The 57,357-nt window shown below is 67.6% G+C and carries 50 protein-coding genes (2 of these 50 cut by a window edge); 24 read left to right on the top strand and 26 right to left on the bottom strand.

The features are described from left to right. Both ACZYYX_RS10550 and ACZYYX_RS10555 read right to left on the bottom strand, forming a co-directional pair. A protein-coding gene (locus tag ACZYYX_RS10550; protein ID WP_463814338.1) for a phospho-sugar mutase crosses the window boundary here: on the bottom strand, positions 1–1,163 show its 5' portion. It extends 454 nt beyond the left edge of the window; the window shows 1,163 of its 1,617 coding nt (coding positions 1–1,163); it begins with the start codon at positions 1,161–1,163; its stop codon lies beyond the left edge, outside the window. Further along, positions 1,164–1,607: a MarR family winged helix-turn-helix transcriptional regulator gene (locus ACZYYX_RS10555; RefSeq protein WP_463814339.1), complete on the bottom strand. Its 444-nt coding sequence runs from the start codon at positions 1,605–1,607 to the stop codon at positions 1,164–1,166. Positions 1,608–1,715: 108 nt separating this feature from the next. On the opposite strand from ACZYYX_RS10555, the gene ACZYYX_RS10560 reads away from it, so the two are divergent. Beyond that, positions 1,716–2,825 carry an AbrB family transcriptional regulator gene (locus tag ACZYYX_RS10560; RefSeq protein ID WP_463814340.1) on the top strand — a complete coding sequence of 370 codons (1,110 nt, stop codon included), beginning with the start codon at positions 1,716–1,718 and terminating at the stop codon, positions 2,823–2,825. Here ACZYYX_RS10560 and ACZYYX_RS10565 read toward each other — a convergent pair. Further along, positions 2,771–3,565 carry a purine-nucleoside phosphorylase gene (locus tag ACZYYX_RS10565; RefSeq protein WP_463814342.1) on the bottom strand — a complete coding sequence of 265 codons (795 nt, stop codon included), beginning with the start codon at positions 3,563–3,565 and terminating at the stop codon, positions 2,771–2,773. The genes ACZYYX_RS10560 and ACZYYX_RS10565 overlap by 55 nt on opposite strands. Positions 3,566–3,612: 47 nt before the next feature. Between ACZYYX_RS10565 and ACZYYX_RS10570 the strand changes: the two genes are divergently transcribed. The 3 genes from ACZYYX_RS10570 (at position 3,613) to ACZYYX_RS10580 (ending at position 6,993) form a co-directional block, all read left to right on the top strand. After that, the gene (locus ACZYYX_RS10570) at positions 3,613–4,791 is read left to right on the top strand and encodes a M20 family metallopeptidase (protein WP_463814344.1); all 1,179 of its coding nucleotides are present in this window, start codon (positions 3,613–3,615) and stop codon (positions 4,789–4,791) included. Next, positions 4,788–5,954, top strand: a complete 1,167-nt coding sequence (locus tag ACZYYX_RS10575) for an amidohydrolase (RefSeq protein WP_463814345.1) — start codon at positions 4,788–4,790, stop codon at positions 5,952–5,954. The genes ACZYYX_RS10570 and ACZYYX_RS10575 overlap by 4 nt, the downstream gene beginning before the upstream one ends. A gap of 154 nt (positions 5,955–6,108) precedes the next feature. Continuing rightward, entirely contained in the window at positions 6,109–6,993 is an 885-nt protein-coding gene (locus tag ACZYYX_RS10580; protein WP_463814346.1) for a hypothetical protein, read from the top strand. A 66-nt stretch (positions 6,994–7,059) separates the two neighbouring features. On the opposite strand, the gene ACZYYX_RS10585 is transcribed toward ACZYYX_RS10580, so the two are convergent. After that, complete coding sequence (locus ACZYYX_RS10585; protein ID WP_463814347.1) at positions 7,060–7,539, bottom strand: gamma-glutamylcyclotransferase; 480 nt, start codon at positions 7,537–7,539, stop codon at positions 7,060–7,062. 41 nt (positions 7,540–7,580) lie between these two features. Between ACZYYX_RS10585 and ACZYYX_RS10590 the strand changes: the two genes are divergently transcribed. From ACZYYX_RS10590 to ACZYYX_RS10610, 5 genes are all read left to right on the top strand, one after another. Then, the gene (locus ACZYYX_RS10590; RefSeq protein ID WP_463814348.1) at positions 7,581–8,996 is read left to right on the top strand and encodes an NAD(P)H-quinone dehydrogenase; all 1,416 of its coding nucleotides are present in this window, start codon (positions 7,581–7,583) and stop codon (positions 8,994–8,996) included. A gap of 48 nt (positions 8,997–9,044) precedes the next feature. Continuing rightward, positions 9,045–10,772: a glycerol-3-phosphate dehydrogenase gene (gene glpD, locus ACZYYX_RS10595; RefSeq protein WP_463814349.1), complete on the top strand. Its 1,728-nt coding sequence runs from the start codon at positions 9,045–9,047 to the stop codon at positions 10,770–10,772. Next, the gene (locus tag ACZYYX_RS10600) at positions 10,769–11,629 is read left to right on the top strand and encodes a pseudouridine synthase (protein WP_463814350.1); all 861 of its coding nucleotides are present in this window, start codon (positions 10,769–10,771) and stop codon (positions 11,627–11,629) included. The genes glpD and ACZYYX_RS10600 overlap by 4 nt, the downstream gene beginning before the upstream one ends. Positions 11,630–12,046: 417 nt before the next feature. Beyond that, entirely contained in the window at positions 12,047–12,214 is a 168-nt protein-coding gene (locus ACZYYX_RS10605) for a hypothetical protein (RefSeq protein WP_463814897.1), read from the top strand. Beyond that, a complete protein-coding gene (locus ACZYYX_RS10610) occupies positions 12,214–12,984 on the top strand; it encodes an SDR family NAD(P)-dependent oxidoreductase (RefSeq protein ID WP_463814351.1) in 771 nt (256 codons plus the stop codon). Before ACZYYX_RS10605 ends, ACZYYX_RS10610 begins: the two co-directional genes overlap by 1 nt. Here ACZYYX_RS10610 and ACZYYX_RS10615 read toward each other — a convergent pair. After that, positions 12,981–13,760 (bottom strand): enoyl-CoA hydratase/isomerase family protein, encoded by a 780-nt coding sequence (locus ACZYYX_RS10615; RefSeq protein WP_463814352.1) that lies wholly within the window; start codon positions 13,758–13,760, stop codon positions 12,981–12,983. The genes ACZYYX_RS10610 and ACZYYX_RS10615 overlap by 4 nt on opposite strands. 9 nt (positions 13,761–13,769) lie before the next feature. Continuing rightward, positions 13,770–14,459, bottom strand: a complete 690-nt coding sequence (locus tag ACZYYX_RS10620) for a TetR family transcriptional regulator (RefSeq protein ID WP_463814353.1) — start codon at positions 14,457–14,459, stop codon at positions 13,770–13,772. 71 nt (positions 14,460–14,530) lie between these two features. On the opposite strand from ACZYYX_RS10620, the gene ACZYYX_RS10625 reads away from it, so the two are divergent. The 3 genes from ACZYYX_RS10625 to ACZYYX_RS10635 all read left to right on the top strand — a co-directional run bounded on the left by ACZYYX_RS10625 (position 14,531) and on the right by ACZYYX_RS10635 (position 17,324). After that, positions 14,531–15,586 carry a ferredoxin reductase gene (locus ACZYYX_RS10625; protein WP_463814354.1) on the top strand — a complete coding sequence of 352 codons (1,056 nt, stop codon included), beginning with the start codon at positions 14,531–14,533 and terminating at the stop codon, positions 15,584–15,586. Between the two features lie 66 nt (positions 15,587–15,652). Continuing rightward, entirely contained in the window at positions 15,653–16,813 is a 1,161-nt protein-coding gene (locus ACZYYX_RS10630; protein ID WP_463814355.1) for a fatty acid desaturase family protein, read from the top strand. Positions 16,814–16,988: 175 nt separating this feature from the next. Next, complete coding sequence (locus ACZYYX_RS10635; protein WP_463814356.1) at positions 16,989–17,324, top strand: PASTA domain-containing protein; 336 nt, start codon at positions 16,989–16,991, stop codon at positions 17,322–17,324. Between the two features lie 22 nt (positions 17,325–17,346). Here ACZYYX_RS10635 and ACZYYX_RS10640 read toward each other — a convergent pair whose 3' ends face one another. The 3 genes from ACZYYX_RS10640 to ACZYYX_RS10650 form a co-directional block, all read right to left on the bottom strand. Then, complete coding sequence (locus ACZYYX_RS10640; RefSeq protein ID WP_463814357.1) at positions 17,347–20,457, bottom strand: bifunctional cytochrome P450/NADPH--P450 reductase; 3,111 nt, start codon at positions 20,455–20,457, stop codon at positions 17,347–17,349. 69 nt (positions 20,458–20,526) lie between these two features. After that, positions 20,527–21,279, bottom strand: coding sequence for an endonuclease VIII Nei2 (nei2, locus tag ACZYYX_RS10645; RefSeq protein ID WP_463814358.1), 753 nt, complete (start codon positions 21,277–21,279; stop codon positions 20,527–20,529). Continuing rightward, on the bottom strand, positions 21,279–25,817 hold the full coding sequence (locus ACZYYX_RS10650) for an ATP-dependent helicase (RefSeq protein WP_463814871.1): 4,539 nt from the start codon (positions 25,815–25,817) through the stop codon (positions 21,279–21,281). The genes nei2 and ACZYYX_RS10650 overlap by 1 nt, the downstream gene beginning before the upstream one ends. A gap of 108 nt (positions 25,818–25,925) precedes the next feature. Here ACZYYX_RS10650 and ACZYYX_RS10655 point away from each other — a divergent pair, with 108 nt between their 5' ends. Next, entirely contained in the window at positions 25,926–28,097 is a 2,172-nt protein-coding gene (locus ACZYYX_RS10655; protein ID WP_463814359.1) for an AAA family ATPase, read from the top strand. Between the two features lie 207 nt (positions 28,098–28,304). On the opposite strand, the gene ACZYYX_RS10660 is transcribed toward ACZYYX_RS10655, so the two are convergent. From ACZYYX_RS10660 to ACZYYX_RS10670, 3 genes are read right to left on the bottom strand one after another with little or no spacing between them, the layout of a single operon-like run. Then, positions 28,305–29,315: a hypothetical protein gene (locus ACZYYX_RS10660; RefSeq protein WP_463814360.1), complete on the bottom strand. Its 1,011-nt coding sequence runs from the start codon at positions 29,313–29,315 to the stop codon at positions 28,305–28,307. A 3-nt stretch (positions 29,316–29,318) separates the two neighbouring features. Beyond that, positions 29,319–30,647, bottom strand: a complete 1,329-nt coding sequence (locus tag ACZYYX_RS10665; RefSeq protein WP_463814361.1) for a Dyp-type peroxidase — start codon at positions 30,645–30,647, stop codon at positions 29,319–29,321. Beyond that, positions 30,644–31,204 carry a hypothetical protein gene (locus ACZYYX_RS10670; RefSeq protein ID WP_463814362.1) on the bottom strand — a complete coding sequence of 187 codons (561 nt, stop codon included), beginning with the start codon at positions 31,202–31,204 and terminating at the stop codon, positions 30,644–30,646. Before ACZYYX_RS10670 ends, ACZYYX_RS10665 begins: the two co-directional genes overlap by 4 nt. A 256-nt stretch (positions 31,205–31,460) precedes the next feature. On the opposite strand from ACZYYX_RS10670, the gene ACZYYX_RS10675 reads away from it, so the two are divergent. Both ACZYYX_RS10675 and ACZYYX_RS10680 read left to right on the top strand, forming a co-directional pair. After that, on the top strand, positions 31,461–31,805 hold the full coding sequence (locus tag ACZYYX_RS10675; RefSeq protein ID WP_463814363.1) for a hypothetical protein: 345 nt from the start codon (positions 31,461–31,463) through the stop codon (positions 31,803–31,805). A 351-nt stretch (positions 31,806–32,156) separates the two neighbouring features. Beyond that, positions 32,157–32,513 carry a heme-binding protein gene (locus ACZYYX_RS10680; RefSeq protein WP_463814872.1) on the top strand — a complete coding sequence of 119 codons (357 nt, stop codon included), beginning with the start codon at positions 32,157–32,159 and terminating at the stop codon, positions 32,511–32,513. A gap of 189 nt (positions 32,514–32,702) precedes the next feature. Here the strand turns inward: ACZYYX_RS10680 and ACZYYX_RS10685 are convergent, their stop codons facing one another. Further along, a complete protein-coding gene (locus ACZYYX_RS10685; protein WP_463814364.1) occupies positions 32,703–33,494 on the bottom strand; it encodes a bestrophin-like domain in 792 nt (263 codons plus the stop codon). A 170-nt stretch (positions 33,495–33,664) separates the two neighbouring features. Here ACZYYX_RS10685 and ACZYYX_RS10690 point away from each other — a divergent pair, with 170 nt between their 5' ends. Both ACZYYX_RS10690 and ACZYYX_RS10695 read left to right on the top strand, forming a co-directional pair. Continuing rightward, positions 33,665–34,129 (top strand): hypothetical protein, encoded by a 465-nt coding sequence (locus ACZYYX_RS10690; RefSeq protein WP_463814365.1) that lies wholly within the window; start codon positions 33,665–33,667, stop codon positions 34,127–34,129. Between the two features lie 177 nt (positions 34,130–34,306). Continuing rightward, complete coding sequence (locus ACZYYX_RS10695) at positions 34,307–35,374, top strand: hypothetical protein (protein ID WP_463814366.1); 1,068 nt, start codon at positions 34,307–34,309, stop codon at positions 35,372–35,374. Positions 35,375–35,410: 36 nt separating this feature from the next. Here ACZYYX_RS10695 and ACZYYX_RS10700 read toward each other — a convergent pair whose 3' ends face one another. The 8 genes from ACZYYX_RS10700 to hglS form a co-directional block, all read right to left on the bottom strand. After that, entirely contained in the window at positions 35,411–36,754 is a 1,344-nt protein-coding gene (locus ACZYYX_RS10700; RefSeq protein WP_463814367.1) for a cation:proton antiporter, read from the bottom strand. A 1-nt stretch (position 36,755) separates the two neighbouring features. Continuing rightward, positions 36,756–37,604: an ABC transporter permease gene (locus ACZYYX_RS10705; RefSeq protein WP_463814368.1), complete on the bottom strand. Its 849-nt coding sequence runs from the start codon at positions 37,602–37,604 to the stop codon at positions 36,756–36,758. Then, positions 37,604–38,455 (bottom strand): ABC transporter ATP-binding protein, encoded by an 852-nt coding sequence (locus tag ACZYYX_RS10710; protein WP_463814369.1) that lies wholly within the window; start codon positions 38,453–38,455, stop codon positions 37,604–37,606. The genes ACZYYX_RS10705 and ACZYYX_RS10710 overlap by 1 nt, the downstream gene beginning before the upstream one ends. Further along, the gene (locus ACZYYX_RS10715) at positions 38,455–43,986 is read right to left on the bottom strand and encodes a type I polyketide synthase (RefSeq protein WP_463814370.1); all 5,532 of its coding nucleotides are present in this window, start codon (positions 43,984–43,986) and stop codon (positions 38,455–38,457) included. The genes ACZYYX_RS10710 and ACZYYX_RS10715 overlap by 1 nt, the downstream gene beginning before the upstream one ends. After that, complete coding sequence (locus ACZYYX_RS10720; RefSeq protein WP_463814371.1) at positions 43,983–45,743, bottom strand: NAD(P)/FAD-dependent oxidoreductase; 1,761 nt, start codon at positions 45,741–45,743, stop codon at positions 43,983–43,985. Before ACZYYX_RS10720 ends, ACZYYX_RS10715 begins: the two co-directional genes overlap by 4 nt. 342 nt (positions 45,744–46,085) lie before the next feature. Beyond that, positions 46,086–46,904, bottom strand: coding sequence for an SDR family NAD(P)-dependent oxidoreductase (locus tag ACZYYX_RS10725; RefSeq protein ID WP_463814372.1), 819 nt, complete (start codon positions 46,902–46,904; stop codon positions 46,086–46,088). Positions 46,905–46,997: 93 nt separating this feature from the next. Continuing rightward, positions 46,998–48,545, bottom strand: a complete 1,548-nt coding sequence (amaB, locus tag ACZYYX_RS10730) for an L-piperidine-6-carboxylate dehydrogenase (protein ID WP_463814373.1) — start codon at positions 48,543–48,545, stop codon at positions 46,998–47,000. Further along, positions 48,542–49,798, bottom strand: a complete 1,257-nt coding sequence (hglS, locus tag ACZYYX_RS10735) for a 2-oxoadipate dioxygenase/decarboxylase (protein ID WP_463814374.1) — start codon at positions 49,796–49,798, stop codon at positions 48,542–48,544. Before hglS ends, amaB begins: the two co-directional genes overlap by 4 nt. A gap of 23 nt (positions 49,799–49,821) precedes the next feature. Here hglS and ACZYYX_RS10740 point away from each other — a divergent pair, with 23 nt between their 5' ends. After that, entirely contained in the window at positions 49,822–50,292 is a 471-nt protein-coding gene (locus ACZYYX_RS10740; protein WP_335329331.1) for an Lrp/AsnC family transcriptional regulator, read from the top strand. A gap of 236 nt (positions 50,293–50,528) precedes the next feature. Continuing rightward, a complete protein-coding gene (gene lat / locus ACZYYX_RS10745; protein WP_463814375.1) occupies positions 50,529–51,893 on the top strand; it encodes an L-lysine 6-transaminase in 1,365 nt (454 codons plus the stop codon). Here the strand turns inward: lat and ACZYYX_RS10750 are convergent. Continuing rightward, a complete protein-coding gene (locus ACZYYX_RS10750; RefSeq protein WP_463814376.1) occupies positions 51,862–52,422 on the bottom strand; it encodes a restriction endonuclease in 561 nt (186 codons plus the stop codon). The two genes, lat and ACZYYX_RS10750, sit on opposite strands and share 32 nt — an antisense overlap. A gap of 79 nt (positions 52,423–52,501) precedes the next feature. On the opposite strand from ACZYYX_RS10750, the gene ACZYYX_RS10755 reads away from it, so the two are divergent. Beyond that, a complete protein-coding gene (locus ACZYYX_RS10755) occupies positions 52,502–52,861 on the top strand; it encodes a hypothetical protein (RefSeq protein ID WP_463814377.1) in 360 nt (119 codons plus the stop codon). Here the strand turns inward: ACZYYX_RS10755 and ACZYYX_RS10760 are convergent. Then, positions 52,814–53,101, bottom strand: a complete 288-nt coding sequence (locus ACZYYX_RS10760) for a hypothetical protein (RefSeq protein ID WP_463814378.1) — start codon at positions 53,099–53,101, stop codon at positions 52,814–52,816. The genes ACZYYX_RS10755 and ACZYYX_RS10760 overlap by 48 nt on opposite strands. Continuing rightward, positions 53,098–54,432 carry a proton-conducting transporter transmembrane domain-containing protein gene (locus ACZYYX_RS10765; protein ID WP_463814379.1) on the bottom strand — a complete coding sequence of 445 codons (1,335 nt, stop codon included), beginning with the start codon at positions 54,430–54,432 and terminating at the stop codon, positions 53,098–53,100. Before ACZYYX_RS10765 ends, ACZYYX_RS10760 begins: the two co-directional genes overlap by 4 nt. Before the next feature lie 169 nt (positions 54,433–54,601). Here ACZYYX_RS10765 and ACZYYX_RS10770 point away from each other — a divergent pair, with 169 nt between their 5' ends. Together ACZYYX_RS10770 and ACZYYX_RS10775 are read left to right on the top strand one after the other, a co-directional pair. Further along, entirely contained in the window at positions 54,602–54,952 is a 351-nt protein-coding gene (locus tag ACZYYX_RS10770) for a helix-turn-helix transcriptional regulator (protein ID WP_463814380.1), read from the top strand. Between the two features lie 197 nt (positions 54,953–55,149). Continuing rightward, a complete protein-coding gene (locus tag ACZYYX_RS10775; protein ID WP_463814381.1) occupies positions 55,150–55,317 on the top strand; it encodes a hypothetical protein in 168 nt (55 codons plus the stop codon). A gap of 104 nt (positions 55,318–55,421) precedes the next feature. On the opposite strand, the gene mbp1 is transcribed toward ACZYYX_RS10775, so the two are convergent. Then, the gene (mbp1, locus tag ACZYYX_RS10780) at positions 55,422–55,658 is read right to left on the bottom strand and encodes a microaggregate-binding protein 1 (RefSeq protein WP_335329323.1); all 237 of its coding nucleotides are present in this window, start codon (positions 55,656–55,658) and stop codon (positions 55,422–55,424) included. Positions 55,659–55,973: 315 nt separating this feature from the next. Between mbp1 and ACZYYX_RS10785 the strand changes: the two genes are divergently transcribed. Together ACZYYX_RS10785 and ACZYYX_RS10790 are read left to right on the top strand one after the other, a co-directional pair. Further along, the gene (locus ACZYYX_RS10785; protein WP_463814382.1) at positions 55,974–56,405 is read left to right on the top strand and encodes an ATP-binding protein; all 432 of its coding nucleotides are present in this window, start codon (positions 55,974–55,976) and stop codon (positions 56,403–56,405) included. Positions 56,406–56,467: 62 nt separating this feature from the next. Further along, positions 56,468–57,193 carry an RNA polymerase sigma factor SigF gene (locus tag ACZYYX_RS10790; protein ID WP_463814383.1) on the top strand — a complete coding sequence of 242 codons (726 nt, stop codon included), beginning with the start codon at positions 56,468–56,470 and terminating at the stop codon, positions 57,191–57,193. On the opposite strand, the gene ACZYYX_RS10795 is transcribed toward ACZYYX_RS10790, so the two are convergent. Beyond that, on the bottom strand, positions 57,164–57,357 hold the final stretch of the coding sequence (locus ACZYYX_RS10795; RefSeq protein ID WP_463814384.1) for an STAS domain-containing protein. It continues 250 nt past the right edge of the window; 194 of the gene's 444 nt are visible here — the last part of the coding sequence; the start codon falls outside the window, past its right edge; the stop codon is at positions 57,164–57,166. The two genes, ACZYYX_RS10790 and ACZYYX_RS10795, sit on opposite strands and share 30 nt — an antisense overlap.

The following is a 57,357-nucleotide window of genomic DNA, read 5'->3' on the forward strand; positions in this document are numbered from 1 at the left end:
ACCGCGACCGGATCCACGCAGTGCCCGATCGCTTCCTCGTAGGCGTAGAGCAGCGTCGCGTCGAGCCCCTCGTCAGCGCGGGCCAGCCACTTGAATCCCGTCAGCGTCTCCACGTGGCGCGCGCCGTGACCGGCGGCGATGCGTGCCAGCATGCGTGACGACACCACGGTGCTGGCGACCACCACGTCTGACGCCGAGGCATGCGAGAGCAGGTAATCGCCCAGCAGCCAACCGGTTTCGTCACCTGAAAGCATCCGCCACCCGCCCGGTGTGGGCACCCCGATCGCGCACCTGTCGGCGTCGGGGTCGAGAGCAACGGCGATGTCGGCGTCGACGTCGGCGGCCAGCGTCATCAGCGCGTCGGTCGCCCCCGGTTCCTCGGGGTTGGGGAAGGAGACGGTGGGGAAGTCCGGGTCGGGCGCGAACTGCGCGTCGACCACGGCGACGTCGGAAAAGCCTGCCAGCGCAAGCGCATCGAGTGCGTACTCGCCGCCGACACCGTGCATCGGTGTCAGCGCGACGCGTACCGATCCGCCCGCTCGCCGCACGCTCGCCGCGCGCTCCAGGTACCGCCGGACGTACTCGGTGCCGGACGGGGTGACCGGGTGGCGGGGGATCTCGTCAGCCGGCGGGGCGGCGGCGAGGTCGTTTTCGATCTCGGCGTCGACGGGGGAGGCGATCTGAAGACCGCCGGCGAAGAAGACCTTGTAGCCGTTGTCGGAGGCCGGGTTGTGGGACGCGGTGATCTGCACCCCCGCCGCCGCACCGGTGTGGCGCACCGTAAACGCCACCGCAGGAGTCGGCACCGCAGCGAACATCAACGTCACCGAGAATCCCTGCGCAGCAAGAACTTCAGCGACGCCACGCGCGAAATCGGCGGACCGGTGCCGGGCGTCGTACCCGACTATCACCTGTCCGCCGCCGTGGCCGCGGCGCGTCAGGACGGTGCCCAGGGCCCACGTCGCGCGCAGCACGACGGCGAGGTTCATCCCGTTGGAGCCGGCGCGCATCGGCCCGCGCAGCCCCGCGGTGCCGAACGTCAGGGTGCCGGCGAAGCGCTCGGCCAACTCCTCGGAGCTGCACGCCGACAGTTCAGCGGCGGCGTTCGGATCGGGATCGTGGGCCAGCCACTGCCTGACGGCGGCGTTCAGATCGGACGTCACTCACGTCAGTGTGCCCGCCTCGGCGTCGGCGAGTTTGCGCAGGATGGGGGCGACGAGCATGAGCAGGTCGAACTCGAGGGTGGAGAGGCGTTCGCGCATCGTGGTGTGCAGCCACGCGTCGCGCTCGGCGCGGTCGGCATCGAGCAGGACGGTGCCGTCGGGGGTGATCTCGACGAGCTGGCGGCGCCGGTCGGCTGCGTCAGGCCGTCGCGCGATCAACCCCCGGGTCTCGAGCTCGTTGAGCGAATCGGTGAGCGACTGCACCTTCACCCCGAGGCGCACACCCAGCTCGGCCGGGGTGGTCACTCCGGCGCGGCTGACCTCGCCGAGCAGTTGCATCTGGCTCAGCGTCAGACCGTTGTCCGGCCGGTGCCGGCGAAGCTGCCGCGTCACAGCCATCATCGATTCCCGCAGCTCGGTCGCTGCCGACGCTTCGATACCCATTACCAAGTTATACCTTGGAAACAAATCACAGTCACGAGGTGAAACCTTGCGTTGAGATCTTGGATTGGTAAGAGCATACTTGGCATCACGATGACATGGTGGAAACAGATGCTCAGGTGGACGGTGCTGTTGGCGGCGACGGCGGCGGTCACCGTTCCACTCACGTTCGTGGGGGTACCTTCGGCGGCGCTGTTCGCCGCGCTGGTCGTCGGAATCGTGCTCGCGCTGACGTCGGCCGGCCCGGCCGGCGTGCCCCGCAAGCCCGGGGTCGCCGCCCAGGGGGTGCTCGGTGTCTACATCGGCACGATGGTGCAGCAGGATTCGCTCGGCACCCTCGGCGGGCACTGGCCGATCGTCCTCGCCGTCGGCGCGGGCACGCTGGTTCTCAGCGTCATCGCCGGAGCGCTGCTGGGATTGCGCCGCGATGTGACCCCGCTGACCGGCTCGCTCGCTCTCGTCGCCGGCGGCGCATCCGGGCTCGTCGCCATCGCCCGTGAACTCGGCGGTGACGACCGCGTCGTTGCCGTCGTGCAGTATCTGCGTGTCGGGATCGTCACCGCGTCGATGCCCGTCGTCGTCACGCTGATCTACCACGCCGACAAGTCCCGCGCCGACTCGGCCGCGCTCGCCCCCGCGGGCCAGGCCCCCTGGTACCTCAGCCTCGCGATGCTCGTCGTGCTGGTGCTCGTCGGGGCGACCGTCGGGCGGCTCATCCGGTTGCCCGGCGCCGGTCTGCTCGGACCGCTGGCCCTGACGGTGGGCCTCGAGGTCAGCGGGTTCTCGTTCGGCCTGTCGGTGCCCATGCTCCTGGTCCAGGCCGGCTACATGCTCATCGGCTGGCAGGCCGGGCTGGCGTTCACCCGGTCGTCGCTGCGCGCCGTCGGCCGACTGCTTCCGGCGGCGATCGCGTTGATCGTCGCGATCGGCGTGGCGACCGCCGGGTTGGGGGTGCTGCTGTCCCATCTCACCGGGTTGACCCCCCTGGAGGGCTACCTCGCGACGAGCCCGGGCGGCGTGTACGCGGTGCTGGCGACGGCGGTCGAGACCGGGTCGAACGTGACGTTCGTGATTGCTGCCCAGGTGGTGCGGATCTTGCTGATGCTGTTCGCGGCCCCGCTGATGGCCCGCGGCGTGGTGTGGGCGAGTCGGCGCCTCGGCCGGGATCAGAGCCGGGAGATCACGGCCGAGAGCAGAGAACCCATCCGCGTCGCCGACTGACGGCCGGCCTCGAGCACCTCGTCGTGACTCAGCGGTTGCCCGGTCATACCGGCGGCCAGGTTCGTCACCAACGACAGCCCGAGCACCGCGGCGCCGGCAGCGCGCGCGGCGATGGTCTCGTGCACCGTCGACATCCCCACCAGATCGGCGCCCAGCGTGCGCAGCATCCGGATCTCGGCGGGCGTCTCGTAGTGCGGCCCCGGCAGGCCTGCATAGACGCCCTCGGCCAGCGTCGGATCTATCTCGCGTGCCAACTCCCGCAGGTGGGGCGCATAAGCGTCGACCAGATCGACGAACTGGGCACCGACCAGGGGAGACCGCGCGGTCAGGTTGAGGTGGTCGCTGATCAGCACCGGTTGGCCGACGCCGTACTCCGGGCGCAGACCGCCGGCCGCGTTGGTCAGGATGACGGTCTGGGCACCCGCGGCGCAGGCGGTGCGCACGGGATGGACGACGTGCCGCAGGTCGTGGCCCTCGTAGGCGTGGATGCGGCCGAGCAGCACCAGCACCCGTTGCGCACCGACCTGCAGCGAGAAGACCTGGCCGCCGTGGCCCTGCGCGGTGGGCGGGGTGAAGCCGGGGAGGTCGGCCATCGGAACGACGGCCGTGGGTTCGCCGAGCTGTTCGGCGGCCGGTGCCCACCCGGACCCGAGGACGACGGCGACGTCGTGGTGTTCGACCCCGGTGCGATGGGCCAGAGCACGGGCGGCTTGCTGCGCGACTGCCCCGGCGTCCTCCACGACCGGCAGCTTAGTGCGGGTGTCGTCGCAGTGAGATACTTGCCCGCATGCCCACCGCCGCCGCCACGTCCGTCGCCGACGTGATCAGCAGCCGCCGGCCGGACCTGGTGGAGCTCTCACATCAGATTCACGCCGAACCCGAGCTGGCGTTTGCCGAGCATCGCAGCTGCGCCAAGACCCAGGCCCTGGTCGTCGAGCGCGGTTTCGAGCTGACGACGGGGGTCGCGGGGCTCGACACTGCCTTTCGAGCGGTCTACGGCAGCGGCGAGCTCGTGGTGGGGATCTGCGCCGAGTACGACGCGCTGCCCGGCATCGGGCACGCCTGCGGGCACAACATCATCGCCGCGTCGGCGGTCGGGACGGCGCTGGCCCTGGCCGAGGTGGCCGACGATCTCGGGTTGACGGTCGTGTTGCTGGGCACACCCGCCGAGGAATCCGGGGGCGGCAAGGTGCTGATGCTGGATGCTGGGGCGTTCGATGACATCGCCGCGACGGTGATGCTGCACCCTGGACCGCTGGACATCGCCGCGGCGCGCTCGTTGGCGCTCTCGGAGGTCATCGTGCGCTACACCGGTCGAGAGTCGCACGCTGCGGTCGCGCCGTATCTCGGCATCAACGCCGCGGACGCAGTGACCGTCGCCCAGGTCGCGGTCGGGTTGCTGCGTCAGCAGCTGGCGCCGGGGCAGATGTGCCACGGCATCGTCACCGATGGCGGCCAGGCCTCCAACGTCATCCCGGCCCGCGCCGAGATGGCGTACACGATGCGGGCGACGAACTCGGAGTCGTTGCGCGCGTTGGAAACTCGCATGGCCGGCTGCTTCGCGGCCGGTGCGGTGGCCACCGGATGCGAGCACGAGGTGCACGAGCCGGCACCCGGCTATGCCGAACTGGCGCCGGATCGCTGGCTGTCGTCGATGATTCGCGCGGAGATGCTCCGGGTGGGGCGCGCGCCGGTTCCCGAGGAGGTCGAGGCGTCAGTGCCGTTGGGAAGTACGGATATGGGCAACGTCACGCAGGTGATGCCGGGCATCCATCCGATCGTGGGTATCGATGCCGGTGGCGCGTCGATCCACCAGCCGGAGTTCGCTGCGGCGGCGGTGGGGGAGAGTGCCGACACCGCTGTCGTCGAGGGCGCGATCATGTTGGCGCGCACGGTCGTCGCGCTCGCCTCCGACGCCGGGGAGCGCGACCGGGTGCTGGACCTACACCATCGGCGGGTCGCATGAGCGTGTTGGCGCACGCCGCGGCGCGTTTCCTGTCGGCCCGTTACGACGATCTGGTCGCCTGGCGGCGGCACCTGCACATGAACCCGGAGCTGGGTCGCCAGGAGTTCGCGACGACGCAGTTCGTCGCGTCGATCCTGGCCGATGCCGGCCTCAACCCGAAGGTGCTCCCCGGCGGCACGGGGTTGACGTGCGACTTCGGTCCCGATGACGGCCCGCGGGTGGCGTTGCGAGCAGACATGGACGCGCTGCCGATGGCAGAGCGCACAGAGGCACCGTATGCCTCGACGGTGCCCGGTGTCGCGCACGCGTGCGGCCACGACGCGCACACGGTGGTGCTGCTGGGCGCGGCGTTGGCCATGGCATCGGCGCCGGAGCTGCCGGTCGGGGTGCGGTTGATCTTCCAGGCGGCCGAGGAGCTGATGCCCGGTGGCGCGATCGACGCGATCGCCGCGGGCGCGCTGACGGGGGTCTCGAGAATCTATGCCCTGCACTGTGATCCGCATCTGGAGGTGGGCAGGGTCGCGGTCAAGCCGGGCCCCATCACCTCGGCGGCCGATCAGCTCGAAGTCGTGCTGCACTCGCCGGGTGGGCACACGTCGCGTCCGCATCTGACCGGCGATCTGGTCTACGGCATCGGCACGCTGATCACCGGTTTGCCGGGAGTGCTGTCTCGTCGCATCGATCCGCGCAACAACACGGTGATGGTGTGGGGGGCGGTCAATGCGGGTGTGGCGGCCAACGCCATCCCGCAGACCGGCACGCTGGCCGGGACCATCCGGACCGCCAGCCGCGAGACCTGGGTCGGCATGGAAGAGATTGTCACCGAGACCATTTCGGCCCTGCTGGCGCCGCTGGGCATCGAGCATGTGGTGAACTACCGGCGTGGCGTGCCGCCGGTGGTGAACGACGAGGTGTCCACGCGCATCCTCACCCACGCCATCGAGGCGATCGGGCCCGATGTGCTTGCCGACACCCGGCAATCCGGTGGCGGGGAGGACTTCTCCTGGTATCTGGAGGAGGTGCCGGGGGCGATGGCGCGGCTCGGTGTGTGGAGCGGTCAGGGCCCGCAGCTGGATCTGCACCAACCGACGTTCGACCTCGACGAGCGCGCACTCGGTGTCGGAGTGCGGCTGCTGACCAACATCATCGCCAACAGCGCCTGATTTCGGCGAGCGCGCGAGTTTGCACATCGACACGCCGCCATTGCTGGCACCGGGCGCGCGCTCGCGTCCCGCGAGCTGTGCGTAACTGTCAGTCCATCCCCAGGCAGCGCGCGAGCCCTGGCCCGCCGCGTGCCCCTGCACCCAGCATGGCCGCATGGACGAGCACCTCATCGCGCTGTTCGACGCCCAGGGTGGCGTGGCCACCAGCGCACAGATCCTCCGGTACCTGACCCGCCGTCGTTTCGAGGCGCTCACCAACAGCGGTGTCTTGGAACGCATCTGGCAAGGCATCTATTGCCGCGGTGAGCCCACTGATCTACTCCGGCTGCGTGGTCTCGATCTGTCGTGCGGGCGTCCCGTGGCCGTCTGCCTCGCCACCGCGGCCGCGATGTTCGGCTTCGACACCGAGCAGCCGGCCGAACTCCACGTGCTCGACCCACAGTGCGGGCTGCGCGATGCCGACGGGTTGGTGGTGCATCGCCGCGACGGCGCACCGCTGGTGAGAGTCGACGACCGTCGTGCGACGGCACCGGCCTGGACGGCCGTCGAGGTCGCGCGCAGTCTGCGGCGCCCGCGGGCGCTGGCCACGCTTGATGCCGCGCTCCGCAGCGGCACCTGCAACCGTGCCGATCTGTGGCGCGCGGCCACCGAGCAGAAGGGGCGCCGCGGCATCGTGGCGGTGCGAGATCTACTGGCGCTCGCCGACCCGCGGGCTGAGTCGCCGATGGAGAGTGAGGCGCGGCTGGCGATGCTCGACGGCGGTCTGCCGGTGCCGGAGCTGCAGTACGAAATCCTCGACGGCAACGGTAATCTGCGGCGGCTGGACTTCGCGTGGCCCGATCGGCAGGTCGCAGCGGAGTATGACGGTCTCGCGTGGCACTCGGGGCCGGAGGCGATGGCCGAGGACCGGAAGCGCTTGAATGCGTTGGCGGACGTCGACTGGACTGTGGTGCCGATCGTGTTCGATGACGTCCGCTATCGGGCGTTGGAGATGGTGGCGCGGATCGATCGGCAGTTGACGCGCGCTCGTGCGGCGTGAGCGCGCACAGAGAGTCAGAAAATACGGCGCGTCGATGTACAAACGTGCGCGCTCGCCGAAGAAGAGCTACACCCCGGGGCCGGGGCCGATGTTGCTCGACGGCCGCGTGCGCAGATCGTAGACGTATTCGGATGGCGCGCCGGCGATTTCGGCCGCCTCGGCCATCACGCCGAGATAGCGTGCCGACGGAATGCCGCCCTCCCAGGCGTCGACCACGTACAGCCACGCCAGCGCGGGATCGGTGTTGGTGTCCGACGACGTCCGCTCCACCCGACAGCGGATCTTCTTGTGAATGCCGAGCTCCGAACCCTCCCAGCGGTCGAGGTTCTCCTCGTCCTCCTTGGTCACGTCGTAGAGCACGACGAAGACCTTGGAGTCGGGGTCCTCGACGATCGTCGCCAAGGCGCCTTCCCACCCGATGTCCTCGCCGCCGAAGGTCAGTCGCCACCCGTGCAGCCAGCCGGTACCCGCCATCGGGGAATGAGGAGCCCGCTGCAGCATCTGCTCGGGATGCATGTTCGACCCGTAGGCGGCGTAGAGCGGCACGCGAGAAGCTTAAACGTATCTGTGTGGAATAGGTTGGTGGCGTGGTAACGCGGATCGTGATCATCGGCGGTGGACCGGCGGGCTATGAGGCGGCATTGGTCGCGGCGGGCCGGGGGCGCGACGTCGCCCAGGTGACAATCGTCGACTCCGACGGCATCGGTGGCGGGTGCGTGCTCTATGACTGCGTGCCGTCGAAGACGTTGATCGCGTCGACGGGCGTGCGCACCGAGCTGCGCCGCGCGCAGGGGCTGGGCTTCGACCTCAGCATCGACGATGCAACCATCTCGCTGCACGACATCAACAACCGGGTGAAGACGCTGGCGTCCTCGCAGTCAGCCGACATCGGTAGCCAGCTGCTCAACCAGGGTGTGACGATCATCGGTGGGCGCGGCGAGCTCGTCGACGACATCGCCGGCATGGCTCATCACCGCGTGAAGGTGACCACACCTGACGGCAAGATCGGCGTGCTCAAGGCCGACATCGTCCTGATCGCCACCGGCGCGAGCCCTCGGGTGCTGCCCAACGCGGTTCCCGACGGCGACCGAATCCTGACCTGGCGCCAGGTCTACGACCTCGAGGAGCTGCCGGAGCACCTCGTCATCGTGGGCTCGGGGGTGACCGGCGCGGAGTTCTGCAACGCCTACACCGAGCTCGGCGTCACGGTGACGGTCGTCGCGAGCCGCGACCAGATCCTGCCCCACGAGGACTCTGACGCGGCGGCGGTGCTGGAAGAGGTGTTCAACGAACGCGGAGTGACGCTGGTCAAGAACGCCCGCGCGGACTCGGTGACCCGCACCGACAAGGGGGTCCGTGTCGCGATCGCCGACGGCCGCGTCGTCGAGGGCAGCCATGCGTTGATGACGGTCGGTTCGGTGCCCAACACCGCAGGTCTGGGTCTGGACCGCATCGGTGTCGAGCTCAAGCCGGGTGGCTACATTCCCGTCGACCGGGTCTCGCGCACGCCGGCGCCGGGGGTCTACGCGGCAGGTGACTGCACGGGGCTGCTGCCGCTGGCCTCGGTCGCGGCGATGCAGGGCCGCATCGCGATGTACCACGCACTCGGCGAAGGGGTGTCCCCGATCCGGCTGCGCACGGTCGCTTCGGCGACATTCACCCGTCCCGAGATCGCCGCGGTCGGTATCCCGCAGTCAGCGATCGACGACGGCAGTGTGCCGGCCCGCACTTTGACTCTGCCGTTGAGCACCAATGCCCGCGCGAAGATGTCGCTGCTCAGACACGGTTTCGTGAAGATCTTCTGCCGGCCCGCCACGGGTGTGGTCATCGGTGGGGTGGTGGTCGCGCCGATCGCCTCGGAGCTGATCCTGCCGATCGCGCTCGCCGTGCAGAACCGCATCTCGGTGACCGATCTGGCACAGACGCTGTCGGTGTATCCCTCGCTGTCGGGTTCGATCGTGGAGGCGGCGCGGCGATTGATGGCACACGACGATCTGGACTGATCCCACGTACCCTGGATCCCGTACTGACCGGTAACAAGGAAGGTGCACGTGAGCAACCAGGACGCGGACGACCTCGGCCCTGATCAGCGTTCCCGAGCGTGGCAACAGCTCGGCAGTGAGCAGTTCGACGTCGTGGTGATCGGCGGGGGAGTCGTCGGCGCGGGCGCTGCGCTCGACGCGGCGACCCGCGGGTTGAGAGTGGCACTGGTGGAGGCCCGCGATTTCGCCTCGGGCACGTCCAGTCGGAGCAGCAAGATGTTCCACGGCGGCCTGCGCTACCTCGAGCAACTGGAGTTCGGTCTGGTGCGCGAGGCGCTGCACGAGCGCGAGTTGTCGCTGACGACGCTCGCGCCGCATCTGGTGAAGCCGCTGCCGTTTCTGTTCCCGCTCACCAATCGGGTGTGGGAGCGGCCTTATGTCGCAGCGGGGATCTTTCTGTACGACAGCCTGGGTGGGGCGAAATCCGTTCCCGCGCAGAAGCATCTGACCCGCGCCGGGGCGCTGCGGTTGTCTCCTGGACTCAAGCGCAGCGCGCTGATCGGCGGAATCCGCTACTACGACACCGTCGTCGACGACGCCCGGCACACCATGATGGTGGCGCGCACCGCCGCGCATTACGGGGCAGTGGTGCGGACGTCGACGCAGGTGGTCGCGTTGCGCCGGGAGGGAGATCGGGTGACCGGCGTGCGGGTGCGTGATTCCGAGGACGGTTCGGTCACCGACGTCCGCGCGCACGTCGTGGTCAACGCGACCGGGGTGTGGACCGACGAGATCCAGGCATTGTCCAAGCAGCGCGGCCGATTTCGGGTGCGCGCCTCCAAGGGTGTGCACATCGTCGTCCCGCGTGATCGCGTTGTCAGTGAGGTCGCGATCATCCTGCGTACCGAGAAGTCGGTGCTGTTCGTGATCCCGTGGGGCACGCACTGGATCATCGGCACCACGGACACCGACTGGAACCTCGACCTGGCGCACCCGGCGGCCACCAAAGCCGACATCGACTACATCCTCGGCCACGTCAACACGGTGCTCGCCACGCCGCTGACTCACGACGACATCGACGGCGTGTACGCCGGATTGCGGCCGCTGCTGGCCGGGGAGAGCGAAGAGACCTCGAAACTGTCGCGTGAACACGCGGTTGCGGTGCCCTCGCCGGGTCTGGTGGCGATCGCCGGCGGCAAGTACACCACCTACCGGGTGATGGCCGAGGACGCGATCGATGCGGCGGCCGAGTTCGTGCCGACCCGGGTGGCGAAGTCCATCACCGAGAAGGTGCCGTTGATGGGCGCCGACGGCTACTTCGCTCTGGTCAACCAAACACAAAGTGTCGGAAAGCGTTACGGCCTGCATCCGTATCGGGTTCGGCATCTGCTCGACAGGTACGGTTCACTGATCGACGAGGTGTTGTCGATGGCCGAGGACAGGCCCGAGTTGCTCGAGCCGATCACCGACGCACCGGTGTACCTGAAGGTGGAGGCCGCCTACGCCGCCGCGGCGGAGGGAGCCCTGCATCTGGAGGACATTCTCGCCCGTCGTATGCGGATTTCGATCGAGTATCCGCATCGCGGGGTGGATTGCGCCCGCGAGGTGGCAGAAATCGTTGCGCCGGTTCTCAATTGGTCGCCTGGCGACGTCGATCGAGAGGTGGAGACGTACCGGGCCCGCGTGGAGGCCGAGGTGCAGTCGCAGACCCAGCCCGACGACGAGTCGGCCGACGCGCTACGGGCCGCGGCGCCAGAGGCGCGCGCGGAGATTCTCGAGCCGGTCCCACTGAATTGAGGCGGCCCGCACCGCTTCCCGTGCGCGACGGGCTCGGGCCGGCGCGGCTGCGGTTGCGGGGCGGTGTGGTGCTCGACGAGTTGACCGACCGGTTTGGTGTCGATGCTGCGGCGAAAGTGCTTGCCGGAGAAGTGGTGTGCGCCGACGGTACCGTCGTCACGGAGACGACAGCCTTGCCGCGGGGCGCCCATGTGTACTTCTATCGGGAACTGCCTGACGAAGTCCCCGTTCCGTTCGAGATCCCCGTCCTCTATCGCGATGACAACATCGTCGTCGCCGACAAGCCGCATTTCCTCGCGACGATGCCTCGGGGCGGACACGTCGCGCAGACCGCGGTGGTCCGGCTGCGCCGAGAGCTCGCCCTCCCGGAGCTGACTCCGGCACACCGACTGGATCGCCTCACTGCCGGCGTGCTGGTGTTCACCACACGCCGCGAGGTTCGTGGCGCCTATCAGACGCTGTTCGCCCGAGGTGAGGTCGACAAGACGTACCTGGCGCACGCGCCCGAGGCGGACATCGAGTGGCCGGTCACCGTGCGTAGCCGCATCGTCAAGCGGCGCGGCTTCCTGCAGGCGGTGGAAGAGCCCGGTGAGCCGAACGCCGAGACGCGCATCGAGCGGGACGGATCGCTGTATCGGCTGACTCCCCGCACGGGCCGCACCCACCAGCTGCGGGTCCACATGGCGTCGCTGGGCGTGCCCATCACCGGGGATCCGCTGTATCCGGAGATCGTCGACGTGGCGCCCGACGATTTCTCGACGCCGCTGCGCCTGCTGGCTCACAGTCTTGCGTTCGACGATCCGGTCACGGGCCGACTGCGTCGCTTCACCAGCGCGCGCACCCTGACCAAGAGCTAGTGTGCGCCCAGATCGCAACTCCCCTCGAACTGCGATCCGCGGCTGCGATCTGAACGCCCACTGTGCGCCCTCGCGTTCGCACAAAGGAAATGTACGACATCGTCAATGAGTTCGCTGAGTGAATCCTTGAAATCGATAAAATTGCCTCGACGTGGTGTTCTGGCCTGAAACCTACTCAATGTCAGATTTGCTCAGCAGTGTGGCGTGGCCGCTACGACGGGCTGCCGGGGCGCGAGCGTCGCGGCGGCGCCCGTTTCCTGTATCGATGTCGCACTGCGCGACGCGGAGGGACAATCCTGGCAAATGTGGTCGCCAGTGGCGCGCACCCTGTTGAGTACACTTCGCCCGCGGCACCCAGTGACGACTGCCACAATCGACGCTGATCCGCGTCGCGTCAGCGGACAGGAAGGAGCGCGCGTGCGCATCAGCTGGCTCGTGGCGACACCGCCACCGCCCCCACCACCGGGTGCGCCGCCGCCGCCTCCACCGCCGCCACCGCCCCCGCCGCCCCCGGTGGCGTGGACGCCGAACGTCAGCGTCTGCGCAGATGTCGGTCGCCGGGTCACCGTCAGCGGGTGCGTGTGATGGACCGACCGACTTTCGATCGGCTCTTCGACATGTCCGAGAGGACCGTCATCGTCACCGGCGGTACCCGCGGCATCGGACTGGCGCTGGCGCAGGGTTACGTGCTCGCCGGTGCGCGCGTGGTCGTGGCCAGCCGCAAGGCCGAGGCCTGTGAGCAGGCCGCCGCGCACCTGCGGGCCCTCGGGGGTGAGGCGATCGGTGTCCCAACCCATCTCGGTGAGGTGGACGATCTGGGCGCACTCGTCGAGCGGACTGTCGCCGAATTCGGCGGCGTGGACGTCGTGGTGAACAACGCGGCCAACGCGCTGGCTCAACCGCTCGGCCAGATGACCGCCGACGGGCTGACGAAGTCCTTCGAGGTCAATCTGCGGGGGCCGGTGTTCCTCGTGCAGGCCGCGCTTCCGCATCTGAAGGCCAGCGAGCACGCCGCGGTTCTGAACATGGTGTCGGTGGGGGCGTTCATCTTCGCGCCGATGCTCGCGATCTACGCGTCGATGAAGGCCGCGCTGATGTCGTTCACGCGGTCGATGGCAGCGGAGCTGGCGCACGACGGGATCCGTGTCAACGCATTGGCGCCCGGGCCTGTCGACACCGACATGATGCGCAAGAACTCTCAGGAGGCAGTCGACGGAATGATTCGCGGCACGTTGATGCGCCGTCTGGCGACTGCTGACGAAATGGTCGGCGCCGCACTGCTGTTGACCTCTGATGCGGGCAGCTACATGACGGGTCAGGTCATCATGGTCGACGGCGGCGGGACGCCTCGCTAGGACTTGCGCAGGATTTTCGCAGCTGCTTCGCGCATCTCGCCGCTGGTGGTGGAGAGTATCTGGCTGCGGTTCTCCAGATGCAGTGCGGCCTCGAGGCTGCCGGTGTCGAGATTCGCCCAGAGCACCTGCTTGGTCGACTCCACGCCGAATTTGCCGTAGCCGCAGAGTGTTTCGGCGATGGACAGGGCCTCGGCGAGGGCGTCGTCGGCCAGCCGGGAGGCCAGGCCGAGGCGCAGTGCCTCATCGGCGTCGACGACGCGGGCGGTGAGGATGAGGTCGAACGCGTGCCCGGCGCCCACGATGCGGGGCAGCGTGTAGCTCACGCCGATGTCGCAGCCACCCAGGCCCAGTTTGATGAACTGCGTGCAGAACCGTGCGGTGGGGGCGGCGACGCGCAGGTCGCACGAGGCTGCGATGCCCAGTCCGCCCCCGTACGCGACGCCGTTGACGGCGGCGATCACAGGCTGGCGCAACCGGTGGATCTTGGCGGTCAGATCGGCGATGCGCTCCTGCCACCGCATTCCCGAGCGGGGGAACTCGAGGCCGCCACCGGTCTGCGCGGGATCTGAGGTGCGCAGGTCCAGTCCGGAACAGAAGCCGCGGCCCGCGCCGGTCAACACCACGACCCGACAGGCGTTGTCGGTGGCGATGGCGTCCAGCGCCGCGTGGAGCGCCTCGACCAACTCGTAGGACAGAGAGTTGAGGGAGTCAGGCCGATTGAGGGTCAGCACGGTGATCTCGGGCCTGGGTCGGGTCACTTCCAGAACGGACGCCATGGCGTCACGCTAACTGCTGCGCCACTCCGACACTCCGATGGTGATCATCCGCAGCTGTTTGATCGCGATCCGGCGTATCTCGGCCACCGCGACGGGATCGGTGGTGTCTTCGAGGGCTTCGGCGATCGAGATCATCGAGTTCACGAACACGCTGGCCAGGATGTTGAGGTCCTCCACGCTCCAGGTGTTCAGCCCGGGGAAGCGGGCCAAGTCGATGGCCAGCTCGGAGGTGATCAAACGGATCTCGGAGCGGATGGCGTAACGCAGCACGGTGACCCCGCTGGAGCGTTCTCGTCCGATGAACATCCAGTGTTCGCGGCGGGCCTGTACGCCCTCGATGAGGATGTCCACCGAGGATTCGATGACCCTGTTCGGGTCGAGCTTGCCGGCGCGTCCGCCGCGCAGCATGTCGCGCAACGTGCGGAAAGACTCGTCGATCAGCACCAGGCCGAGCGCATCCATCGACTCGAAATGCCGGTAGAAGGCCGCGGGCACGATGCCTGCCTCGCGGGTCACCTCACGCAGGCTCAGCGCACTGAAACTTCGTTCGGAGAGGAGGTGCAGAGCGGCGTCGACGATCGCCCGGCGGGTCGCTTCCTTGCGTTCCTCCCGGGATTGCGTCTCTCGGCCCGCTCCCGACCGAGACCTACTCGACCTGCCGGAACGCTCCGAGTGTGACCTGGGCGTACGACTGTTCACTGGTTGTGAAACATACCACACGCTGCACCGATCTCTTGACGTGGGGGGTGCGGTGCGCGCACGGTATACACATGTTCACTCAAACTTTGACCACGCGGACACGGCGGTCGAGGCTGCTGGACCTCCTGACCGGACCGCACGGTGTCGATCGCTACACCGAGCTGGTCGATCCGACCTGGACGCGCGGCGACGCCCGAGCGCGGGTCGTCGCGGTGCACCGCACCACCCCCCGCAGCGTGACGCTGACCCTGGCTCCCAATCGCGCCTTCACCGGATTCCGGGCGGGTCAGCACATCAACTTGTCGGTCGAGATCGACGGTCGCCGTCGCACGCGTCCGTACTCGCCGGCAGGCGCCGAGAACGACCGCCACATCGAGCTGACGGTCGGCCGCCACGACGGCGGGCTGGTGTCGAACTATCTCTACGAACACGCCCACCCCGGCATGGTCGTTCACCTCGACTCCGTCGGCGGCGAGTTCACCCTGCCGCAGACGCTGCCTGACCGGATGCTGTTCGTCTCCGGCGGCAGTGGTATCACCCCCGTGATGTCGATGCTGCGCACACTGCGCGCGCAGGGACACCGCGGACAGGTCGCGTTCGTCCACTACGCGCGGTCCGCTCAGGAGGCGTGCTACCGCGACGAACTCGCCGAGATCGCCGCCACGATGCCGAACGTGTCGGTGCGGCACGGTTTCACCCGTGACGCCGAGGGGTCGGACCTCTCGGGGCGGTTCGGCGCCCAGCACCTGCCTTTCGCCGATCCGCAGGCGGTCTTCGTCTGCGGTCCGCCGGCTCTGGTCGACGCGGTGCGGGAGATGTTCCCCGATGCTGCCCACGAGAGCTTCATACCGCCGGTGTTCGACGGTGAAGCCTCCGGGGGGCAGGTCACGTTCAGCGAGAGCGGGCTCGAGCTGACCGACGATGGTCGCCCGCTGCTGAACCAGGCCGAGGACGCGGGCCTGACCCCGGAGAGCGGGTGCCGCATGGGCATTTGCTTCTCCTGCACACGCCGCAAGAACAGCGGCGTGGTGCGCAATGTCATCAGCGGTGCGGTGTCCTCGGCGGAAGAGGAAGACGTGCAGATCTGCGTCACCGCCCCGCTGGGCGACGTCGACATCGCTCTGTAAGACAACCGGATTCGCCAAGACCACAACACCCGACCGAGTACGTCAGTCTCCGCGAAAGGAACAGACATGACCGAGACTTTGGGCACCACACAGACTTTGGACACCACACAGACTTCGGATACGACCGAGACCGCCGCGCCCCAGCCCAAGACCCTGTCGAAGACCGTCGGCGGCCGCACGATCACGATGACTCCCGAGCAGGCCGAGGCCTTCGGCCGGGAACTCGACGCGCTGAAGGAAAGCGTGATCGCCGACCTCGGCGAGCGTGACGCCACCTACATCCGTCGCATGATCAAAGCGCAGCGCGGACTCGAAATCGGCGGACGCGCAATGCTTTTCGGTGGCATCATCCCACCGTTCTGGCTGGCTGGCACGGCGATGCTGGGTCTGTCGAAGATCATCGACAACATGGAGATCGGCCACAACGTCATGCACGGCCAGTACGACTGGATGGGCGATCCGGCGATCTCGTCGCGCAATTTCGAGTGGGACACCGCCTGCCCGGCCGACCAGTGGCGCCACTCGCACAACTACATGCACCACACCTACACCAACATCGTGGGCATGGACCGCGACGTGGGCTACGGCATCCTGCGGATGAGCTCCGACCAGAAGTGGAAGCCGTACTTCCTGGGTAACCCGTTGTGGGCGTTCCTGCTGATGGTGCTGTTCCAGTACGGTGTCGCTCTGCACGAGCTCGAGAGCGAGAAGATCGCGTCGCGTGAGATCACGTTGCGCGACAAGCGCGAGATCCTCGAAGGCATCTGGCGCAAGACCAAGCAACAGACCCTGAAGGACTACGTGGCGTTCCCGCTGCTGGCCGGTCCGTTCGCGCCCTGGGTGTTCGCGGGCAACATGACGGCCAACCTGATGCGCAACGTGTGGGCCTACATGATCATCTTCTGTGGTCACTTCCCCGAGGACGTGCAGGAGTTCTCGATCGAGGAGACCAAGGCCGAGACCCGTGGCCAGTGGTACTTCCGGCAGGTGCTGGGTTCAGCGAACCTGACCGGCGGCAAGCTGTTCCACATCCTCAGCGGCAACCTGAGCTTCCAGATCGAGCACCATCTGTTCCCGGACATCCCGGCGTTCCGCCACGCGGAGATCGCGCCGAAGGTGCGTGACATCTGCGAGCGCTACGGCGTGCCCTACAACAGCGGCCCGCTGCCGCACCAGTTCGCGACCGTGGTCCGCAAGATCGTCAAGCTGGCGATGCCCTGGAACTGATGGGCAGCGTTTGAGGACCGTCACCGGCCCTCGGCGACGTCGACTCCCACACGGCACCAACGGGCCGGCCGCGTGGAGACGACTGAGCCGGGGGCCTTTGACATGGCGAAATACGTCTCCTGAGTCTGTCGGATCAGTTATTTTGGGGATCCTCGGCAGCAAAGGGGGTCTACAGATGACAGCACGGGTCCTGACACTCGGGGCGACGCTTCTGACGGTGGCGGCGCTGGTCGGATCCCCGGCCGCAGCGGCGCAACCCGCCGACGACGGAACGACGTGGGAGATGCCGGACATGGCGGGCATGAAGCTCGCGGAGGCTGAAGCCACGTTCGCCGACGCCACGGCCGGGAGCGGCCTCAAGCTCGAATACTTCAACGCCCAAGGCAATTACGTGGTCTACAACCAGACCAACTGGCTCGTCTGCAATCAGTCACCCAAAGCCGGCGCCACGCTCAAGGCAACGAGTTGGGTCGGGATTGGAATCAACAGGCCCTATCCTGGCTGCAGCTGAAATAGCGCGAGCCGCCCGGAACTCAGCCGGCCCAGACGTCCTCCACGTAGTGATCCGAGGCCACCAGGCCGTCGAGCCAGGCCACCGCGGCGGCGTCGTCGGCCCCGGTGCGTGACCGGTAGATGTCGCGGAACGCGGTCCGCACCGCCGGAGCCATCCGGGCGCCGTCGCCGCAGATGAAGACGTGGGTGTTCTTCGCCGGATCGCCCAGCAGCTCCCAGACGTCGTCGGCGTCGGCGGCGATCCGGTCCTGCACGTAACGCACACCGTGTTCCGGTGCTCGTGAGAACGCCGGCCGCATCCGCACGATGCCCTCGCGCTCCGCTTCCTCGAATTGCGACCGGAAGATGTAGTCGACGTCGGGGTCGCGCACCCCGAAGAAACACAGGGCCGGGGCGAACGGTTCCCCGGCCTGTTTGGCGGCGAGCCGGTCGCCCAGGAATCCGCAGAACGGCGCGACGCCGGTGCCCGCGCTGACGAGGATGACATTGCGCTGCGGGTCCGCCCCGGCTCGGAAAGCCAAGCGTGCCGGGTCGATTCGTGCCCGCACACACGATCCGGGGGCCATCGCCGCGAGGTGGTTCGACGCCACACCCTTGAAGGGTCCGTTGCCCGAGCGGGCGGGGGTGTCCAGCACGCTGACGATCAATGCCACCTCGTGCGGCGACAGTTGCGACGACGACGCGATCGAATAGTGCCGCGGGGTCATCGGCTCCAGGAGTTCGAGCAGCTGCGCGCCGGTCAGCGCACACGCCGGGTAGCGATGCAGGATCTCCACCGGGCTCAGCCAGCAGGGCTCGTCGGAGTCCGCGAGCTGCTCGAGCGCGGCGCGTTCGGGGTCGCAGGGGTTGGTCGCGGCCAACCGACGCAGCTGGCTCTTCGTCGCCGGCTTGCGCAGTTCGACGAAGTGGGTCAGCAGCTCGCGGAGGCTCACCTCGCGGTCCAGCGCGATCGATCGTCGTGAGGACCGGCGAGGGTTGACCGACAGCCGCAACTCCGGATCGAGGGACAGCATTTCCAAGGCGGTGTCGACGACGTCGGGCGGATTGTCGGCCAGCACCGTGAGGTGATCGCCGGTCGAGTAGTCGAGCCCCTCCGGAAGTGCCACCCGGACATAGTGTTTCTGTTGTCCTGGGACGTCGACGAGCTCGTCGTTGAGGGTGACGGTCATCGGCTGGACCGCGAACCGCTCGTCGAGTGCTGTGGTCACCGACCCGGTGATGACGCGGAGGTCGTAGAGCGGTTCGTCCGCGGCGGTCAGCGGCGTGGCGTCGGGGTCGCCGAAGCGTTCGGCCAGTGCGGCCCACAGTGCGCCCTCGAACTGCTCGACCGTCGCCGTCAGGTCGCCGGAGGTGTCGGCCGAGGCTCGCGGCACCAGGGGCTGTCCGCCGAGGGCGGTCAGCCGGTCGTCGATCAGGATCGGGATGGCCTGGTAGGTGTCGGCCCAGTTGTGGTCGCCCACGCCGAGCACGGCGAACAGCGAGTCATCCGGCAGCGCAGCGGTTTCCGACTGCAGCCAGGAGACGAACTGCCGCGCGTCGTCCGTGGGCTGCCCGTTGTAGGACGACGCGACGATCACGACGGTGTCGGTGCCGGGCAGCGCACCGGCCGCGCTGTCCAGTGGTGCCACGGTCGCGGTGCAGCCGAAGTCGGTCGCGTCGTCGGCGAGCTGCTTGGCCAGCGCCCGGCACGTGCCGAGATTGGATCCGTGCAGGATCGCGAGCGTCGTCCCGGCCTTCACCGGTAGGAGAGCCGAGGACGACGCGGCGGGCCCCGCAGTAGGCGTCGCGGCCGTGGTGCCCCGTTCGGCAGGCGACCGGCGCAGCAGGTCGACGGTGAAGCCGACCGGCCGCCGGGTCATCCCGTCCCACTTCAGTTCGTAGTGAGTGGAGTCGATCAGGCGATAGCGGTGCACCAGACGGGCGACCAGCAGGGCTGCCTCGTGCAGGGCGAATTGGCGGCCGATGCAGGATCGCTCGCCGGTGCCGAAGGGCTTGAACAGCGCGGTCGAACGACCCTCTGCGACAGTGGGATCGAACCGGGACGGATCGAACACCTCGGGGTTGTCGCCCCACTGCGGCTGCCGGTGCAGCGCACCTGTGAGGACGGTGACCGCCTCGCCGCGCGCGACGGGGTAGCGGCCGTCGAGGACGGTGTCGTGCAGGGCCATACGGTCGAACATGAGGACGGGCGGCGAGAGGCGCAGCGTCTCACTGATCACTTGCCGCAGGAAGGTCAGCTTGCCGATCTCGTCGAAGGTCGGCACGTGGTCGTCATCGCTGCCGAGCACGGCGTCCACCTCTGCGCGGACCCTGGCGAGCACTGCCGGATGGTGTAGCAGGTTGTAGACGGTGTTCGGCATCAGTTCTGATGTCGTCAACTGTCCGGCGATCAGGAACGTCATGATCTGGTTGCGGACGTTGTCGGCGTCGAGGTGCCCGTCCAGCATCACGTACAGCAGGTCGCCGGTACCACCGGCGGAGTGGTCGGCGATCAGCTCGTCGAAAGCGGCGTGCAGGTGGGCACGTCCGTCACGGAGCGTCGGGGTCTCGCCGTGGGTGACCGCTTCGTGCAATGCGTCGGTGAACGCCTGGGGGACCGGTGCCAGGCCGGGGTAATCGAATGAGTTGAATCGCGCACCGAAACCGGCCAGTGCGACGGTGTCCATCGCGAGCTTCTGCAGGTCGGCCGAGACGTCCACTGGCCGTATGCCGGTGCTGGCGTCCCAGCGCGCGATCAGCTGATCGTTGATGTCGAGCATCGCGTCGTGGTAAGCGCGCAGCCCGGCGTAGCTGAAGCCGGGCAGGAGCACGTCGTGGGCCTTCTGCCAGGTGGGTTCGCCGTGGAAGGCGGTGAAGAGTCCGTCGCCGGCCAGGGGGCGCACCCGCGCGAGCGACGCGGTGAGGTTCTTGGCGAATCTGCCCTCGTCGCAGAGTTCCTCGACCAACTCCAGCGAGCAGGCGTAGAGCTTGCGCGTGCCGGTCCAGTCGCCGTAGAAGATCGGGCCGTGGATCTCGGCGAGGACGTCGACGGGCAGTGCGTAGGGTCGCCCGGCGAGGAGATCGGCGCCCGGAAGCTCCGCGACCGGTACATCGTCGAGAACCGGTGGCTCGGAGGGGATGAACTCGGTCATGCCGCGCAGCTTAGGCCCGCTCGGCGGCGCAACTGACGTCTCCGGCAATTTTTCCGGACTCGAATGTCTTCACCGCTGGCAGGTGGGGCACCAGTAGGTCACCCGGTCGCCGTCCTTGTCGGTCTCGACGCGCGTCCCACAGCGCCGGCACGGTAGCCCCGCCCGGCCGTACACCCAGACATCCTGACCGGGTCGGGTGTTGCCGGTCGTCGTGCGGTTGATGCGTAACCTGTTGAGCCACAGCATCTGCTGTGCTCGCGTGACCACCCGAAGCGGATCGGTGAGTTCGCTGACGGGGCTGGTGGGCCGCAACCCGAACACGAACGACATCTCGTTGGCGTACACGTTGCCGACCCCGGCCATCACGCGCTGGTCGAGCAGCGCTTCGGCCACCGGCCGCGACGGGTCGGCCATCAGGTTGGCCGCCGCCACCTCGGGTGACCAGTCGTCCCCGAGCAGATCGGGACCCAGGTGCGCGACGACATCCATGTCGTGTTCGCGCTCCAGCACCTCGAGCACGCCGAGGTCGATCCCCGAGGCCACCGAATCGGCGGTGCCCAGGATGATCCGGATCTTGTAGGCGGGCGCCCTGACCCGGCCGATGATCCACGCGCCGTCCATTTTCAGATGCGAGTGGATGCTCGCCTGGCCCACCCGGATGAACAGGTGCTTGCCGCGGCTGAGCACCTCGTCGACGACCTGTCCGCTCAGATCCACCGCCGCATAACGCGGCACCCGCACATCGCAGCGCGTCAACGTCCTGCCTTCCAACGCTTTCCGCAACTTGTCGGCGGTGCGGAAGACGGTGTCACCCTCGGGCATCAGCGCAGCCGCAGCCCGCGCGGTGTCCGGGAGAAGCCCGCCTGAACCAGCGATTCGACGACCACGGAGTCGCGGCTCTCCAGCACCGGGACCCCGTCGATGCGTTCGACGAGCAACGCCGGGACACGCTGCCGGGTCACCAGCTCGGCGAGGGTGGCAGCCGCGGCGTTGTGCACGCCGGCGTCGTCGGTGAAGCTGAGCAGTGACCTGCCTCCGCGTTCCACGAACCACGCCAGCTCACCGTCGACGAGCACGACCAGGGCACCCGCTTTGCGGCCCGGCCGGTGGGCCCCCTCGCCCTGGCTTGGCCAGGGCAGCGCCGCGCCGAAGGGGTTGGCCGGATCGGTCGCCGCCAGCGCGACCGCGCGCAGACTCTGCTGCTTGTCGTCGATGCTGTCGGCGTGGCTGCGCAACCGATCGACGGTGCTCGCGGTCGCGAATTGGGCGCCGCCCAGCGATTCGACGAAATAGCCGCGCTGACACCGACCGGCCTCTTCCATCGTGCTGAGCACCTTGTACATCGAGGCGAATCCGCCGGCGATGTTCTCCGCCGCGACTGCACCCTTGGTCAGCACACCGTGCCGCGCCAAGAGTTGATCGGCTTGATAAGAGGCCCGCAGCGTCGTGTCGACTTCGGCACTGGGCAGCGCCGACCACCGACCCGCCACCGTCGGATCGGCGTCCCGGTGCGCGCCGAGCCCGGCGGAGCTGATGCTGTAGCGGCTCAGCCGAGGGGCACGGCGGTGCCGATGCGAGGGTGCCGCGGATCGCTTTGCGCCGGAGCCGCGGGTGCCGGCCAGCAGCGCCCGCACAGGTGCGAACGTGTCACCGCCCACGTATCCAGCCCAGATCAGTTGCCACAGAGCCTCTTTGAGCGCCTCGGTGGTCACGCCGTCGACGGCGAGCTGGCGGAAGAAATACGCACCGCCGCCGCTGAGCGCCCCGAGGATGGTGTGGTGGGTGTCGGTGAAGTCCAGATCGCCCGGCGGAGCCAGCGACAGCGCAGCGGTGTCGGCGGGATGGAACGCCACCCAGCCATCGGCCGACGACAACGCACCGACGCCGGACCACAGCACCTCGCCGGACGCCAGGAGTTCGTCGAGCATGCCGGGCTGATAGTCCCGGACCCGCTGCCCGAAGATCAACGGCTCGACCGCGGATGCCGGCATCGACACACCGGCGAGCTGGTCGATCACCGACGCCAACCCGTCGACGCCCGACACGCGGTCGCTGCCCAGCTGCTGCCAGGCCGGCAGGAAGCGGCCGAGCGCCGCGGTGCTGACGGGCTCGATCTGCGCCCGCAGCGCGGCGAGCGAACGGCGGCGCAGAATGCGCAGCACCTCGGAGTCGCACCACTGGTCACCGGTGTCGCCCGGCACGTCGGTGAACTCGCCACGCACCAGCTTGCCGTCGGCGGCGAGCCGGCCCAGCACGTCGGCCGCCACCCGCACACCGAGGCCGAACCGCGTCGCCGCTTCGCTCGTCGTGAACGGCCCTCGGGTGCGGGCGAATCGCGACAGCAGTTCGCCCAGCGGGTCCATCACCGGTTCGAGGAACGCCACCGGCACGCCCACCGGCACCGCCACCCCGACGCCGTCGCGCAAGCGGCCGATGTCTTCCACCGGAGCCCACCAGGTGCGACCCGCGTAGGACACCGTGACCAGCCGCTTGGCGCTCAGCAACCCTTCCAACCACCCGCCGACGTCGTCGACGGTGCAGCGCGCCGCGATCTCCTCCACCGTCAGCGGCCCGAGCATCCGCAGCAGATCTGCCACGCCCTCGGCATCGCGTGCCAACCGCTCGTCGGTGAGGTGCTGCAGCTGGCGGGTGGTGGAGGCGATGACGTCGGCGTCGAGCAGCTCCCGCAGCTCGACCCGGCCGAGTAGCTCGGCCAGCAGCGTCGGATCGAGGGCGAGTGCGGCGGCGCGCCGTTCGGCCAGCGGGCTGTCGCCTTCGTACATGAAGGCGCCGACGTAGCCGAAGAGCAGCGAGGCCGCGAAGGGCGACGGAGTCGGCGTCTCGACCTCCAGCAGGCGCACCCGGCGCTGCGCGATGCGCGCCATCAGGTCGGTGAGCATCGGCACGTCGTAGACGTCTTGCAGACACTCGCGGACCGCTTCGAGGACGATCGGGAAGTCGGGGTAGTTGCGCGCGACGTCGAGTAGCTGGGCGGCGCGCTGACGCTGGTGCCACAGAGGTGAGCGTTTACCGGGGTGCCGGCGGGGCAGCAGCAGCGCCCGCGCCGCGCATTCGCGGAACCGCGACGCGAACAGCGCCGACGAGCTGACCTCGGTGGTGACCAGCGGCTCGATCTCATCGGGGTCGAAGACGAAGATGTCAGCGCCCGGGGCGGTGTCGTCGGTGTCGGGTAACCGGACGATGATGCCGTCGTCGGATGCGGTGGGTTTCTCGTCGATGCCGAAGCGTTCGTAGAGCCGTTTGCCCACCGCGAGGGCCAGCGGGCCGTGTACTCGCAGGCCGTAGGGGGAGTGCAGGATGATCCGCCAGTCGCCGAGCTCATCGCGGAACCGCTCCACCACCAGCGCGGTGTCCGACGGTACCGCCGTGGTGGCGTTACGCTGCTCGTCGATCAACTGCCACAGGTTGTCGGTCGCGTACGTATCGAAACCGACGTCAGCGCAACGGTTCTCGAAAGCAGGACGGTCGAGCCGCGCCAGCTCGCCGGTGAATTCCCCGATCGCCGCGCCGAGTTCGGCGGGCCGCCCTACGCCGTCACCGCGCCAGAACGGCAGACGTGCCGGTTCGCCCGGGGCGGGAATCACGAGGACCCGGTCGTGGGTGATCTCGGTGATCCGCCAGCTCGTCGCGCCGAGCGAGATCACGTCGCCAGGCCGGGATTCGTAAACCATCTCCTCGTCGAGTTCACCGACGCGCGAGGGCTTTTCGGAATCTGCGCTGGAGGCGAGGAACACCGTGAACAGTCCACGGTCGGGGATCGCGCCGCCGGAGGTGACCGCCAGACGTTGAGCGCCGGGCCGCGCGGTCAGCGTGCCGGAGTCCCGGTCGTAGACGATGCGGGGGCGCAGCTCGGCGAACTCCGTCGACGGGTACTTCCCGGACAGCAGATCGAGCGTGGCTTCGAACGCGCTTCGTGGCAGTGTCGCGAACGGGGCGCTGCGCCGCACCGTGTCGAACCAGGCCTCGACGTTGATCGGTTCCAGCGCGCACGCGGCGACGGTGTGCTGTGCGAGCACGTCGAGAGGGTTCGCCGGCACGCGCATCGTCTCGATCTGCCCGCCGAGCATGCGTTGCACGCTGACCGCGCAGCCGATGAGGTCGGTGCGGTGTTTCGGGAACAGCACGCCCTGGCTGATCTCGCCGACCTGGTGTCCCGCGCGGCCGATGCGTTGCAGGCCGCTCGCGACCGATGGGGGCGTCTCGACCTGGATCACCAGGTCCACCGCACCCATGTCGATGCCCAGTTCGAGGCTCGATGTCGCGACGACGGCCTTGAGCCGGCCGCTCTTGAGGGCGTCCTCGACGTCGGCGCGGGCTTCCTTGCTGACCGAACCGTGATGTGCCCGGGCGAGCAGCGGCTCGGCGCCGTAGGTCTGCCCGCTGCCCATCAGGTGCGCCGGGGCGCCGCCGGCCACTCCCGGGTTGGGTCCGCCCAGCTCGATGCCGGCCCGTTCGGCGTGGATCTCGTTGAGCCGCGCGGTCAATCGTTCAGCCAACCGGCGCGAGTTGGTGAAGACGATCGAGCTGTTGTGCGCCTCGATGAGATCGACGATGCGTTCCTCGACGTCGGGCCAGATCGAGTTGTTCTCGAGGTTCGCCATGTCGGGGACGGGCACCTGCACGGTGAGATCGAAGGTCTTGGCCGCGGGCGGTGCCACGATCGTCGTCGGCGCGGCCCCGGACAGGAAGCGGGCGACCTCCTCGGGTGGGCGGACCGTCGCCGAGAGGCCGATCCGTTGGGCGGGACGTTCGAGCATCGCGTCCAGCCGTTCGAGGGACACCGCCAGATGCGCGCCGCGTTTGGTGCCCGCGACGGCGTGCACCTCGTCGACGATGACCGTCTGCACCCCGGCGAGCGTCTCTCGTGCCGCGGAGGTCAGCATCAGGAACAGCGACTCGGGCGTGGTGATCAGGATGTCCGGCGGCTTGGTGATGAGCTCACGACGCTTGGCAGGTGTGGTGTCCCCGGAGCGGACACCGACGCTGATCTTCGGTGGCTCCTGACCGGCGCGTTCGGCGATGCGCGAGATCCCGGTCAGTGGGGTGCGTAGGTTGCGCTCGACGTCGACGGCCAGCGCTTTGAGGGGCGATACGTACAGCACCCGGGTGGTGGGCTCACTGGCCGGCGACCGGGCCAGGCCGTCGATGGCCCAGAGGAACGCCGCCAGGGTCTTGCCGGAGCCCGTCGGGGCGATGACCAGGGTGTTGTCCCCGTCGGCGATGGCGTTCCACGCCTGTGCCTGCGCGGGGGTGGGTTCGACGAAGGTGCCGGCGAACCACTCGCGGGTCAGCGCGCTGAAGCGCGCGAGCGGGTCGGTTGTCAAGGGCACATGGTCCATGGTGCCAAGGCCCTCCGACAACCTCGGATGGTTGACGGCAAACAGGTCCATCAGTGCTGGTGAGAGGCTTACGATGCGGGAGTGGTTGCAGGGGACTGGCGAGCTTTCGTGCCGGTAGCAACGATCGGCCGGCCGCGCATCGCCGCGAGTGTGGTGCCCCGTGCCGCCGTGGTGGACTTGTTGTCGGGCGCCCCCGACGCGCGAATGGTCACGGTGACGGCTCCGGCCGGCTATGGCAAGACGACGGTCATGGCGCTGTGGGACGCGGTCGATGCCCGCCCGTTCGCGTGGGCTCGACTCGACCATCTCGACAATGATCCCGCCCACCTTTTGCTTCACCTGGCCACCGCCGTCGCCGCGGTGTGTCGCCTCGACGGCGCCGTGCTCGACTATCTGCGTGGACCTGGTCGTGATCCGCTCGCACAGTTGCTGCCCGCCCTCGTCGGGGCGCTCGAGGTGGTGGGACCTCTCGTCGTGGTGCTCGACGACGCCCATCAGCTCGAGGACCCGCAGGCGCTCGCCGCGCTCCGGGCACTGATCGACACGGCTCCGCCCTCGACCGTCCTCGCAGCGGTCGGTCGTGGACCACGTCCCGTCGAGCTGGGGCGTCGCCGCCTGGTGGACGGTGTGGTGGAGGTGGATGCTCGAACCTTGCGGATGACCGACGAAGAAGCAGCCAACGCGATCGCCTCGGTCGGCTTGGCGTGCGATCGAGCGATGGTTTCGATGATCACTCGGCACTGCGAGGGCTGGGCGGCGGGGATCGTGTTGACCAGCATGGCCCTGCGCGACGGTGTCTCGGTCGACGTGATGGCGGGTAGGAACGGACTGGTCGGCCAGTACCTCGTCGAAGAGCTGCTGGACCGCCTCGACAGGGTGAAAGCCGACTTCGTCGTCGAATCGTCGGTGCTGGACCGCTTCTGCGCAGCGCAACTCGATGCTGTGCTCGATCGCACGGATTCGGCGATCCTGCTCGACGAGTTGGTCGCGTCCTCCAATGGGTTCCTGGTAGCTCTCGATCGCCACTGCCGGTGGTACCGCTACCACCGCATGGTCGCCGACGTGCTGCGTGATCGCCTGCGCTCACGGTCTCCGGATCGCTTCCGACTGTTGGCTTCTCGCGCGTCGGAGCTACTCGAGCGGGACGGTGACATCGACGGTGCGCTGCTGCATGCGGTGGCCGCAGAGGACAGGGACCGGGCCGCGACCCTGGTGGGTCGAGACGCCGTCCGTCTCGGTTTCGACGGTCGTGCAGGAGTTCTCGCCCGCCGGCTGGCGATGCTCGACCCCGCCACGTTCGCCGAGTATCCCGACGCTGCGCTCGCTCGGGTGTGGCTGGGGGTGACTACTGGCGATGCCGAGATGATCGGGCGCTCCCTGCTCGGCGCCCAGGCGTCCGACCGCGGCACGCCGTTGTCGGACGGTACGCCGTCGGTCAAAGTCGCTGTCGCATTGGTCGGTTCGTTGTTGGGTGTCGGCGGGGTCCGCGACGTGATTCGGCACGCGGACATCGTGCGCGATGCGGGAGACCAGCTTGTCAACCCATGGTGGGGCGCCGCGACGGTCATGATGGGGGCAGCCGAGTCGATGCTCGGCCATGTTGCGCGAGCCCGGCTGTTACTCGAAGCCGCGCTTCCTGCTACAGGAAACGTTCCGGGATTTCAGGCAGCCGCCCTGGCCCACCTTGCGCTCCTGGATCTGACCGCCGGCGATGACGACACGGCCATCGCGCGCAGTGAAGCCGCACGACTGCTGGCCGACAGATACGACCTGTGCGATGTGGTTCCGATGGTGGTCGTCTACGCGACGAGTGCAGTGATGTCCGCCCGGGTTGGTGACGAGGCGGCAGCGCGGGGCTCGGTGGCGATCACCGAGAAGTTGCTCGACCGTCTCGGGGACATGGCCGCGCGCACAGCTCTGCTCGGGCACGGTCTGCTGGCGTGGACGGCGGCGGTGGTGCAGGACACCGCGATGCTCACCCGCCACCTCAGTGCGGCCGACCATGTCGCGCGCCGTGAGCCCGAAGCCATCGCGCTCTTGCAGAGAGTCGATCGAGTGCGTGCGATGGCTGGTGGTGGACACCGCCCCCTGACGGCCGCGGAGTTGCGGTTGTTGCCCTATCTGTCAACACATCTCACGCTGCAGCAGATTGCCGACACACTGGTGGTCGGGCGAGAAACCGCCAAGTCGCAGGCGACGGCGATCTACCGCAAACTGGGTGTGTCGTCGCGTGCGGATGCCGTCACCGAATCCAAAAAGCTCGGACTGCTCGCCTATTAGCAGCCCTTTGACCAGCTCCAAGCGGTCAGTCGCCACCTGTTGTCGAACGTGCGCAGGGCGACGGTAAACGTCGCACCCTCCTGGACATGTGGCCGGCCATGCAGGATGAACGCCCTTGGGGCGTCCTGCTGACATCGCCACGCGATCAGCGTGATTCACGGCATCGATGTAGCGGCGCACTGTCGTCATCGGGTCGTTTGTCGTAGTTCAGGGCATCGTCACCAAGTTGCGCCACAGCGCCCGCAGACTGTCGGTGCCGCCGAACAGGGTGGTGAAATGAGTGGAGTCGATCAGCACGATGTCCCCGGCTCGCTCGCCCGCGGGCGGCATCCAGATCACACAGTTGAATTCGGTATTGCCGGCGGCGGTGAAGGGATGCGGCCGATACGGATCGACACGTTGGCGCGCCAGCACACGGAGCCCTGCGCTCTCGGGTTCGGTCAGTTCGTAATGCGGCAGATGCTGGTGGAAACTCAGCGAGGGCGCCCCGTTCAGCAGCCCACGCTCGTCGACATCGGGAAATGCTGTCAGAGGTGCGATCTCACGGGTGCCGTCGAGGACCGCGGGTCGCAAACCCCAGGTATTGTGCACCGGCACGTCGAGGCCTCGCATCAGCGATCTCGTGTACTGACTGAAACGTTGCTGCCGCGGGACGAGCCGATCACCGTGATGCTCGTACTCCATCTGGCGTTGTGCGAGGTCGTCAGTGAAGCCGACGTCGTGATGCGGCGCGAGCAGCAGTGTCGTCCCCTCACGGCGGAGCCACGACCGAAGGGACTGCACCTCGGCGTCGGAGGCCTCCAGACCCGAGGTCAGATGGTCGAGTCCGAACACCATGAGGGTGTCCGTGTCCGCCAGGATTCGCTCGTCGATCGGTTGTGCGTACCCGGCCTGGTCCACCCGCTGGAACACCGCAGCCGGATGGCCGGTGACCTCGAATGTGAGATCTTGGAACGTCAGCGTGGACCGATGAAACAACTCGAGGGTGCCTGCGATGCCCTGGAGGAAGTTCGCGGCCTCGAACTCCGGGCGCTCGTAGGCGGGGTAGACGACGTTGCGGACCTCGGTCATCGTGGAGAAGCGATTGGACATCGCCGCGGGATCCCGCTGCGTTTCCCACGGATAACTCCATGTCCAGTAGATGCTGACGCGCCGCCGTCCGTCGGCTGACCGGCGCACGTGGTCCTGGTTGTAGGTCCGAGCGGCCCGTGCGGGCATGGTTCACGCAGCCGTTCCGAGGTCGGCCAGGTAGCGCAGTGCGCGCAGGCCCGGCAGGAAGAAGTAGGCACCCCCGCGCAGAGTCGTGAACGCAGGGATGCCCTTGTGAACCTTCCGGATCGGACGCTTCGGCACGGTGAAGTCCAAGGTGCCGTCCTGAGTTCCGCAGATCGGGTCGTGCTCGTTGCCCAGTTCGTGGAAGGTCTTGTCGTTGATCCACACGTTCTGCGCGAACTCGAACTGGCGGACAAGGCTGGCGCAGATGATGAACGCGGCGATTCCGCGGTCGACACCGTCCTCGGGCGCACCGTCCGGCAATGCCGGACCGTAGGTGGCGCCGCGGCGGATCATCCTGCGGCGATTCATGTTCGGCGCTGTGTCGCGGGGGTTGAGCCGTCGGGCGTGGGAGCCCAGGGGGCACGCGTATCCGAACGGGTCCATGTCCTTGTACGTGAAGTCGTTGTTGCGCTTAGGGTCGGCCCCGAGCTCGGGATCATCGGCGGTCGGGGCGAGAACCAGCGGTGCACCACTGCGCCAGCGGCCCATGAATTTTGCTGCCAGCAGCTCCTGCTCCTCGGGGCTACCGGCATTGTCGGCGAGGAACGTGCGGAATGCGCCGACGTGCTCTTGGAGCTGGCGGTAGGCCATGAAACTTCCGTTGCGCGAGAGGATGTCCGGTGTCGGCAGGTTCAACGCCGGACCGAACTCGTCGGGGTATCCCAGGATGAACTCGCCGGCTTCGAGGGCGGCTCCCGATCCGGGCGTGGGTTCTTCACCGGATCCCTTGATGGCAGGTTGCGAGAGGCGGTCGCGGAAACCAAAATGGTCGTGGGCGTAGTTGAAGGGAGGGTGGGCGTTCAGGTCGAGGTGTGACAGGCTGCGCACGCCGGGACACCGTGCGAGAAACGCGTCGTGTTCACCGATGCAGCGCCTGTGTTCGTCGTCGTCGCGCGCGAAGAGAATCGCGATGGCGTGCAGATCGTCGCCGGCCAGCCCGCCGATCCAGCGTTCGGGTGCGTTGGCACCCGTATCGCCGAGTATGTCGGCTCGGGCAGCCATCCCTTCCCGGAACTCGTCGGGGAAGGTAGCCAGCGATTCGGGAGGAACTCCCAACGTGCGCAGGCCGTTCCAGGTGAAGGCCAGCGTGATCCAGCGGCGGGAACGGTCCATCGTGTCCGTGACGTCAGCCGCCGACTGTGCGCGTTGGGCCATCTCGGCGAGCCAGGTCCGGCCGCCCTGGGGAGTGTCGAACGTCAGGAACTCGTATCGTCCCGTCATCGCCGGCGTGCGGGTGAGCAGGATGTGCTGGATGTCGTCGAGTTCGAGGGTCACTGCATCTGATCGAGCATGTCGGAGAACGACGCCTTGAGCCGCAGGGCCTTCTTGATCTCATCCGCCGTCGCATAGGGGTACTCGCCGTATTCCAGGAAGCTGGGACACTGGTGGGCGCGGACGAACTCGATGAACGCCTCCGGATTGCTCTTCCAATCCTCGGGAAAACCCTCGAGATTCGTGAAGACGGTGGTGATACCCGTTTCACTGAACAGTCGAACGGCGTCCTCGGTGTACTTGTCGAAGTCGGTGTCGAAGATTCCCTGATACTGGAAATGGAGACCGGAGCCAACGTCGAAAAGCACCCATCGCAGGTAGTGCAGCTTCAGCGGCGCCAGCACGTCCGGGCTCCCTTTGACCGCTTCTTCGATTTGCTTGCCGTAGGCGCGCACGACCGCTTCTCGGCCCTCCTTGACCTTGGCGATGATCGAGAAGCCGTAACAGGCCGGCGTCCGCGGATAGGTGGGCCCGTAGCGGCCTCGTTGGAGTTCGAAGTAGCCCTCCGGCGGAATCGCCATCGCCGCGGGGTTCTGCCAGACGTCGTCGCGAAAAGTCATCGTCTCAAGCCTTTCTCGACCAGCCAGGCCCTGCGCAGGCCCGGGGTCGGCGACTCCGACGCAAGGGTGTCGATTCCCGTCGACCCCGGGCACCTAGCAGATTACCTCGGCGGCAGGCGTTTGTTGACGAGATCGCGACGTCGGGATCGCTTTCACCCATTGTGGGGGATGCCCCGAGCTGACGACCGCTCGTAATGTAGACGCATCAGGATCCTGTCGCCACTCGATCATGCGCTCACGAGAAAGTGGGGCAGCGATGACAATCGTCAAAGTGATTGCCACGTCGGCTATCTTGACCACCTCGCTAGCTGCCGTACCACTGGGCACCGCACCCATGGCTGCCGCCGGGTGTGTGAAAAGCAGCGGTATCACCGTCTGCGATCAGAACGACGCATCGAACAAGGGGCCTGTAGTGCCCTACCCGTGTGATCTGGACTGGTATTGCTACGACGGCTCCGATTGGGATCTCGGCTTGGACGTCTCCGTTCCGCCGCCGCCTCGGCCCAGCAACGACCTTCCGCGCCCCGATCGCGGCCGGCCGGGCACGCCGGGCAACAGGCCTGGCGGCGGTGGTGGTGGCGGCGGGGGTGGCCGACGGTGAAGCGGACATTGAGCCTTTGCGCGGCTGGCGTCTTTGTTGTCGCGCTCGTGGAGGCAGCCCCACCCGCGGCAGCTGACTGTGTCAGTTCGGGCGGAACCACCATCTGTTCGCAGGGCGACGTGCGGGGTGCCAACAACGGTGCCGGTCCCGGAACGGGATCGGGTCCGTACGTCCCGTACCCGTGTGAATATGACTGGTACTGCAACGACGGTGTCACGTGGGACATCAACCTGGACCTCGACCCCGGTATCGGTATCGGGGCGCCGGGGCGGCCGGGAAACCGACCGGGCGGTGGAGGCGGCCGGGGCGGCGGTGGCGGACGCGGCGGACGACGATGACAGAACCCGAGTAATGGAGGAGAAGACAGTGGCCAATTCACTCAGCATCGCGCGGCGGGTGCTTGCGGGGGCGCTCGGTGCAGGCGCCGTCCTGGTGTGCGCGGCGACGCCGGCGCAAGCTCAACCGAATTGCACCGCAGCCGATCTCGCCGGCATCATGTCGGGCGTGACGGCCGCGACGTCTGCTTATCTCTTCACCCACCCGCCGGTCAACGACTTCTTCACCTCGCTCAAGGACGTACCGAAGGAGGATCGGCAGGCGGCCCTGGCCGATTACGCCGCGGCCAATCCACAGGTGCAGGCCGAACTCCAGGGGATCCGGCAACCGGCGGTTGATTTCCGCAACAGGTGCGGAGGGGACGCGTCGTAGGGAGGTGGATCGACAATGGCCGTCATCGGAGTGTCGAACCGGCGCGGGGTAGCCGCACTGTCGGTCGCCGCCGCATCCGGTGGGGTGTTGGCAGGCGCCAATCTGTGGGCAGCGCCGTCAGCTGAGGCGACATGCCTGTCCGCCTTCGGCATAGGCAACAGTGCGGAGAGGTAACTGTCGCCCGACGGCTTATGTTCCACGATCAATCGAATCAAAGACGCTCAGCGATTGTTCGAACGGTGCAGACGTGACGCCCAATTCGTTTCCGAACGGGTGGTCCAGCCAGAAGACGATGAAGAGCAGCAAGCCCAGCAGGATAGCGACGGCCCCCAGGAGAAATAGATGGGCACGAGTGCTCCCGACTCGCATGAAACCGCCAATTCCCAACAGCACGACACCTCCGAAGAGTAGCCCGGTCCACAGTAACCCGGGAATTCGTGGAGTGGCATCGAGAATTCGCTGATTGCGTTGCGAAGCAAGAGTTGTGAGTTGGTCGAGGAACTTCTGGGTGATGGGATTATCTGCGACACTGGACTTCTGGTTGCCGAGCACCGTGTACATCTCGTTGAGTGCATCGCGCGCAGTCTCGGTTCCGGTGCCCGCTCTGAGGGCGTTCTCCCATTCAGGACCTTCGACAGCGTGGGCATACTTGCGGAGGAGTATTCGCATCTGCCCCTGCTCCGGCATCGGCATGCCGACCGTCTGCCGGTACATGGTCACTATCGTGGACGCTTCGTTGGAAACGTTGGTTTCTGCGGATGAGAACTGCTCCCACGCAACGACGATCGTGAAGCCCAGCAGGGCGCCGTAGACCAAACTGACACACGTCAGGAAGGATGAGAGCGCCGAATTATGCCCGTTAGCAACGGTTCTGGGAAGAATGCGATGAGCCAGCAGGACGGCGCCGCCCGCGATCAGGACCGAGGCGAGCAGTGAACCCGCCAGCAGTATCCACAGGCCCGCGATGCCGAATCCACCCATGACAACCCCCTTGAAGTCACTGTCATTCAGTGCCCGTCTCGCTGTGGCGGCACCTGGTCTTTGTCGGCGCGGAACGAATACCCGTTCGCGATCAAGCATATTGAGTTGCAGGATTCTTTTTTGAGTGCATCGGTGGATCCGGTCGAAGTTGGTAGGGGTGACACGTGGACGTGGCGAGCTGGAGCCTGGGGTTGTCACTCATCGTGACGACGATTGCGATTCACACGACGGCGGTCGTCGTCATGGCACTCAAACTCGAAAGACGAGTGACCGAGGAGCTCTCGGGGGCAGTGTCGCCGGTTCGGCGACGGGTGATTCCCGTTGTGATCTTCCGGATCGGGACGATCGCTGTGCTTCTGGCTGCCCTGCACGGAGTCGAGGGTGTCATGTGGGCCGCTGCCTATCGGTGGCTCGGCATCTTCGATTCTTTTGCCGACGCGTCCGCATATTCGCTGGCAGCGATGACGACGTCGGAGACATCAGCTGTGCCGCTGGCGTCGCGTTGGCAGATGCTCAGTGCGCTCGAAGCCGTGAACGGTGGCCTGTTGTTCGGGATCAGCACCGCGTTCCTTTTCGCAGTCATCCAGGTCCATTGGCGGATGCTCATCCACCGGGAGGCATCCCCGGCTCGCTGAGCGATACTCTCGCTGGTTGCGGATGCCTGACAGCTCCTGCGCGGAACGACTTCGGATACCCGGCTACGCCTGATGATCGTTGATTGACGGCGCGAATCGCCCTCGCAGATCCCGTCGCGGAATTAGACTGTGCTCCTGCGCCAGCGCAGTTCCGGCTCCTTGGTCAAGGGGGTTCGAATGAAGACCAACAACATGATTCCCTCCCGGGCGCTGGTGGTCGGTGCCGTGAAGACATTGACAGCGGTCGGCGCAGCGGTTGCCATCGCCGGTACGTCCACGATCACCTCGCCGCCGGCCGCATCCTCGCGGTCGGTGTCCCCGCCCAGCCTCCGCGCCGCGTACGTCCCTCTGGCGGAACGGCTTCAACTCGACGAGATCATGTTCCGGCCGGCCGTCCCCGCTCCGAACTCCGGGTACGGGCTCGGCGCCCCGGCGGCGAGCCGATCGGCGCCGTCGCCCCCGTCGCCCGCACCGCCCCCACCGGTGGTGTCTGCCTTCGGGTTCGAAGACGCCATCATCAACACCTACCATGCCATCGAGCCATGGGTCCGTTACGGCTTCGAGCTGGGGACCTACGTTGTCGGCTGGGTGCCCTGGGTCGGTTGGCTCGCGCCGCAGATCATGATCTTCTACAACTTCGGCGAGCGCATCGTCGAAAGTCTCGTGGTCAATTCGGCCAACTGGCTGTGGGGGCCGCTGCCCTTCGGCGAGGGCCTCAGGAACGTGGCGCGCGACAGCTGGGACGCCCTCGTTCAACTGGGCAGGGATGAGTGGAACTTCTGGCTCCCGCCGCTTCCGCCGCTGCCGCTGGTCGACGAAACCGCTGCCGTCGGCGCAGGTGAGGAGTCGTCACCGTCGCCAGCCCGGCGGCCGCAGCCGGTGCGGAACGTTATCAAAACGCTTGTCAATTCCCTTCAGGTCGCCAGATCGGAGACCCCAACCAGGGTGCCGCGGCCACGATGGATCGACCGCACCGTCGAGCACGTCACCGACGCCGAACCAGCATCACCCGGAGACGACGTGAGTTCAGCTGACGACATCCGCTCGGTCAGCCCGGCGCCGGAATCGACTGTCGCTGAGGAGAATTCCTCCCGGCGTGATCGCGGTGTTTCGCAGGAGAGCAAGCGAGAAGGCATGACAGAGACGCGAATACCACGTCTGCACAGCCTCCGGGGGACGGACCGTCGCGGGCACCTCTCCCGACACGAAGCCCACGACTCGACGGTCTCTGCAACGAAAGACTGACGGGTCCATCGGCTGATGCTGACGGAACGTCACCGCTCAGGACGGCGACGTGGCTTCCTCGAGCGGTTGCACTCCGCTCGGCCCGAAACGGGCGCCGGTGCGTTCCAACCGCCGCGCGAACAGCCGCTGCAGTGGTGTCGCGACGAACGTCGTGATGATCGTCATCACTGCGAGGATCGTGTACAGCTTGCCCGAGATCAGCCCGGCTTCAAGGCCGATGTTGAGCAGGATGAGCTCCATCAGACCTCGGGCGTTGGCCAGTGCCCCCATCGAGCCGGCCTCGTACCAGCTCATGCCCTGCCACCGTGCGGCCAGCCCGATGGCCCCGAACTTCGCGGCGAACGAGACGACCAGTACGACGGCCGCCATCACCAGCGTGGAGCTGTCCAGGATCAGGCTGAGCTGAGTGTTCAGGCCCGAGTAGATGAAGAACGCGGGCAGCAGCAGGTAGGCGGTCAGCGGTTCGAAGCGTTCCCGGATCGTGTCGAGCAGCTCGCCGCGGGGCATCATCAGCCCGGCGACGAAAGCGCCGAACACCGAATAGATTCCGACCATATCGGTGAACCAGCTCGCGGTCAGCAGCACGAGCAGCACGATGGAGAGCTTCGCGATCGGCAGGCCGCCGGTGTGTTCGGAGTCGCGGCGCGGCGTCCACGTCTCGAGGCGTGCGAGCAAGGGACGCCCGAGGTAGATCATGAACAGCAAGTAGAACGCACCGCCGCCGACGGCGATGACGGCACCGAGCACGCTGCCTTTGGCGGTGGCCACCACCGTCGCCAGCAGAACCCATGAGCAGGCGTCGTCCACGGCGGCGCAGGACAGCGACATGGTGCCCAGCCGTGTGTTGAGCAACCCGGAGTCGTAGACGATCCACGCCAGCATCGGGAACGCGGTGATGGCGACGGCCGCGGCGACGAACAGCCCGCCCTGCCAGTGCTCGACCTTGTCGGTGAAGTAGCCGCCGGAGTCGACCATCCACCACCCCACGAGGCCGCCGAGGACCAGGGGGACACCGATCCCGGCAGCCGACGTGGCGCCCGCCTGCCGGCTGTGGGTGCCGAGAATGCCGAGGTTGAACGACGACCCGACCAGGAACATGTACAGCACAAGCCCGAGCTGGCCGACGACGTAGATCGCGATCAGATTGGGGTGCGTGATGGTTTCTGCACCGATGGTCAGTTTTGTCGGGAACAGCCAGTGCTGTGCCTGCGGCCAGATCGCGCCCAGGACCGACGGGCCGAGCACGAACCCGGCGACCATGATCGCGACCACCTGCACCTGGCCCAGACGGCGAAACAGCGGCCACAGCAGCCGATAGGTCGCCAGGATCACGACGATCTGCAGGAAGAACTGGTAGGTGATGGTCAGCAGCGGCGGCATGTCAGCGCTTCTCCGTCCAGCGGAACACCTTCAGGCAGGCCAGGAGTCCGATGACGGTCCAGGCCGCGAGCACCAAGAAAATGCGCTCGTGCTCCCAGCTACCTGCCGGTTCGAACGCTTCCATCTCCGGCGGTAGGAGGACCGATCGGAATCCCTGCGCCATCCACTTGACCGGGAAGAGCGAGCCGATCACGAGCATCCACCCGGGTAGCACCATCACCGGGACGTAGGTGCCCGAGATGAACTGCAGACTGACGGCGGGACCGTTGGTCAGCACAGCGGCCGAGACGGCGTTGTTGGCGAGGTTGCTGATCAGAATGCCCAGCAGCGAGCAGCTCGTGATCCCCAGCGCGAACACCCACGCCAGGGTGAACCATTCGCCGACCCCCGACGGCAGGCGTAGCCCGAAGGCGAACAGCCCGACCACCAGCAGGAGGACGGCTTCGGCGATGCTCGCGATCGCGACGAGCGCGATCTTGCCGACGAAGTAGGACGTCGCGGTCGCGGGGGTGCCGCGCAGGCGGCGCAGCGCCCCGGTTTCCCGGTCGGCGGCGACGCTGATACCGAGGTTGATGAACGAGGTGGACAGAATTCCGTAGGCCAACATGCTGGCGGCGATCACCGCGCTCGTCGATGTGCCAGTGCCCGCGATCTTCTCGGAGAAGATCGACCCCAGCAGCAGGCAGATGATCGCGGGCATCGAGAAGGTCAGCACCAGCTGTTCGGGGCGGCGATAGAACATCTTCAGTTCCGGGATCACCCGGGACATCCCGATGCGCAGCGGCGACGGCAGTGCCGCGGTGGATCGCGAGCTGTGTCGCGCTCTCGACGACTGGGACGACGCTGTCATCACGTCGACTCGATCAATTGCAGATAGGCGTCTTCCAAACCGGGCCGCGTGACCGTCAGCGCGGTCAGTTCACCGCCGGCGGCGGCCTGCTGCCTGATGAATTCGGTGGGCCGATCAGTGTGCACGATGCGTTCCTCACCGCGGTCGATCCATCGCACGGTTGCGGTCGCATGCGCCGCCGCGGTCAGCCGATGCGGAGTGTCCACGGCCACCAGGCGTCCGCCGGCGATGACGGCGACCCGGTCGGCGAGTGCGGCGGCCTCCTCGAGGTAGTGCGTGGTGAGCACGATCGTGGTGCCGTCGGCGGCGAGAAGTCTGATCAGATCCCAGAATTGGCGACGCGCCTCGGGATCGAAGCCCGTGGTCGGCTCGTCCATGAACAGCAACTCCGGGCTCGCGATGATGCCAAGTGCCACGTCGAGTCGGCGCCGTTGGCCTCCCGAGAGTGTCCGTACCCGCGCGTCCTGCTTACCGGTCAGGCCGACCAGCTCCAGCACGTCCCCGGGGGCACGGGCGCCGCCGTAGCACTGCCCGAACATTCGCAGGGTCTCCGCCACGGTCAGGGTGCCGAAGTCGCTGGCGTCCTGCAGCACGATGCCTATGCGCGAACGCCAGTCCCGATCGGCGGTCCCGGGGTCTTCGCCCAGCACCCGAACCTCGCCGGCGTCTCGCCTGCGGTGGCCCTCGAGGATCTCGACGGTCGTCGACTTGCCCGCACCGTTGGGTCCGAGAATAGCGACCACCTCGCCGTAGGCGACGTCGAGGTCGAGGTCGCAGACGGCCTGTAACCGACCGTAAGACTTTCGCAGTCCTCGGATGTGGACGGCGGGCGCGAGTTCCGCTGCGGTCATTACGCGTCCGCACTTCCCTCGATGCCGTCTTGAAGGTCGGCCAGCAGCGCGCGCAGCTCGTCATCGGACAGCGTGGCGATGAGGTGATCGAGATCGTCGGCGGCCGGCGCCTCAGAGGACGGGGCGCCCGGTTCGGCGTCCAGGCCCGGATCGACGCCGGGATCGACGCCGGAATCGACACTGTCGGCATGGATCTGCCGGAGTTCGTCGAGGATCCTTGCGGCGAGCGAATTCACGGTGACTCCGCGCAGGATCTCGAGCACCGGGAGGTCGATCGAGAACATCGTGTTGATGCGAACGCGGAACTCCATCGCCATCATCGAGTCCAACCCGAGATCGTCGAGCATGGTGTCGGTCTCGACATCGTCTGTCGCGCAGTCGAACACCGCGGCGACGATGCTGCGCACGTGCTCGGAGACGACGGGGAGCCGGTCAGCGTCGGGCAGTGCGGAAAGCATGTCGATCAGCGACGCCGCCCCTGCGTCGGCGGGGCCGTCGAGGCCGGACTCCAGGTCACGGTAGATGGCAGGCAGGCGTGCGCCGAATCCCTGACGGGCGCGGTTCCAGTCCGCGGTGATCGCGACGACGTGGGCCACCTTCTGCGACACGAGCCGGTCCAGAATCCGAACTCCCGCACGCGGGGTGATCAGCTCGATACCCCTGTTGGCGTAGATCTTCTCGAGCTTGAGCTCCTCGACCATCCCGACCGACCATGGCCCCCAGCCGATGGTCAGTGCGGGTAGTCCTCGGGCCCGTCGGTAGTGGGCGAAGGCGTCGAGGAACGCATTCGCGGCGGCGTAGTTGGCCTGCCCCGGCGAGGCAATCACCGAACCGGCCGATCCGAACATCACGAAGAAGTCGAGATCCTCTTTCTCGAACGCGTTGTGCAGCAATCGTGTTCCGACGACCTTCGGTGCCATGACGGTGGCGAAGTCCTCGTCGGTCATGCTGACCAGGAGGCGGTCGTCGACCGACCCGGCGGCGTGCACGATGCCGCGGATCGGTGGTCCGCCGGCACGCTCATGCTCGTCGCGCCACCGCTCCACACTCTCGGCGTCGGTGATATCGACGGCGACGCAACGTACCTGGGCGCCGAGACGTTCGACGCGTCGGATCGCCTCCACGGTCGCGTGCCGTGCGTCCCCCGGGTCGAGATGCGCCCAGCTGGCGCGCGGTGGGAGCTCGCGCCGGCTGATCAGCGTGATGTGTCGCGCCCCCCGCTCGGCGAGATACAGAGCCACACTGCGCCCGAGAGCGCCCGTGCCGCCGGTGACCACATAGGTCGCGGTGCCGTGGAGCTTCGTGGGGAAGGGCCTGGTCAGTTCGCGACACGGGAGCAGGCGCGGCGCGAGAGTGCGCTCGCCGCGCAGCGCGATCTGGTCCTCGGCGTCCTCGTCGAGCAGATGTGGGTAGAGGCGGGCGGCGACCAGATCGGGATCGTCGGCGTCGTCGATGTCGACGAGGCCGCCCCACATCTCGGGAAACTCCTGGTGTCCGACCACGCGGCCCAGACCCCACACCGTCGCCTGGTCGACGGCCAGATCTTCGGTGCCCAGCGCCGGCTGGGCATTCGCGGTGACGATGTGGACCCGTGGTGGTGCACCGTCGCATCCGGCGAGAGCGTTGACAGCGTGGAGAAGGGCGTGCACACCCAGGCGGTGGTCGGACCCGCTGTAGATGTCGACCGGCCAGAAATCGACGAGCGCACCCAGCCCGCCCTCATCCTGGTGTATCCGCTCGATGAGCTCACGAAGCTGTTCTCCCCGATGCGGATCGACGGCGTACCCCGTGCCCGTCTCGGTCACCGCGGCCACCGCTTGATGGGCTACTTCGACCACACGGTGTCCGTGTTCGGACAGCTCACGGGCCAGAGCCGATCCGAAACCGACGGTGTCGCAGAGGATCACCCAGGTTCCTGGCCGTACTCCGGCGGTCTCGCCCGCCGGTTCGCAATCATCCCACTGGACGCTGTAGAGGCACCGGTCGATCCGTTCGGTCGACATCGCCGATGAGGTGCTCAACGACTGCACCGTGAATCCCTGCAGGACCGCCAACGTCTGCCCGAGGCGATCGACGACGATGAGGTCGCTCTCGATCTCCTCGCGGGTGGCAGCGACCACCCTCACGTGCACCGTCATATCGGGTTCCGGACGCCCGTAGACGGCGCAATGCCGGATGCGGGTGGGCAGATACGTTGCCTGCGTGGCGTTGTCGGCCACCGTCGAGGTTCCGAACAGGCCCTGCAATGCACCGTCGAGCAACGCCGGATGGAACGAGAACGCGTCGATGTCTTCGGCTACGGCGGAGGGGATGCGCAACCGTGCTCGCGCCCAGCCGTCGCCGCCGGTGACGTGGCGAACGGGTCGGAATGCTTCTCCGTAGGCGAATCCGAGTGCGGTGGTGCGAGCGTAGAACTCGTCGGAGTCCAGCGCTGCGACGGAGAGGTCTTCGGCTGCGTGGTCGTGGGCGGGCAGAGGTGGAAGAGTGTTCAGTTCGGCTGTCGCGGTGACGATCCAGCCGAAGTCGCCGTCTCCGATACCGGTGAAGGCGGTGAACTCGATCTTGCCGTTGTCCTCGTTCAGCGTGGTACGCACCAGCGGATCGCAGCTGTCGTCGAGTAGAAGCGCGCGGTGCAGCATCAGATCGTCGACGCTGCAGGCAGTTCCGTAGGTCTCGGTGGCCGCCGCGAGCGCCATCTCGAGATACACGGCGCCGGGCACCACGACGGCGCCCTGGACCTGATGGTCGGCCAGGAACGGCAGCGAGACGACGCTGAGCTCGACCTCCCACGTGGGATGCGCGCCGGTCACCGGTTGGCCGAGCAGCGGGTGCACCGGTGTGTAGTGCAGGTCTTCGGCCGCCTCCTGCGTTTCGTGCCAGAAGCGCTTGGACTGCCACGGATAGGTCGGCAGGCTCACCAGAAGCCCGCCGGGATGGAATGCCTGCCAATCGATGTCGTGGCCGTGGCTGTACAGCGCCGCCACGCCGGCCAGCAGAGTGCGAGCGTCGTCGTCGCCCCGCCGTTGGGTCGCCACCACTGCGACGCTCTGCGATCCGGCGATCTCGAGGATCGACGAAGCCAGCACGGGATGCGGCCCGAGCTCGACGAAGTGCGTGTATCCGTCGTCGAGCATCCGGCGTGCGGCGGCTTCGAAAAGCACGGTGGCACGGGTGTTCTGCCACCAGTAGGCGGCGCCGGCTGCGTACTCGGTGAGCCGTTCGCCGGTGACGGTCGAGTACAGCGGGATTTGGCCCGGCGCCGAGGACAGCCCGTCGAACGCGGTGAACAGATCGTCGCGCACGAGATCCATGTAGTGCGTGTGGTACGGAACCTTGACCGCGAGGTAGCGGTTGAAGACCTCGGCCTCGTCGAGTTGCCGCACGATGTCGGCGAGCACGTCCTCGTCGCCGGCGACGGTCACGGCGAACGGGCTGTTGATCGCGGCGATGGACACCCGGCGCCCGAATTCGGCCACAGCATCGGCATCGAGTGTCGACATCAGCGCGTCAGCGCTCAGACCCACCGCGAGCATGCGCCCCATTCCCGTGGTGCGCTGCTGGAGGCGGCTGCGGTGGTAGATCACAGCGACGGCCTGTTCGAAGGTGAGCAGGCCGGCGAGGTGGTGCGCCGCCACTTCCCCGGCGCTGTGCCCGATCACCGCGTCGGGCACGATGCCGTACTGGGCGAGCTGCTCTGCCAGGGCGATCTGGACCGCGAAGTTGGCCGGCTGGGCGATCTCGGTCTCACTCATCCGCGACTCGGCTTCGTCGCGGCGCAGTTCTTCGAGAAGCGACCAGTCGGTGTAGCGGCCGAGTTCACGGTCGGTGTGCTCGATGCTGGCGGCGAACACCGGATGGGTGTCGAGCAGGCCGCGGCACATCTTCCACCACTGGGGGCCCATCCCGGTGCAGACGAAGGCCAGTTTCGGCGCCTCGGCCCCGGCGCGACCGATCGCCGATTCGCCTCCGGTCTCGGCGAGTTCGACCAGCTGGCCGCGGGCTTCGGCGGCGTCGGCGACAGTCAGCGCGCGGCGATGGCTCAGATGGCTGCGGCGTCGACTCAGGGTGTAGCCGAGGTCGGGCAGGCTGATCTCGGGGTGGTCCTCGAGGTGGTCGGCCAGCTGACGGGCCGCCGCTGCCAACGCTTCCGGGGAGCGTGCCGATACGGGGAGCAGGGTTAGGTGCTCGCCCCTGGCGTGTTGGTCGGACTGCGGTGTGGGGCTCGGGGGTTCGGCGATGACGACGTGGGCGTTGGTGCCGCCGAATCCGAACGAGTTGACGCCGGCGATGCGCCGCTGCCCCGCCGGGAACGACGTCGTGGTACGGGGTATGTCGAGGTGCAGGTCCGCGAGCGGGCTGCTCGGGGTGCTCAGGTGCAGGCTGGCGGGAATCTGGCCGTGCTGCACGGTCATCGCGGCCTTGATGAGTCCCGCGACGCCGGCGCCGGCTTCGAGGTGGCCGATGTTCGTCTTGACCGATCCGATGAGCAGGGGATTCTCGGGCGTCCGGTCGGCGGCGAGTGCGCTTGCCAGAGCGCGGGTTTCGACCGGATCACCGACCGGTGTCCCGGTGCCGTGCGCTTCGACGTAACCGATGTCGGTGGGTGCGACGCCGGCGCGCGTCAGCGCCGTGGTGATCGCGACGCGTTGGGCGTCTTCGCTGGGCACCGTGATGCCGTCGGTGTGACCGTCCTGGGTGACCGCGGTGCCGAGGATCTGGGCGTAGATCCGATCACCGTCGCGCATCGCCTGCTGCAGAGGTTTGAGGACGACGACCGCGCCACCCTCGCCGCGGGCGTAACCGTCGGCCGATGAGTCGAAGGCCTTGCAGCGGCCGTCGCTGCTGAGGAAGCCGCTCTTGGATTCGGCGATCGCCGTGTTGGGGCCCACGATGATGTTGACGCCGCCGGCGAGCGCCAACTGGCAGTCACCGTTCCAGATGCTTTGTGCAGCAAGGTGGACTGCGACCAGTGAGCTCGAGCACGCGGTGTCGACGGCCATGCTCGGACCGCGGAAATCGAACGCGTGGGAGATGCGATTGGCGAGCATCGTCATCATCATCCCGGTGGCCGAATGCGGCTTGAAGCGGAAGCGGCTGGTGCGGCCCTGGTTCTGCAGCAGCTGATAGTCCAGCGTGAAGCCGCCGATGAACACCCCGACATCGGTACCGGCCAGTGTGTCTGCGGGAATCCCGCCGTCCTCCAGTGCTTCCCAGGTGGCGTGCAGCAGCAGTCGCTGCTGTGGGTCGAGGAGGTTCGCCTCGCGAGGGGAGATGCCGAAGAACGCCGCGTCGAACTGGTCGATCTCCTCGAGATAGCCACCCCGGCGCGTCACCATCTTGCCGGCCTTACCGGGCGCAGGATCGTGGAAACGCGGTGCATGCCAGCGAGATTCGGGCACCTCGCGGGTGGCGTCGACTTCGTCGAGCAGTAGTCGCCAGAAATCGCCGGGGGAGGCGACGCCGCCGGGCAACCGGCATCCGATGCCGACGATCGCGAGTGCCTCGCGGTCGTGCTGGTCAGCTGGGGTCATCGGGCGGCCGCGGTGCACAGCACCCATCCCGTGGAGATGGGGTCGATCTCTTGCTGCTCCCGGAAGACGGTGCGCAGTTCACGCAGCAGCCCGTCGCGCTGCCACGCTTGGGCCTGGCTCATGACGTCGTCATCGGAGAATCGAGATGCCTTGTCGGCCATGACGGTGTCGATCACCTGGCCGGCGATCTGGCGGAGCAGCAGAGCGTTGGCGTCGAACTGGTCGCGGACTGCGGTCGAGGTGCCCATCATCGAGTGGTGCAGGGTGGCCATGAAGTTCAGCGGAACGTAGAGGTCGACGAAGCGGGCGGGGGAGGGATCGTGCTCGACGGCGGCCCATTCGCGGAAGAACAACTGCATCCGGTTGCTCAGGTCGATGAGACCCTGCAGATAGGGTACGAGTTCGGGGTCGTCGGCCACCTGGGTGAAACGGTCATTGCTGTACAGGAATCCGATGAAGCCCCAGTAGAACGCGATGTCCCAGATGACCTTGACCGACATCACCGTCGGCGAGCCCATCAGCACGTACTGGTCGCGATAGATGTTGCACCACATGTCGGTCAGGGAGCGGAACAGCGAGTCACCGATCGCCGCGCGGGCGATGACGTCGGATCCATCGAGTTCCCGGGTGATCATGTCGGTGACCAGGCCGTTGCCGATGGCCACGAGATCCAGACCGGAGGAGTAGAGCGGGTCGAGGAAGACGCCCGCGTCGCCGGTGAGGCACCAGCGCGACTGTCCGTCGTAGACCCGCTCCACGGTGTGGCTGTACTGCTTCATGACCCGGAAGTCCTTGATCAGCCCCGCGTGTTCGTCGAGGACCGCGGCGCACTGCGGTTCGTGCTCACGCAGCCACACCAGGGCTTTGTCGAGTGTGTTGAACCCATCGAAGGGGTGAAAGGCCGGGTCGGCCACGATGCCGACGCTGGTTGCACCCGACGCCAGCCGGATCAGCCACACCCAATAGCCTTCGCCCATCAGGTGATTCGTCGAGTACTCGCGGCGCCCTTCGGACAGGCGCGCATGCCAGTCGGGGTCGTCGCTCCACTGCCCGACGTCGATCTCCGTGGCGATGCGCAGCCAGGCGGCGTTGCAGTGGTGGCCGTTGGCTCGTTTGAGGTCGAGTTCGCGCGGCAGCAGCCGGTTGCGTCCGGAGGCGTCGACGACCCACCGGGCGGTCGACTCGGTGACGTCGTCGTCGCGCTGGATGGTGACCCGGTGTGGCGCCGACTCGGCGCCGAGCGCCACCGCACGCACCCGGCCGATCGCGAAGTCGATGCCCGCCCCCACGCAGCGGCGGTGCAACTCGTTCTCCAACCTGCCGCGGTCGATCTGATAGGTGGTCTGCGGAACGAAGGCGCTGCTGCCGACCTCGACCCGGCGGCTGATGTCGGTGTTGCCGTCCTGGCTGAAGAACATCCGCAGACCCATCTTGCGGATCTGGTGGTTCTGAAGGTGATCGGCCAGCCCGAGCCGGTCGCGCAGATAGTGCGCCGAGATCTCGACGGTCGATTCGCCCACGGTGTGGGTGATCTCGGCGACGGGATGCGGAGTGGGTTCGACGACGAGGATGCGGGTTTCGGGGCGCGTGGAATGCAGTTCGAGAGCGAGTGTGAGGGCTGCGACGCCGCCGCCGACGATCACGACGTGATGGTCGCTGGTGTCCTCGTCGCGGGCCGCGAGTCGGGTCTTGATGCGACGCGCGAGGGCTACTCGCGCTGACTCGTCGAGTTGTGACAATTGCGCTCGAACGTCCACACTCGATCCTTTCCTCACGGAGCCCAAACGGGTGTCCAGAGTTCGGAGATTACACGCGGCCGAGGCGCCATCGGGGGCGATGAAAGGACCCGGGGGAGCGGCATCGTGGGGCCGCGGTGCGGGTGGTGCCGCCGGTGGTTGCAGTGCGGGATGACCGACCACCACCCGGCGTGGAGCACGGCCCGCGGATTGGTTAGCGGGTGCGGCGGACAGGACTCACTAGCTCGTCTGACGACCAACCGAGGATTTGCTGTGAGTCGATCCCGGGTGGGCGTCCGAGCCGGGGACCGGGATTGCGGCGGTCGGGCCTACCGGCAGTACCGGTCGGTGATGACGGGATTCTTACGTCTGGCTCTGTGCACGCAGTGCGCGCTGGTAGCGCCGCATGCCCGAGATCCACCGGTCGTAGTCACCGCCCTTGTGCCGGTACATCTCCAGCAGTTCGGCGTGCGGGAGCACCAGGAAGCGGTCGGCGAGAATCGCTTCGATGGTCGCGGCGGCCACGTCGTCGGCGCTCAGCACCGCCGCGGACTGTTCGATCGACGATGCGCCGAGTCGGGCGTCGGGATCGTCGGTGCTCCGAACTGCCTGCAGCAGAGGTGTTTCCACGCCGAGTGGGCACACGCAGCTGACTCCGATGCCGTCGTCGCCGTAACTGATCGCGAGCCACTCGGCGAATCCGACGACGGCGTGCTTGCTCACCGCGTACCCGGCCGCCCCGAGTTGGGTCAACAGCCCGGCCGCCGAGGCGACCGAGACGAAGTAGCCCGAACCCTTCGACTGCCAGTGCGGCACAAGCAATCTCGCAGCCCGAATGTGCGCGCGCAGGTTGACGTCGAGGATCGTGTCCCAGTCGTCCTCGGTGCCGAGGCCGGGTCGGCCGATGATGCCGGCGTTCGCGATGTAGATGTCGACGGGGTCGAATTCCCGGCTCGCCAGCGTGATCATGCCCTCGATGTCGACGACGTCGGCGGCGTCGGCTCTCAATCCGATGGCCTGCCCGCCCTGTGAACGGATCGCCTCCGCGCAGGCGTGCGCGCCCGCCTCGTCGAGGTCGCCGATGACCACGCGCACGCCGCGGGCGGCGAGTCCGGTCGCGAGCGCCGCGCCGATGCCCGACGCCGCGCCGGTGACGATCGCGACCTTGCCGTCAAGTTCCATACCCCCGATTCTCGACCGCGAGCGCGCGCAGAATGCACGCCCGACGCGGCGTGTCGGCGTACAAACGCGCTCGCTCGTGGCGCAGGATGCCGATCAGCCGAAGTGGACGCCCTGGGCAAGCGGGAGCTCCGAGGAGTAGTTCACCGTGTTGGTGGCCCGGCGCATGTACGCCTTCCACGCATCGGAGCCGGACTCGCGGCCGCCGCCGGTTTCCTTCTCGCCGCCGAACGCGCCGCCGATCTCCGCGCCCGAGGTACCGATGTTGACGTTGGCGATGCCGCAGTCCGACCCGTCGGCGGCCAGGAACCGCTCGGCCTCGCGAACGTCGAGAGTGAAGATGGCCGACGAAAGACCCTGCGGGACAGCATTGTTCAAGGCAATCGCCTCGTCGAGCGTATCGTAGGTGAGCACGTAGAGGATCGGTGCGAAGGTCTCGTGGTGCACCACCTCGCTCTGTGCGGGCATCCGCACCACGGCGGGCCGGACGTAGAACGCGCCCTCGTCCCCGACATCCACGCGATCGCCGCCGATCACCTCGCCGCCCTCGGTCCGGGCCTGCTGCAGCGCGCCGACCATGTCGCGGTAGGACCGCTCGTGGATAAGCGGGCCGACCAGCGTGCCCTCGTCTGCGGGGTCGCCCACCGGCAGCTGCTCGTAGGCCGCGACGATTCTGCCCACCAGCTCGTCGGCGATCGACGAGTGCACGATCAGCCGGCGCAGTGTCGTGCAGCGCTGACCGGCTGTCCCTGCGGCGGAGAACACGATGCCGCGCACCGCCAGATCCAGGTCGGCCGACGGCGTCACGACGGCGGCGTTGTTTCCGCCCAGCTCGAGCAGCGCCTTGCCGAAGCGCTGCGCCACCCGCGGTCCGATCTCGCGGCCCATGCGCACCGAGCCGGTCGCCGACAGCAGTGCGACACGCGGATCGTCGACCAGCTGCTCGCCGACTTCGCGGCTGCCCTGCACCAGCTGGGAGACGCCGGCGGGTGCGCCGACATCGGCGCACGCGCGGGCCAGCAGCGCGTGGCAGGCGATCGCGGTCAGCGGGGTCAGCTCGGACGGCTTCCACACCACGGTGTCACCGCACACGAGCGCCACCGCGGTGTTCCACGCCCACACTGCGACGGGGAAGTTGAACGCCGTGATCACGCCGACCACGCCGAGGGGATGCCAGGTCTCCATCAGCCGGTGCCCTGGCCGCTCGGAGGCGATGGTCTTGCCGTACAGCTGGCGGGAGAGGCCGACGGCGAACTCGCAGATGTCGATCATCTCCTGGACCTCGCCCAGAGCCTCCGAGGTGATCTTGCCCGCCTCGATCGTCACGAGCGTGGCCAGCGCGTCCTTGTGCTCGACCAGGAGCTGGCCGAGCCGGGCCACCAGGGCTCCGCGCACAGGGGCCGGCGTCGTGCGCCAGCTGCGGAACGCGTCGGCGGCCGCGGCGATGGCCGCGTCGACCTCGGCCGCGGAGGACTCAGCGACGGTGAACAGCACGTCGCCGTTGACCGGGGAACTGGCGGTGATGCCGCCGGCGTTCGGTGCGCCGAGAGACACTCGGGCGCCCACCTTGGCCAGCGCCTCCTGCACCCGGGCGCGCAGGTCATCGGAGGTCGGCAGGGACGTGGACGTCACGGTGGAGGTCATGATGAGGCGACTTTCTCGTAGAGGTGGTAGGGGTCGTGAATATGGTGGCCGATCGCGGCGGCCATCCAGTCGCGGCTGTAGTCGGTGTGGTCGGCGCCGCCCTCGGCGGAGGCCGAATTGTTGCCCGCGGCGGCGGTTGAATCGCCGTCGAGATTGGAGCGGAAGATGCCGGCCGCCGAGGCCGGCAGGAAGTCTTCGTAGACGACGGGACGGGTCGGATCGCCCCCGTGGTAGTACGCCAACCCGGAGGCGGCGAGTTCGGCGTCCGTGGCGGGGAAGTACCGGCCCCACTGCGTCTCGGGGTCCGGTGAGGCCATGGCTGCGTCGTACCGTTCGCGGCCCAGCGGGGTCAGCGCCACGCCCCGCTGTTCGACCTCGCCGAAGCGCACCCGCAGGGTTCCGTCCACAACCGAGCCGTCCGGCTCGCGGAACCGGCGCGGCTCGGCCAGCGCCCGGAACGAGGTCTGGCGCAGCAGGACCCGCGGGCCGTCGGTGCGGGGTGGGCCCTGGATGTGATCGATCATCGTGATGCCGCGCGCGGTCATCCGCTGCTGCAGCGCGTCGATGTCGAGCACCCGGGGCGTCAGGTGATTGATGTGCGTGGACCGCACCCCGGCGATGTCGGCGGCCACCGCGGACACCGTCGACAGTTCGTCGTACCAGCCGCGATCGATGGGGTCGCGCGACAGTGCAAACGCAAGGACGGCGGCGGCGACGAAGTCGCGTGCGTCGTCCTGCGGGCAGGCGCCGTGGGCTGCGATGCGGCAAGCGGTCGCGATCAGGGCCGGGTCGAAGAGCTGCCGAGCATCGAGGAAGCGGGCCACCCGGTGCGCGAGGTCGTCGGAGAAGAAGCGCCGGTCAGCGACCGCGAGCATCGAGGTGAACACCCGAAAGGGATTGCGGGCGAGCTCTTCCGGCTCGATCGGGCGGAACGCCGTCGACACCACGGGCACTGGGGACGCCGCTTCACGGAGGTCGTAGTAGCCGACGGGAAACATGCCGAAGGCAGCGAAGAGGTCGGCGACCTGCGCCAGTTCGACCGCGCTGCCGACGCGGATCGCGCCGTGGCGTTCGGCGGTGACGCGGTCGAGCGAGCCCAGGCGCGCCGCGTCCTCGTCGTCGGCGGCGACAGCCCTGTTCACTTCGGAGCTGACCTCCACGAGGGTGTGGTACGCGGGCACCTCGGCGCCGTACATGGCGGAGAGTCCAGCGGCGAATTGCGCGCGCAATTGCCAGGTTTGGACGTCAGGCACGGGTCCTCCGATACAGTGCGGCCATGACCGGGCCCGACGAATGCCAGCCGCTCGACGAGATCGACCGTGTGCTGGTCCGCGAACTCGTCGCCGACGGGCGCGCCACCCTGGCGCATCTCGCGGCGACCGCAGGGCTGTCGGTGTCAGCGGTGCAGTCGCGGGTGCGCCGGCTCGAATCGCGCGGTGTGGTCACCGGATACACCGCCCGGATCAATCCCGAGGCAGTCGGCAACATGTTGTCGGCGTTCGTCGCCATCACCCCTCTCGACCCGTCGCAACCCGATGACGCCCCCGCCCGACTGGAACACATCTCCGAGATCGAGGCGTGCTATTCGGTGGCCGGCGACGACAACTACGTGCTGCTGGTCCACGTGAAGTCGGCTCGGGCGCTGGAGAGCTTGCTGCAACGCATCCGCACCGCGGCCGACGTCAAAACCCGCAGCACGATCATCTTACATAAATTTTACAGCGACAGGCGCTCAGTACCGGAGTAGTTCCTGTTTTACGCGGGTTTTATCGAAATATTCAAGATCGCTTGGTCGGGTTCTGCGGAAGACTTGCCGACCACGGCCACCTTCCTATCCAGCTCGTTCGGTAACGATCCGGGCTGCGGTGTTTGCCTCGTGCCACAGGCGCTGGCCCCGGAAAAGAGTAGCGTGTAAACACCGCTGACGGGAAACTTTGTACCTTTAGGGCATTCTTAACGGAATATTTGCGCTATAGTCGGCCCATGACCGACGTTCTGGCGGCGCCTGCTGTCGCATCCCGGATCACTTCCGACATCACTCCCGAGGACGTGCGCCCGGTTCTGGCCCGCAGCATCCTGGCCGACGGGCTGGATCTCGTGCTCGACGTGGAGCGCTCGCGTGGGTCGTATCTGATCGACGCGCGATCCGGCCGGGGCTATCTCGACATGTTCACGTTCTTCGCATCGTCGGCACTGGGCATGAACCATCCGGCACTCGCCGATGACGAGCAGTTCCGCGCGGAGCTGACCGCGGCCGCGCTGAACAAGCCCAGCAATTCCGATGTGTACAGCGTGCCGATGGCACGCTTCGTAGAGACCTTCGCCCGTGTCCTCGGCGACCCGGCGCTGCCGCACCTGTTCTTCGTCGACGGCGGGGCACTGGCCGTCGAGAACGCACTCAAGGTGGCCTTCGACTGGAAGAGTCGGCACAACGAGGCGCACGGTCGCGATCCGGAGTTGGGAACGAAGGTGCTGCACCTGCGCGGCGCGTTCCACGGCCGTAGCGGGTACACGATGTCGTTGACCAACACCGACCCCAACAAAGTCGCGCGCTTCCCGAAATTCGACTGGCCGCGCATCGACGCGCCTTATCTCCGGTCGGGGGCCAGTGTCGAGGCGCTGGAAGCCGAGTCGCTGAGGCAGGCACGTGCCGCGTTCGAGGCCGCACCGCACGACATCGCCTGCTTCATCGCCGAGCCGATCCAGGGTGAGGGCGGCGACCGACACATCCGGCCGCAGTTCTTCGCCGCGATGCGTGAGCTGTGCGACGAGTTCGACGCGCTGCTGATCTTCGACGAGGTGCAGACCGGCTGCGGGATCACCGGAACAGCTTGGGCCTACCAGCAATTGGGCGTGCAGCCCGACGTGGTGGCGTTCGGCAAGAAGACGCAGGTGTGCGGCGTGATGGCCGGTGGCCGGGTCGACGAGGTCGGCGACAACGTCTTCGCCGTGAGCTCGCGGATCAACTCGACGTGGGGTGGCAATCTCGTGGACATGGTGCGGTCGCGCCGCGTCCTGGAGGTCATCGAGGCCGACGGGCTCTTCGACTGCGCCGCGGACAACGGCCGCTATCTGCTCGAGCGCCTCGACGACGTGGCCGCCGCGTTCCCCGCGTTGGTTCGGGACGTGCGCGGCCGCGGTCTGATGTGTGCATTCAGCCTGCCGAGTGCGGAGCAGCGCGACACGCTGGTGGCACGGCTCTGGGACGCCGGGGTGATCATGCTCGGCTGCGGTCCCGACAGCGTCCGGTTCCGGCCCGCGCTGACGGTGTCGCGCGCGGAGATCGACGCCGCGGTCGACGCGGTGCGCGCGGTGCTCAGGTCGATGTCGGTTCGATCGGTCGGGTGAGTCGGCGGATCGTCGAGCGCAGCCGCGGCAGCTCGTCGCCACCGACGAGTTCACATCCGTGGCGTTCGGCGAGTTTGCGCGCCGCAGGGGTGAATTGATGGTTGGTGACGACCATCGTGCGGGTGCAGTCCTGCATGGGCGCACCGGCGACGACCTCCTGGACGGCGCTGGTGCCGACCGGGCGTGACTGCCGTTTGCATTGCACGGCCAGTCGGTCGGGCCGGTGCCCGAGGATCAGGTCGACGCCCCAGTCGCCCGACAACGGCGTCATGATCACCGGCACGCCGGCCGCGCGAGCGATCCGGGCCACGTAATCCTCGAACTCGGTGCCCGACATCTCGTCTCGGGCGTCGGTCTCGCGGGCTCCCGGCGTGGCCGCGCCCACGACGATGGCTGTGAGGAACCGCGGCACGAGCGGCGTGGCGACCGCGATGGCCACACACCACCACGGCGATACCCCGCAGAGCGCCGCTCCCATCCCGGCGGCGATGCCGAGGGCGCCCGCCAAGCGCCACCGAGTCCGCGTCACCCCCGGATCGTAAGCACCGACGGTGACAGTGTCGGCTGCCGACGTTTACCAGCGCAGATCACAGGGAAGTCACGATCCCATGACGGACCTGTCGGGCCATGAGCATCGGTCGGGCATCGGGTATGACGACGACCGGGGTGTGCGCGATGCCGTGCGCACGGGAGTCGGTTTCGCCGCCGCGGGGCTGCTGTTCCTGGTGACGGCGTCCCTGTGGATGAGCACCTGCACCGGGTCCACCATCGACGCGTTGGCATGCGGGGCCCCGCAGCGCGCGGGCGCTGCGGTCGGGGCGCCGCTGATCCTGCTGGTGGGCGGAGCGCTGTCGCTGCTGCGGGGCGCGAAGATGCAGCGCGAGACACCGGCCTGGTGGGCCTGGCAGGGTGCCGGGTGGCTACTGATCGCCCTGACGGCAATCACCGCCCTCCCGGCTCTGCCCTGAACTGCATGCCGAAAAGTGTTCTCTGTCAGACCATCTCACGAGAACGCCGTTGGTCTCCTCGACGCCGAGCGTCGCGTCCACCCGGATCGTCCCGTCCTGCGGGTTGACGGTCGCGCACACGATGCCGCACTGACCCCGGTCGACCCTGCGGGCCAGCGCGGGGGAGCGCTGTGTGAGCCCCAGTCCCGTTTCGACGATGTGCGCGGAGGCGACCGAGTCCACCGAATCGGCTGCTGTCATCGAAGGGCTCCTGTCGGGTGAAGGGTTCCGGCGGACAGTGCGTGTGTGTAGAGCCGCGGTGATGCCCGCAGGCTCGCCACGGCACTCAGCACCATCACTGCGGCCGCGATCACGGCCCACACCGTCGCCGGCGATGCGGTCGCGGCCGGCAGCGCCGGGGCCAGGTATCGGTGGAGGATGCCGACCACCGCGAGGTAGGCGATCGCGGCGGGCACCATCACCGAGATGGCGCCGAGGACGCCGCCCGCTGTGGGCTGCCGGCGCAGCCACCCCCACAGTGCGGTCGAGCCGGTGGCCCAGGCGAACACGAGCAGGGCGACGTCTGCGGCGTGGCCTTCCTGCCAGGCCGGCGCCAGCGCGACGCCGAGGGCGAGGGTGGCCGGTGGCAGCAGTGCCGCGGCGGCGGCGACAATCCACAGATGCATGCGGGAGAGAGCGCGGGGTGGTGCGAGCACATGGCGGCGGTGCCGCGCGATCGCCGATCCCGACGACAGGAACATCGTCGCCTTGTAGAAGCCATGTCCGATCAGGTGGATCACCGCGGCAGCCCACAATCCCAGCCCGCAGGTGAGCATCATGAAGCCCATCTGCGCCATCGTCGAATAGGCCAGCGCCCCTTTGATGTCGGGGCGAACGAGCATCAGCACCGCGCCGTAGGCCATCGACGCCACTCCGGCGGCGATGACGATGCCTGACGCCAGCGGAGTGCCGAGCACACTCAGCTTCACCAAGAGCACGCCACCGCCGTTGACGACACCCGCGTGCAGTAGCGCCGACACCGGCGTGGGTGCGGCCAGAGTGGCGGGCAGCCAGCGATGGAAGGGGATCTGGGCCGAGCGGGAGAGCGCGGCGACGACGATGAGGACTGCGATCAACGGTTGCGTTGTCTCGCGGCCGAATTCGTGCAGCGTCACCGCGATCCACAGCGCGCCATCGCCGATGGCGAACGCCAATGCCGTGCGCCGTACGCCGTCGCGGGCCATGGGCAGCTCGCGATAGGTGGACAGCAGGAGGCACAACGCCATGCCGGCTGCGGTCCAGCCGATTGCGAGGCCGACGAGCGTGGTAGCGGTCGCCATGGCCGCGGCTGCCGACGTGAGAAGCAGTGCGCCACTGCTGAACCAGGCGGCTCGATCATCGCCGGCGAGATAGCGCCCGGCGAAACCCTGTGCGATGGAGGACACTCCGAAGATCAGCACGAGCAGCGCCGCCGCGAGGTGGTCGTGTGCCACCGGCGAGTTGACGACTGCGATCAGCAGTCCGGCCGTCGCAGTGGCGGTTCCGAGGCGGCCGACGAAGCGCGGGGCTCGTCGTCCGATGATCGCGGACACCAGACCGACGAGTGCGGGGGCGACGATCAGCGTCGGCAGGACCGGAGTCGCGAAAGCGCTCGACGTGCGAAGTGAATTACGCGTATTACGTCTCGTGTTTCAAAATTCGTAAAACGAGACGTGAACCAAATCCCGAACCGGACTGTGCGCATCACTTAAGCTGTCGCCGATGCCCGCCTCACGCAAAAGCCCTGGCAAAACGGCACCGCGCCCGGCGGCAGCCCCTCCGGCAGCCGATGTGTCGTCCACGTCGCGGACGTGGACGTTCCTGACCAACCACGGACATGTGCTGCTGTGCCTCGCGCAGGGGCGATCGCTGACAGCGCGCGAGTTGAGTGTGCTGATCGGGATCACCGAACGATCTGTCCAGACGATCCTTGCCGACCTCATCGCCGACGGATACGTCGACAAGTCGAAAGTCGGCCGCCGCAACAGCTACACGGTCAACCGCGACGGGCGGATGCGACATCCGGTGGAGTCCGCGCACACCGTCGGAGAGTTGATCGACGCTCTGACATGACCCACAGCAGCTGGTAGCGGTGCTTCCCGACCTGCGTCTCATAGACGACGGTGTCGGTGCTTTGGGCCACGATTCGTGACAGACATCCTTCGCGGCAGCAAGGCACTTTCCGCCGGTGTGCTGACGCGGCGTGTTCTTCAGAGCGGATACCGCGGGCTCTTCCCTACCGATCGAGATGATCCGTCGCTTCCCCCGAGGTGCAGGCGCTTGCCGACCGCTATCCGTCAGCGCGGGTGCGGCTGATTCTGCGCAAGCGCTGGCCCATGGTGCCCCGGACAGGTGTGCGTGTCGGATCGGCGGCCCGGGGTGACGTCGACCTCGGCTCCGAAGATCTCAAGATCGGCATCGACGTCGAAGACCGGTGAGGTACTCGGCCGTGTTGGTCTGGCCTTGGAGCGGCAAAGCTATCGGTGTTGACGCAACAGACAGGCCCGACCGGTCGTACCGGTCGGGCCCGTCGAGAGTCTGCTTACTGGTTGGCTTCCTGGCGCTTCTCGGCGGCCTTGGCGCCCGCGCGGGCCGACTCGGCCTCGGCTTCCTTCTCCGCGACCTCACGCTGCGCTTCGGCCTTGTCCTGCTGCGCTTTGCCTTCTTCCACCATGTCGTCACGTCCGGCGACGGTGCCGACAGTCTCCTTGGCCTTGCCCTTCACGTCCTCGACGACGCCTTTGATGCCCTCTGCGGGGCCGCTGTTCTTGTCAGTCATGATGACCTTTCGGCTGGGGTTGTCGTCCTCTTATTCCGACTTGTGGTCGGTCGGTCTGGGCTTCCCCGCACCTCGCGAGCTAAACGGGTGACGCGCGTCTCATCGCGGATACACAGAATTGCGCGCTGACGCAAGGCTTTTCGGCCCCGAGTTTGCAGATTTGGGGGCCGGGGTATGGGTTGCGCACCATGTCATCAACAGTTAACCGGCGGCACGCACACACAGATTCGGCGCTCGTCGCGACAGGCCGGAGCACCCGTGGGTAGCGGCGACGCGCCCTGGGGTAGTCTCTCGGGGAAGTTTTCGGGAGGTCAGATGGCGCAGGGCGCGAGCCACGTCAACGGGAAGCGGCACAGCGCTCAGTCCGTGGAGTTGCGAGTCGCGGCGACGCTGGAGAATCTGGCCGTGCTGCGCACGCTGGTCGCGGCGATCGGCACCTTCGAGGATCTCGACTTCGACGCCGTCGCTGACCTGCGGCTCGCCGTGGACGAGGCCTGCACCCGGCTGATCCGGTCCGCCGTCCCGGACTCGACGTTGCTGCTCATCGTGGACCCGCAGTCTGAAGCGCTGGTCGTCCACGCGTCGACCACCTGCGACAGCCCAGACATTCTCGCTCCCGGGAGCTTCAGCTGGCACGTTCTGAGTTCCCTGACCGACGAGGTGACCACGTTCTCCGATGGTCAGTCGCCGGAAGGCCAGGTATTCGGTATCTCGATGACGACAAGGCGAGCGAGTTCGTTGCAGTGACCCGGTCGTCCTCCCAGGGTTCGTCCTCGCGATCGAGCTCTGAATATGCGGACGTGGTCGCCATGTTCCGGAAGCTGGAAGGCCTCGAGGAGGGGTCGGCGGCGTTCCAGCGTCAGCGCGACGCCATCGTCGAACGCTGCCTGCCGCTGGCCGATCACATCGCCCGCCGGTTCGACGGACGCGGGGAGCCCCGCGACGACCTGGTCCAGGTCGCCAGGGTCGGCCTGGTCAACGCGGTGATCCGCTTCGACGTCAACGCAGGGTCCGACTTCGTGTCCTTTGCGGTACCCACCATCATGGGTGAGGTTCGCCGGCATTTCCGAGACAACAGCTGGTCGGTCAAGGTGCCTCGCCGGCTCAAGGAGCTGCACCTGCGGCTCGGCGCCGCTACGGCGGACCTGTCGCAGCGTCTGGGCCGCGCGCCGACGGCTACCGAGCTGGCCGCTGAACTCGAGATGGATCGCGACGAGGTCATCGAGGGCCTGGTGGCGGGCAGCTCGTACAACACGCTGTCCATCGACAGTGGCGGCAGCGGCAGCAACGAGGACGCCCCGGCGATCGCCGACACCCTCGGTGATTTCGACATGACTCTCGACCAGATCGAGAACCGCGAGGCGTTGCGTCCGCTGCTCGAGGCCCTGCCGGAGCGGGAACGCACGGTCCTGGTGCTGCGGTTCTTCGAGTCGATGACCCAGACGCAGATCGCCGAGCGGGTGGGCATCTCGCAGATGCACGTGTCCCGGCTGCTGGCGAAGTCGCTAACGCGGCTGCGAGACCAGCTTCAGTAGTCGCGGGGGATCGCTGTGCACGGTGGTCAGCGCGGTGGCGACGTCGACGCAGATCGGCAGCGTGGAGTCCGGGTCGCACAGCCGTAGCAGCCGATCGACGGCGAGGCTCGGGATGAGCGCCCACCGGATGTTCTCGCCGGCGCATTGCACGTTGAGCGTGTGCA

It is taken from the genome of Mycobacterium sp. IDUB_1 (assembly GCF_055419625.1).

Bases quoted from the DNA above. Each gene is read 5' to 3' on its own strand.
- ACZYYX_RS10560 (WP_463814340.1), top strand. From the start codon at position 1,716: ATGCTCAGGTGGACGGTGCTGTTGGCGGCGACGGCGGCGGTCACCGTT.
- amaB (WP_463814373.1), bottom strand. From the start codon at position 48,545: ATGACCTCCACCGTGACGTCCACGTCCCTGCCGACCTCCGATGACCTG.
- ACZYYX_RS10630 (WP_463814355.1), top strand. From the start codon at position 15,653: ATGACCGAGACTTTGGGCACCACACAGACTTTGGACACCACACAGACT.
- ACZYYX_RS10625 (WP_463814354.1), top strand. From the start codon at position 14,531: ATGTTCACTCAAACTTTGACCACGCGGACACGGCGGTCGAGGCTGCTG.
- ACZYYX_RS10580 (WP_463814346.1), top strand. From the start codon at position 6,109: ATGGACGAGCACCTCATCGCGCTGTTCGACGCCCAGGGTGGCGTGGCC.
- ACZYYX_RS10705 (WP_463814368.1), bottom strand. From the start codon at position 37,604: ATGACAGCGTCGTCCCAGTCGTCGAGAGCGCGACACAGCTCGCGATCC.
- mbp1 (WP_335329323.1), bottom strand. From the start codon at position 55,658: ATGACTGACAAGAACAGCGGCCCCGCAGAGGGCATCAAAGGCGTCGTC.
- ACZYYX_RS10675 (WP_463814363.1), top strand. From the start codon at position 31,461: ATGACAATCGTCAAAGTGATTGCCACGTCGGCTATCTTGACCACCTCG.
- ACZYYX_RS10755 (WP_463814377.1), top strand. From the start codon at position 52,502: ATGACGGACCTGTCGGGCCATGAGCATCGGTCGGGCATCGGGTATGAC.
- ACZYYX_RS10770 (WP_463814380.1), top strand. From the start codon at position 54,602: ATGCCCGCCTCACGCAAAAGCCCTGGCAAAACGGCACCGCGCCCGGCG.
- ACZYYX_RS10725 (WP_463814372.1), bottom strand. From the start codon at position 46,904: ATGGAACTTGACGGCAAGGTCGCGATCGTCACCGGCGCGGCGTCGGGC.
- ACZYYX_RS10710 (WP_463814369.1), bottom strand. From the start codon at position 38,455: ATGACCGCAGCGGAACTCGCGCCCGCCGTCCACATCCGAGGACTGCGA.
- ACZYYX_RS10695 (WP_463814366.1), top strand. From the start codon at position 34,307: ATGAAGACCAACAACATGATTCCCTCCCGGGCGCTGGTGGTCGGTGCC.
- nei2 (WP_463814358.1), bottom strand. From the start codon at position 21,279: ATGCCCGAGGGTGACACCGTCTTCCGCACCGCCGACAAGTTGCGGAAA.
- ACZYYX_RS10700 (WP_463814367.1), bottom strand. From the start codon at position 36,754: ATGCCGCCGCTGCTGACCATCACCTACCAGTTCTTCCTGCAGATCGTC.
- ACZYYX_RS10715 (WP_463814370.1), bottom strand. From the start codon at position 43,986: ATGACCCCAGCTGACCAGCACGACCGCGAGGCACTCGCGATCGTCGGC.
- ACZYYX_RS10670 (WP_463814362.1), bottom strand. From the start codon at position 31,204: ATGACTTTTCGCGACGACGTCTGGCAGAACCCCGCGGCGATGGCGATT.
- ACZYYX_RS10575 (WP_463814345.1), top strand. From the start codon at position 4,788: ATGAGCGTGTTGGCGCACGCCGCGGCGCGTTTCCTGTCGGCCCGTTAC.
- ACZYYX_RS10740 (WP_335329331.1), top strand. From the start codon at position 49,822: ATGACCGGGCCCGACGAATGCCAGCCGCTCGACGAGATCGACCGTGTG.
- ACZYYX_RS10685 (WP_463814364.1), bottom strand. From the start codon at position 33,494: ATGGGTGGATTCGGCATCGCGGGCCTGTGGATACTGCTGGCGGGTTCA.
- ACZYYX_RS10650 (WP_463814871.1), bottom strand. From the start codon at position 25,817: ATGGACCATGTGCCCTTGACAACCGACCCGCTCGCGCGCTTCAGCGCG.
- lat (WP_463814375.1), top strand. From the start codon at position 50,529: ATGACCGACGTTCTGGCGGCGCCTGCTGTCGCATCCCGGATCACTTCC.
- ACZYYX_RS10635 (WP_463814356.1), top strand. From the start codon at position 16,989: ATGACAGCACGGGTCCTGACACTCGGGGCGACGCTTCTGACGGTGGCG.
- ACZYYX_RS10680 (WP_463814872.1), top strand. From the start codon at position 32,157: ATGGAGGAGAAGACAGTGGCCAATTCACTCAGCATCGCGCGGCGGGTG.
- ACZYYX_RS10570 (WP_463814344.1), top strand. From the start codon at position 3,613: ATGCCCACCGCCGCCGCCACGTCCGTCGCCGACGTGATCAGCAGCCGC.
- ACZYYX_RS10790 (WP_463814383.1), top strand. From the start codon at position 56,468: ATGTTCCGGAAGCTGGAAGGCCTCGAGGAGGGGTCGGCGGCGTTCCAG.
- ACZYYX_RS10785 (WP_463814382.1), top strand. From the start codon at position 55,974: ATGGCGCAGGGCGCGAGCCACGTCAACGGGAAGCGGCACAGCGCTCAG.
- ACZYYX_RS10640 (WP_463814357.1), bottom strand. From the start codon at position 20,457: ATGACCGAGTTCATCCCCTCCGAGCCACCGGTTCTCGACGATGTACCG.
- ACZYYX_RS10760 (WP_463814378.1), bottom strand. From the start codon at position 53,101: ATGACAGCAGCCGATTCGGTGGACTCGGTCGCCTCCGCGCACATCGTC.
- ACZYYX_RS10555 (WP_463814339.1), bottom strand. From the start codon at position 1,607: ATGGGTATCGAAGCGTCGGCAGCGACCGAGCTGCGGGAATCGATGATG.
- ACZYYX_RS10660 (WP_463814360.1), bottom strand. From the start codon at position 29,315: ATGCCCGCACGGGCCGCTCGGACCTACAACCAGGACCACGTGCGCCGG.
- ACZYYX_RS10610 (WP_463814351.1), top strand. From the start codon at position 12,214: ATGGACCGACCGACTTTCGATCGGCTCTTCGACATGTCCGAGAGGACC.
- ACZYYX_RS10615 (WP_463814352.1), bottom strand. From the start codon at position 13,760: ATGGCGTCCGTTCTGGAAGTGACCCGACCCAGGCCCGAGATCACCGTG.